Below are 50,777 nucleotides of genomic sequence, written 5' to 3' on the forward strand. Positions count from 1 at the left end.
GGTGAGAGACAGGGGTTTAGTCTTCAGAACAGGGTCAGGCACCTAAGGGAGCCGCAGAAACTCACCTGTCTCTCGTGGAATGGTAGCTAACCATCCCAGGGCTCAAGATACAAGGGAGCCGAAGGCGTACGACGATGACGAGGGGGAAGTCCGGAGCGAAGGCTCCGGACCGCAATCGTGGGCGCCCACTCCGCAAGCCACCCCCGCCAGGGGCGACCTACGAAGCCCCCCTCATGCAAGCACCAACACCCCAGCAAACCAAACACCATAAAAGTAAACCTACTACTCCACATTCGTAGCAGAAAAAGAATCATCCCCACCCAATGCCTGATAAACCTTCACCTGATTCACCAACCGATTCAACACATTCTCATCCCGAGCCATCTCCGCCCCCCGCCGCTTCTCCTGCGCATCCAACCAGAACCGCAACGACACAGACCCCGCCCGATAACGAACTTCATACAGCCGCTCAGCCTCCCGAGCCGCCTTCAACGATGCCTCAAGCTGCTCCCCCTGCACCCGCAGCTGCGTCCGATTCGACAACGCATTTTCCACATCCGCCATCGCCTGATACAGCGCTTGCCTGAACGTCACCACCCGCTCATCGAACTCCGTCCGCGAAATCTTCAGGTTCAACCCCAGCCGATTCCACTGCAAGAACGGCAACGTCACCGCCGTCGTCAACGCCCCCACCGGATTTTGCAGAATGTTCGACAGCGTCGGACTGCTCGTTCCCAACGAGCCTGTCAGCGTCAGCGTCGGATAGAAACTTGCCCGCGCCGCGTCCACATTCGACAACGCCTCGCGCAGCCGCAGTTCAGCCGCCCGCAGATCCGGCCGGCGTCCCAGCAGCTCTGCCGGCACCCCTGCCCGCGCCTGCGGCAGCGGATATTGCGGCAGCCGCGGCGGATCTGCCATCGTGCGGTCCGGCGGGCCGTCGAACAGGATCGCCAGCGCATTCACGTATTCCACACGTTGCTGCACCAACAGCGCATGCGCCGCCTGCTGGCTGGCCACCGTCTGCTCCGCTTCCGCCACTTCCAGCGCCGACGCCCCACCCGCCGCATATTGCGCCCGCACCAGGTCCTGCGTCCGGCGCGCGTATGCGATGCTTTCCAGGCTGCTCGCAATGCGTTGATTGATGAACGCCGTCTGCCAATACAGCGTCGCCGTCGTGCCCACCAGCGACAGCGCCGAACTCTGGCGGTCCTGCTCGGTAGCCAGCGCTTCCCAGTCCGCCGCATCGCGCTGGCGCGACAGCTTGCCCCACAGGTCCACCTCGTAGCCGATCGACAGTTCCGTGCCGTTCGCGCGGGTGATTGCGCGGTCGCCGTAGAAATTGCGTGAGCGGGTCACGCTGGCGTTGCCCGTCAGTTGCGGAATCAGCTGGTCTTCGGCCAGGCCCGCCTGGTATTGCGCCCGGCGCACCCGGATCGCCGCCGCGGCCAGGTCGTTGTTGCGCGCCAGCGCGCCTTCCACCAGCCCGTTCAACACCGGGTCATTGAAATTGCGCCACCACGCCCCGCCAACCGCCAGCGCCGCGGCCGGCGCCATCGGTGCTGCCGCATCGGACGCGTAGGTCCAGGCCGCCGGGGCGCGCGTCTCGGGCGCCTGGTACTCGGTCTTGAGCAGGCCGCCGCAGCCCGACAGGGCCAGCGCCAAGGCCAGCGCGGCGGGTTTGTAGATCAGGGAAACAGCTTTCATCGTCCTCATTCCCGGGCCAAGGCCTCGACGGGATCCAGGCGCGCCGCATTGCGCGCCGGTAAATAGCCGAATAGCACGCCGATCAGCGTCGAACACGTGAACGCCGCCACCATCGACGCCGTCGAATAGATCATGCGGAACGAGCCGCCCGTGGCTTTCGCCACCAGCACGCCCAGGCCCAGCGACAGCGCAATGCCCACCGCCCCGCCGATCAGGCACACCAGCACCGCCTCGATCAGGAACTGCTGCATGATGTCGCTGCGGCGCGCGCCCACCGCCATGCGCACCCCGATTTCCCGGGTGCGCTCGGTGACCGACACCAGCATGATGTTCATCACCCCGATGCCGCCCACCATCAGCGAAATCAGCGCAATCAGCGACACCAGCAGCGTCATCGTCGCCGTCGTGCGTTCGATCGTCTTGCGGATCGCGTCCGTGTTGAACACGAAGAAATCCTTCACCACATGGCGGCGCATCAGCACCCGCGTGATCGCCTGCTCGGCCGCGGCCGGCGGCGACGCGTCGTTCACGCGCACCGTGATGCTCTTCAGGTGTTGCTGGCCCAGCACGCGCGACAGCGCCGTGGTGTAGGGAATCCAGACGTTCAGCGTTTCGTTGTTGCCGAAGACCGTGTCGTTCTTCTTGGTCACGCCGATCACGCGGGCCGGCATCGCCCCCAGGAACACGATCTGGCCGATGGCATCGGTGTGCGAGCCGAACAGCGCCTTGCGGGTGCTTTCGTCGATCACCACTTCCTGCGCGCGGCGCGCCACGCTGGTGGCATCGAAGTACTTGCCCTGCGCCAGCTTGACATTGCGGACCCGGAAGTACTGTTCGCCCACGCCCTGGATCGAACCGTTCACCGCCACGTTGCGATAGCGCAGCGTGCTGCTGGTGGAGACTTCCGGCGTCACGCTGTCCACGTACGACTCGCGCGCCAGCGCATCGGCGTCGGCCGGCACCAGCGTGCGGATGTTGACGGCCTTTTCGTCGCCGAAGTCCTTGCCCGGAAACACCTCGACCGTATTGGTGCCGATCTCGCTGATGTCTTCCAGGATCTTCTGGCGCGAGCCCTCGCCCAGCGCCACCACCGACACCACTGCGGCGATGCCGATGATGATGCCCAGCATGGTCAACGACGTACGCAGGCGGTGCGCATTCATGGCCAGCAGCGCCATGCGCAGGGCCTCGCCGCAGCGGTCCAGGTAGGCCTGCCAGCTCGGTCGCGGCGGCAGCACGGCGGGTGCTTCGCGCTCGGCCTGGAGATGCGGCGCATCGGGGTTGCGCTTGTCCGACACGATCTCGCCGTCACTGATCTCGATGATGCGCTGCGCATGGCGCGCCACGTTCATGTCGTGCGTGACCAGGATGATGGTATGGCCGGCCGCGTTCAGTTCTTCCAGGATGCGCAGCACTTCCTGGCCTGTGTGCGTGTCCAGCGCGCCGGTCGGTTCGTCCGCCAGGATGATGTCGCCGCCGTTCATCAGCGCGCGGGCAATGCTCACGCGCTGCTGCTGGCCGCCCGACAGCTGCCCGGGGCGGTGGCCCGTGCGGTCGCCCAGGCCCAGGCGCCGCAACAGTTCTTCGGCGCGTTGCAGCCGCGCTTCGCGGCGCTTGCCGGCGTAGACCGCCGGCACCTCGACGTTGCCCTGCGCCGTCAGGTCGGACAGCAGGTGGTAGCGCTGGAAAATGAAGCCGAAGTGTTCGCGGCGCAGTTCGGCCAGTTCGTCCGGGTCCAGCTCGCCGGTGCTGCGGCCGTCCACGCGATAGTCGCCACTGGTGGGCCGGTCCAGGCAGCCAAGGATGTTCATCAGGGTCGACTTGCCCGAGCCCGACGCGCCGACGATGGCCACCATTTCCCCGGCCTCGATGGTCAGGTTGATGTCCTTGAGCACGGCGATGGTCTGCTCGCCCGCGGGAAACTCGCGGCGAACCCCGGCCAGCGAAATGAGCGGTCCGGCCATCTCAGCGTCCTGCGGCGGCCACCGGCGCGGCGTCGGCCGACACCACGCGTTCGCCCACTTCCAGGCCTTCCAGCACCTGCGCCTGCACGTTGTTGTTCATGCCGATCTTGACCTGGCGGGTCTCGGTCTGGTTGTTCTTGTCCACCACCCGCACCGCGTAGCGGCCGTCTTCGCCGCGCTTGCCCAGGGCCGAGGCCGGCACCACCACCGCGTCGCGGGCCTCGCCCAGCACGATGGACACCTGCGCCGTCATGGAGATGCGCAGCTTTTCGTCAGGGTTGGGCACGTCGAACAGGCCGTTGTAGTACACCGCGGCGCTGGTGGAATTGGAGCCGGACGAGGTCAGCGATGCGGTGGCGTCGTCTTTCTGGATCGATTCGGGCGCCGGTTCCACCGCGCGCAGGGTGGCCTGGTAACGCTGATCGGGCTCGCCCAGGATGGTGAAGTACACCGGCAGGCCGGGCTTGACCCGGGTCACGTCGGCTTCGGAGATCTGCGCCTTGATGGTCATCGTGGCCACCTGGGCGACCTTGATGATGGTCGGCGCGCTCTGGAACGAGTTGACCGTCTGGCCTTCCTTGGTGACCACGGCGACCACGATGCCGTCGATGGGCGAGACGATGCGGGTGTAGCCCAGGTTGACCTTGGCGGTGTCCACCTGGATTTCGGCCTGCACGATCTGCGCGTCCAGCGACGAGATGTCGGCGCGGGTCACGCCCAGCGTGGCCTCGGCGGTTTCATAGGCCTCGCGCGAGCTGGCGTCGGCCGCCAGCATCTGGCGTTGCCGGCGGAAGGCCAGTTCGGCCTGCTTCAGGGTGGCGACCTTGGCGGCGCGCTCGGCCCGGCGGGTCTGCAAGGCGGCCTGGGCATTGCGCAGCTCGTTCTGCTGGGTCAGGTCGTCGATCTCGGCCACCAACTGGCCCTTCTTGACGCGGTCGCCCAGCGCCACCTTCAGCGACTTGAGCTGGCCGGTGGCCTGCGCGCCGACGCTCACGCGTTCGATGGCGTCCATCGTGCCGCTGGCCAAAACGCTGTCTTCAAGGTTGCCGCGGGTGACTTCGGCCACGGCGAAGGTGGGCGGCGGCGGCGCCGAGAAAAAGGCGGCGCGCACGCCATAGGCAATGATCAGGAGAACAACGGCGATGAGGACGTAGCGCCGGACTTTGCTGCGAGGCTTTTTCATTGAACCAGTTCAAATGGGGCGGCGGGGACATGGCCCGCCACTCGAATAACTAAAAACGGATCGGGCCGACGGCGCTTGCCCAGACTGCCTGCACATCCTAAACGGTGGATTGCGCCAAAAGGATGCCCAATCTGTGGCGAAAGGGTGAAAAACGGTAAAGCGGGCCAGACTTGGGCCGCTGCACCGAATGATTGTTCCGTTGCGTGAACGATACATCTGTTGCAGCGCACTCATGCAACCCGTGTAACCGAGCTTGCGGCGATCATGCCGCCATCTTTCCCCAACCCTGTCCGACTTGGCCGATAGATGGCGCCTATCCTGTCACCACTTCCCGAACATGAATGCCGCAGTGCAAAAAAACCGCATCTCGACATAGCGCGACGTTCGGCACAGAATGAATGCAGTTAAGTCGTATCCGTGCCTACATCGCCCCCATCCCCCTCTTCACATCACGCCGCCCCGGAGTTTTCCGGGGCGGCGCTGTTGTGCGTGCTGGCCATGCTGAACCACGTGGCGCTCACCGGGGGACGGATCACCGTGTCCCTGACGGCGCTGCAGATGGGCCTGTCCACCTTCAAGGTGGGTACGCTGATCGCCGTGTTCGCCGTGCTGCCGATGCTGTTTTCGGTGCGGGCCGGCCGCTGGGTCGACCGGGTCGGCATCGTGCGCCCGCTGGTCACCGGTACCACGCTGGTGGTGATCGGCACCGCGCTGCCTTTCGTGTCGCAGACCCAGTTCGCCCTGCTGATCGCGTCCTGTTCCATCGGCATCGGCTTCATGCTGCACCAGGTGGCCACGCAGGATCTGCTGGGCCACGCCGAACCCGCGCAGCGCCTGCGCAACTTCTCGTACATGTCGCTGGCCCTGGCGGGGTCGGGGTTTTCCGGGCCGCTGATCGCCGGCCTGGCGATCGACCACCTGGGCACCCGGCTGGCCTTCGGCCTGCTGACGCTGGGTCCGCTGCTGTCGGCGGCCGGGCTGTACACCTTGCGTCACCAATTGAAGGCGGTCGATTCGCTGCTGGCCGGCGCCAAGGAAGCCCAGCGCCGCCGCGTCACCGAACTGCTGGCCGTGCCGGCGCTGCGGCGCATCCTGATGGTCAATACCATTTTGTCCGGCGCCTGGGACACCCACTTGTTCGTGGTGCCCATCTTCGGCATCGCGATCGGCCTGTCGGCCACCACCATCGGTGTCATTCTTGCATCCTTCGCGGCGGCAACGTTCATCATCCGCCTGGTATTGCCGCTGATCCAGCGCCGCGTGCGGTCGTGGACGCTGGTGCGGGTGGCCATGGCCACTGCCGCCATCGACTTCATGCTTTACCCGCTGTTCACCGACGTTAGCGTCCTGATCGTGCTGTCGTTCATCCTCGGGCTTGCGCTGGGGTGCTGCCAACCGAGTATGCTTTCACTGCTGCACCAGCACTCGCCACCGGGCCGCGCCGCCGAAGCCGTGGGGCTACGCATGGCCCTGATCAACGGTTCGCAGGTTTCGCTGCCGCTGACCTTCGGCGCGCTGGGTGCGGTCATCGGCGTCGCCCCGCTGTTCTGGGCCTATTCCGTGGCCCTGATGGCCGGCGGCTGGGCCAATCGCAACCCCCCGCTCGAATCTGACCGGAAACCGTAGTCGTGAACACGCAGTCCCCTTCCTCCGCTGCCGGCATTGCCGGCGCCAGCCTGCCCTTTCGCTTGTGGACGCCCGAAGAACGCCAGGCGTCGCTTGCCGCCGCGCTGCAACATTGGCAGGCCGGCGAGGACGTCTGGGTATATGGGTACGGATCCCTGGTCTGGCGCCCCGATTTCGCCTTCGAGGAACGCCGGCTGGCCACCCTGCATGGCCACCACCGGGCGCTGTGCCTGTGGTCTCGGGTCAATCGCGGCACGCCCGAATGCCCCGGACTGGTCTTCGGCCTGGACCGCGGCGGCTCGTGCCGCGGCGTGGTCTACCGCCTGGCGGGCAGCCAGGTGCCCACGTACTTCCCCGCCCTCTGGGACCGCGAGATGTCCACCGGCGCCTACCTGCCCCGCTGGCTCAACTGCACGACCGAGGCCGGCAGCGTCAAAGCGCTGGTATTTGTCATGAACCGCGCCAATCCCGCGTACATCCGCGCCCTGCCCGAGCCCGAGCTGCTGGCCATCGTGCGCCGCGCCGCCGGCCGCTACGGCCCCTGCACCGAATACGTGGTGCAGACGGCCCAGGCCCTGCGTGCGGCCGGCATCCACGACGCCCGCCTGGACGCCATCGCCCGCCGCCTCGAACAGGACGGCCGGCCCCTGCCAGAAGGCGCGTAGGCCGGCTGCCGGCCCGATTCGGCCCGCCCCGGGCCGGAAACTTGCCCGGACCCTGCGCGGGGTCAATAAGGGGGCATCCCAGCGGCGGTATAAACTGCTTGTTATCAACGCTGAATCACACGCCCCATGTCTGTCTCAGATCTGCGTCAAAGCTACGACAAGAACGTGCTGCTGGAAAGCCAGGCCGCCGCCTCGCCGTTCGAGCAATTCACCCGCTGGTTCGACGAGGCCCTGGCCGCCAAGGTCCCCGAACCCAACGCCATGACCCTGGCCACGGTCGATGCCGCCGGCCAGCCCAGCGCCCGCATCGTCCTCATCAAGGGGTTCGACGAGCGCGGTTTCACGTTCTTCACCAATTACGAATCCCGCAAGGGCACCGACCTTGCGGCCGAGCCGCGCGCCTGCCTGCTGTTCTTCTGGCAGCCGCTGGAACGCCAGGTGCGCATCGAGGGCGTGGTGGAAAAGGTCGCGGCCGAGGAATCGGACGCCTACTACCACAGCCGCCCGGCCGGTTCGCGCATCGGCGCCTGGGCCTCGCGCCAGAGCCAGCCGATCACCCGCGCCGAGCTCGAAGCCCGCGAACTGGAATTCCGCGAACGCTACGGCGACCAGCCGCCGCGTCCGCCGCACTGGGGCGGTTACCGCCTCAAGCCCACTTCCCTGGAATTCTGGCAAGGCCGGCCCTCGCGCCTGCACGACCGCCTGCGCTATATCGCCGACGGCGCAGGCTGGAAGATCGAACGCCTGTCGCCTTGACGCCGCCGGGCGCCGTGCGCGGCGCCCGCTCCCTCCCTTATCTGCATGCCCGCCTCCTCCCCTGATTTCGACGCTGCATTCTTTCGCACCGCGCTGGGCCGCTACGCCACCGGCGTCACGGTCGTGACCACGTCCGACCTCGATGGCGCGCCCATCGGGCTCACGGTCAGCTCGTTCAACTCGGTTTCGCTGAACCCGCCGCTGGTGCTCTGGAGCCTGTCGCGCAATTCCTCGTCGCTGGCTGCCTTCGAACAATGCCAGCGCTACGTGGTCAACGTGCTGGGGGCCGAGCAGATCGCCCTGGCTCGGCGCTTTGCCACCGGCAAGACGCCCGACCGCTACAAGGGCCTGACGGTGCATCACGCGCCGGGCGGCACGCCGATGCTGGACGGCCACTGCGCCGCCTGGTTCGAATGCCACAACCGCAGCCGCTACGTCGAAGGAGATCACGTCATCATGGTCGGAGAAGTCGAACGTTGCGGCCACAGCGGCGAGCCGCCCCTGGTCTTCCATGCGGGCGGTTTCGACCTGACCCCGGCCGGCGCCCGCGCCGGCAAGACGCCATGAGCGCCGATATCGATTGCGTGGTGATCGGCGCCGGCGTGGTCGGCCTGGCCATCGCCCGCGCGCTGGCCCAGTCCGGCCGTGAGGTACTGGTGGCCGAGGCCACCGAGGCCATCGGCACCGGCACCAGTTCGCGCAATTCCGAAGTCATCCATGCCGGCATCTATTACCCCGCGGGCAGCCTGAAGGCCCGCCTGTGCGTGCGCGGCAAGCACCTGCTGTACGCCTATTGCGCCGAACGCGGCATTCCCCACCGGCGCCTGGGCAAGCTGATCGTCGCCACCACCGCCGACCAGGCCACCCAGCTCGAAGGGATTGCCCAGCGCGCCCGCGCCAACGGCGTGGACGACCTGCAGTTCATTTCCGGCGAAGACGCCATGCGGCTGGAGCCGGCGCTGCAATGCACCGCCGCGCTGGTGTCGCCGTCCACCGGCATCGTCGACAGCCACGCGCTGATGCTGGCCTTCCAGGGCGATGCCGAAAATGCCGGCGCCCAGTGCGTGTTCCACACGCCGCTGGTGTCTGGCCGCGTCCGACCCGAAGGCGGATTCGAATTGCAGTTCGGCGGCGATGACGCCATGAACCTGACCTGCAACGTGCTGATCAATTCGGCCGGCCTGCAGGCGCCGGCCCTGGCCCGCCGCATCGACGGCGTGCCATCGGCCACCATCCCCACCGATTACCTGTGCAAGGGCAGCTATTTCACGCTGGCCGGCCGCGCCCCGTTCTCGCGCCTGATCTACCCGGTGCCGCAGCACGCCGGCCTGGGCGTGCACCTGACGCTGGACATGGGCGGCCAGGCCAAGTTCGGGCCCGACACCGAATGGGTCGGCACCGAGGACTACACCATCGACCCGGCCCGCGCCGACGTGTTCTATGCCGCCGTGCGCAGCTACTGGCCGGCGCTGCCCGAGAATGCCCTGACGCCGGGCTATACCGGCATCCGCCCCAAGATTTCCGGCCCGCACGAACCGGCCGCCGATTTCGTCATCGCCGGCCCTGCCGTGCATGGCGTGCCCGGCCTGGTGAACCTGTTCGGCATAGAATCGCCAGGCCTGACGTCCAGCCTGGCCCTGGCCGAAGAGACCCTGGCCAGATTGTGAATCTCTGCGTCGCGCACTGACGGCCGACAGGCCGGCGCCGACGCCCTCCCTCGTTTCTTTCCTTTTCCTCATAGCCATGCAGCACAACGACTACATCCTGACCCTGTCCTGCCCCGACCGCACCGGCATCGTCTTCCGCGTCAGCGGCCTGTTGTTCGAATTGGGTTGCAACATCCTGGATTCGCAGCAGTTCGGCGACGAGGAAACCGGCCGCTTCTTCCTGCGGGTGCACTTCGACCTGCCCGTCGGCGTGGCCCCCGAGGCCCTGCGTGCCCGCCTGGACGAGGTGTCGGCCGAGTACGGCATGGACCTGCAACTGCATGACGCCCGCCGCAAGGAACGCCTGCTGATCATGGTCAGCAAGCAGGGCCACTGCCTGAACGACCTGCTGTTCCGCGTGCACAGCGGCCAGCTGCATGCCGAAGTGGCCGCCATCGTGTCCAACCACAACGACTACGCCAGCCTGGCCGCCTCGTATGGCATTCCGTTCCACCATCTGCCCGTCACGCCCGAGACCAAGGCACAGCAAGAGCAGGACGTGCTGGCGCTGGTCGACCAGTACAGCATCGACCTGGTGGTGCTGGCCCGCTACATGCAGATCCTGTCGGCCGACATGTGCCGTGCGCTCAATGGCCGCGCCATCAACATCCACCACAGCTTCCTGCCCAGCTTCAAGGGCGCACGCCCGTACCACCAGGCGCATGCGCGCGGCGTGAAGATCATCGGCGCCACCGCCCACTTCGTGACGTCGGACCTGGACGAAGGTCCGATCATCGACCAGGACATCGAGCGCGTGGACCACACGATGACCGCCCAGGACCTGACCCAGGTCGGCAGCGACATCGAATCGCTGGTGCTGTCGCGTGCCGTGCGCAGCCACGTCGAGCACCGCATCCTGCTGAACCGCAACAAGACCGTCGTGTTCCGCTAAGCCTGCGCCGGAAACTGGCGTTGCACCAACGCCAGCGCCTTTTCCTGCAACGGCGAACGATCCGCGTCCGGCCAGATCACCTGGCTGACCGAGCGCGCCGGATGTTCGAAGGCAATGAAGCGCGTGCCCGCCAGGCCGCTGCGCGACAGGCAGGCCGGCACGATCGACACGCCCAGCCCCTGCGACACCAGCGAAGCCACGCTGAGCCAGTGGCGCACTTCGTGGCGAATCACCGGCATGAAGCCCGCCCCCACGCATAGCGACAGCACCGTTTCGTAATAGCTGGGCGAGGCGGCGCGGGCGAAAAAGACGAAATCGTCCGTGGCCAGTTCCGCCAGCCGCAGCGACCGCTGCCGGGCCAGCGGGTGGCTGTCGGGCAGGCACATCACGAAGGGCTCGGCCAGCAGGTCGCGCGCGGCCACCCCCGGTGGCACCGGATTGGCATGGATGAACCCCAGGTCCTGTTCGCCGCGCCGCACGGCCTCGATCTGGTCGTGCGAATTCTGCTCGATCAGCACGTGCTCCACGTCCGGCAGTTCGGCGCGCATGGCCGCCAGCAGCGCCGGCAGGCCGCGATACAGCATCGACCCCACGAAGCCGATGCGCAGCCGTCCGCGCAGGCCGGCGTCCACCCGCTGCACCAGCGTGCGCACGTCCTCGGCCTGGCGCAGGAGCGTGAGGGCCTCGCGATACAGCACCTGGCCGGCGGCGGTCAGTTCCACCTGACGGCTGGTGCGCGCCAGCAGGCGCGCACCGACGTTGTCTTCCAGCTGGCGGATGGCGTAGCTGAGCGGCGGCTGCGAAATATGCAGGCGCGCGGCCGCCCGGCTGAAATGCCGTTCTTCGGCCACAGCGATGAAATAGCGCAACAGGCGCGGGTCCAGGTCCATCGGTCTCCTCCCTGGGCGGGGCGGTCTGCCCCTTGCCCGAGATCCATATTTTTTTTGGATAGGTCTACACCAAAACGGTATTTGTATAGATTAATCCATCGTCGCACCATGCCAGGCAATCCCATTCCCTCAGCAGGATGCCGCCATGGATACCCCCGCCCAGCCCGCCGCCCCGGTTTCGGCCACGCCCGTTCCGGATTCCCGCGGCCTGAACCTGTTTCGCGCCGACCCCTACGCCGCGCCGCTGGCCCGGCGCTATCTGCCCGCCGCGCTGCACGCGCACCTGCTGCCGCACCTGGACCGCCTGGGCGCACTGGCCGGCGGCCGCATGGACGAGCTGGCAGCCACCGCCGACAAGCATCCGCCCACCCTGTCGGTGCGCAGCCGCGCCGGGGCCGACGAATCACGGGTGGACAAGCACCCGGCCTACGTCGAACTGGAGCGCCTGGCCTACAGCGAATTCGGCCTGGCGGCCCTGTCGCACCGGGGCGGCGTGCTGGGCTGGCCGGAATCCATGCCGGCCACCGCCAAGTACGCGCTCAGCCACCTGTTCGTGCAGGCCGAGTTCGGCCTGTGCTGCCCGGTCAGCATGACCGATTCCCTGGCCCGCACGCTGCGCAAGTTTGGCGACCCGGCGCTGGTGGAACGGGTGCTGCCGCAGGTCACCAGCCAGGACTTCGACACCCTGCGCCAAGGCGCCATGTTCATGACCGAGCAAGGCGCCGGGTCGGACGTCAGCGCCACCGAGGTCACCGCCGAGCGCCAGGACGACGGCACGTGGCGCGTATTCGGCGACAAGTGGTTCTGCTCCAACCCCGACGCGGGCTTTGCCATGGTGCTGGCGCGCAGCGAAGCCGAGCCCGGCCTGAAGGGCGTGTCGCTGTTCCTGCTGCCGCGCGACCTGGAAGACGGCACCCGCAACCGCTACCGCATCCTGCGCCTGAAGGACAAGCTGGGCACGCGCTCGATGGCCAGCGGCGAGATCCGGCTGGAAGGCGCCACCGCCTGGCTGGTGGGCGAACGCGGCAAGGGCTTCAAGCACATGGCCGACATGATCAACAACTCGCGCCTGTCCAACGGCATGCGCGCCGCCGGCCTGATGCGCCGCGCGGTCACCGAGGCCGTCTACGTCTCGCAGCACCGCCGCGCCTTCGGCAAGCGCCTGATCGACATGCCGCTGATGCAGCGCCAACTGGTCAAGATGACGGTGTGGGCCGAGCAGGCGCGCAGCGTCATGTTCCAGACGGCGCGCGCACTGGCCGAGGCCGACCAGGGCGGCGGCGACCCCGCGCTGGCCCGCATCCTGACGCCGCTGATCAAGTTCCGCGCCTGCCGCGACGCACGCAAGGTCACCGGCGACGCCATGGAAGTGCGCGGCGGCTGCGGCTACATCGAAGAATGGACCGAGCCGCGGCTGGTGCGCGACGCCCACCTGGGTTCGATCTGGGAAGGCACCAGCAACATCGTTGCGCTGGACGTGCTGCGGGCCATCAACAAAGAAGGCTCGCTGCCCGCGCTGCGTCGCCACATCGACCAGTTGCTGGCCGACGGCCTGCCCTGCCCGCCCGAATGGGCCGACACCCAGGCCCGCGCGCTGGAACAGACCTATGCGCTGGCCGAGCATGCCGCCCAGGGCGACCACGCCGAACTGGCGCGCCAGGCAGCCTCGCTGCTGTACCACGCGGTATCGATGGCGGCGCTGCGCTGGGAGGCCGCCGGCGACAGCCTGGCCGCCCGCGCGCTGCTGGCCGACCAGGTGCTGCAGCACCGCCTGGCGCCGCGCGATCCCTACGCCATTGCCGCCGACGAAGGCGCCGCCTGCCGCGGCATCCTGCAGTACGCGCTGTAGACGGGCACCCCTGGCGGCCCCGCAGCAGGGCGGCACGCTTTACCTGGCGATGCGGCATGGCCCGCACGCCTGTTCGACCCACGACGCCGGCGGCACAGTCGGCGCGCCCCTACCCCTGGAGACATCCATGAAACGCTTGTTCACCCCCCTGCTGCTGGCCGCCGCCGCGCTCACGGCCGGCGCCGCGCCCGCGCTGGCCGCCGACGCCTACCCGTCCCGCCCCGTCACGCTGGTGGTGCCCTTCCCGCCCGGCGGCCCCACCGATGCCCTGGCCCGCCGCCTGGCCGAAAAGCTGAAGACGCCGCTGGGCCAGACCGTCATCGTCGAGAACCGCGCCGGTGCGGGCGGCAATATCGGGTCCGAATACGTGGCCGCCGCCAAGCCGGACGGCTACACCATCCTGTTCGGCACGTCCGGGCCGCTGGCCATCAACGTCAGCCTGTACAAAAACCAGGGCTACAACCCCGAGACCAGCTTCGCGCCCATCATCCGCATCGGCCACCTGCCCAACATCCTGGTGGTGAACCCGTCGGTGCCCGCCAACAATGCGCAGGAACTGATCGCCTACGCCAGGAAGAACCCGGACAAGCTCAGCTACGCCTCGTCCGGCAACGGCGCCTCGTCGCACCTGGCGGGCATCCTGTTCAACCAGATGGCCGGCACCCAGGTCATGCACATCCCCTACAAGGGCACGGGGCCGGCGCTGAACGACCTGCTGGGCGGACAGGTGTCGATGTCGTTCACCGACATCCTGACGGCGCTGCCATACATCAAGGCCGGCAAACTGCGTGCCATCGGCCTGGCCAGCGCGCAACGCTCCGACGCCCTGCCCGACCTGCCGACGCTGTCCGAGCAAGGCCTGAAGGGCTACGACGTCAGCGTGTTCTTCGGCATCGTCGCACCCAGGGACACGCCCGCCGCGGTGACCGCCAGGCTGAACCAGGCATTCCAGACCGCGCTGGCCGACCCCGCCATCGAACAGACCCTGCGCAGCCAGGGCATCGTGCGGGCCGACGACCAAAGCCCGCAAGGCCTGTCGGCCTTCATCGCCACCGAAGTGCCCAAGTGGCGCACGCTCATCCAGAGCGCCCACGTTTCCATCGACTGACCCCGAGGCTCCATGGCTCCACAGCTACCCAATGCCGGCGCCCTGGCCGGCTGCAAAGTGATCGACCTGTCCCGCGTGCTGGGCGGTCCGTACTGCACCCAGATCCTGGCCGACCACGGCGCCGACGTGCTCAAGATCGAACCGCCCGGCGGCGACGAAACCCGGGGCTGGGGCCCGCCTTTCCTGGGCGACACGGCGTCGTACTTCGTGGGCGTCAACCGCAACAAGCGCGGCATGACGCTGGACCTGTCGCAGCCCGCCGGCCAGGAACTGCTGCGCCACCTGCTGAGCGACGCAGACGTGCTGGTCGAGAACTTCAAGCCCGGCACGCTGGAAAAGTGGGGCCTGGGTTACGACACGCTGAGCCAGCGGTTTCCCCGGCTGGTGCATTGCCGCGTCAGCGGCTTCGGCGCCGACGGCCCGCTGGGCGGCCTGCCCGGCTATGACGCCTGCGCCCAGGCCATGTGCGGCCTGATGAGCGTGAACGGCGAAGCCGACGGCGAGGCCACCCGCGTGGGCCTGCCGGTGGTGGACATGGTGACGGGCCTGAACGCCGCGGTGGCGATCCTGCTGGCATTGAACGAGCGCGTGCGCAGCCACCTTGGCCAGTTCCTGGACATCACGCTGTACGACTGCGCGCTGTCGCTGCTGCACCCGCACGCGCCCAACTACTTCTACAGCGGCAAGACGCCGGGCCGCAGCGGCAACGCGCATCCCAACATCGCGCCCTATGAAACCCTGCCCACCGCCAGCGGGCCGATCTTCCTGGCGGTGGGCAACAACCGCCAGTTCGCCCAGCTGGCCCAGGTGCTGGAAGCCCCCGCCCTGGCCGCCGACCCGCGCTATGCCGCCAACGCCGACCGCCTGGCAAACCGCCAGGCGCTGCGCGACGACCTGGCGGCGCTGCTGGCCCGGCACGAGGCCGCCGCGCTGGCCGACCGCCTGCTGCGCGCCGGCGTGCCGGCCGCCGCCGTGCAGACGGTGGACCAGGCGCTGGCGCACCCGCACACCCGGCACCGCGGCATGGTGCTCGAACAAGGGGACTATCGCGGCGTGGGCTCGCCCATCAAGCTGTCGCGCACGCCCGCCACGTTGCGGCGCTTGCCGCCGGACCTGACGCCCCCGACCGACTGAGGGTCTTCGCGGCCCGCCTGGCAGGCCCGCTTGGCGCCGCCCATCGGGCCCGTCACGATCTCTTCATCGCCCACCCTTGCGTGGGCATTTTCATGCCCTCGCAGGCGCTTTTGCATGTTTTTCATGCACAGACAATTCGTTGCATCACTGTTGCATTGCCCGGCACCAGGCCGATTTAGACTTTTTCCGTACTTCAGGGCCATCGCAATGGCGGCCCGTGACGTTGCCCTGGCGCGACTCCCCATCGAAATAAAACAAGGAGAATGACTATGGCTGCGAATGCCTCCAGCGGCAATGCGCCGCAAGAGAACGCCCCGCTCAAGCGGGTGATGGGACCCAAGCTGCTGTTGCTGTTCATCGTCGGCGACATTCTCGGCACCGGCGTGTATGCGCTGACCGGGCAGGTGGCCAAGGAGGTAGGCGGGGCCGCCTGGCTGCCGTTCCTGGTGGCGTTCGGCGTAGCGCTGCTGACCGCGCTGTCCTACCTGGAACTGGTGACCAAGTACCCGAAAGCGGCCGGCGCGGCGCTGTATGTGCACAAGGCGTTCGGCGTGCACTTCCTGACCTTCATCGTCTGCTTCACCGTCATGTGTTCGGGCCTGACATCGGCCGCGACCGCCTCGCAAGCCTTTGCCGCCAATATGTTCGCGGCCTTCGGCATGCAGGCCGACAAGACCTGGATCACGGTCGGCGCGCTGGGCTTCATGGCGCTGGTGATGCTGGTGAACCTGCGCGGCGCCTCGGAAAGCGTGCGCGCCAACGTGGTGCTGACGCTGATCGAACTGTCGGGCCTGCTGATGGTGATCCTGCTGGGCTTTTACGCCATGTCCGAAGGCCAGGCCGATTTCTCGCGCGTCATCGCCTTCGACACGCCGGAAGACAAGAGCGTGTTCCTGGCCGTCACCTCGGCCACGGCGCTGGCCTTCTTTGCCATGGTCGGTTTCGAGGACTCGGTCAACATGGCCGAGGAAACCCACAACCCCAGCCGCATCTTTCCGAAGGTGATGCTGACCGGGCTGGGCCTGACCGCGGTGATCTACGTGCTGGTGTCGATCTGCGCCGTGGCGCTGGTGCCGGTGGGCGAGCTGGCCAGCAGCAGCACGCCGCTGGTGCTGGTGGTCAAGCGCGCCGCGCCCGGGCTGCCGGTCGAGTACATCATGCCGGTGATCTCGATGTTTGCCGTGGCCAACTCGGCGCTGATCAACATGATGATGGCCAGCCGCCTCTTGTACGGGATGTCGCGCCAGGGCGTGCTGCCCTCGTTCCTGGCCCACGTGCATCGCCGCAACCAGACGCCCTGGACGGCCATCCTGTTCACCACCGTGCTGGCCTTCGGCCTGATCATCCTGGTGGCGCTGGGCGATTCCGAAGCCATCCGCGCGCTGGGCGGCACCACGGCCTTGCTGCTGCTGGGCGTGTTCGCCTTCGTCAACGTGGCGGTGCTGGTGCTGCGCCGCCACCCGGTCAAGCACGAGCACTTCCGCATCAACCGCGTCGTGCCCTGGCTGGGCGCCGCGGCCTGCCTGTTCCTGGTCACGCCGTTGACCGGCCGCGACGTGATCCAGTACCAGGTCGCCGGCTGGCTGCTGTTGCTGGGCGTGGTGATGTGGGGCGTGACCTACCTGGCGCGCCGCAAGGAAGACAAGATGCAGCTGGACCCGGCGGCGCTGGAGTGAACCGGCGGGCGGTTCGGACGGTGGCTGGCCGGACCGCTCGCCCGCTCCGGCTTCGTCACCGCGGAACTGGCTACCCGGTCCGCCCTAGCCGCCCTTCGCCAGGCCTTCGCGCCGCGGGTCCACCCCGCCCTGCAGGCCGTCCGGCGTAATCACGATGCCATGGATGCCGCTGGGAAACTCGGTGATCTTCACCGGGTGCCCCATGCGTTCCAATGCCGGCGCCAAGGCCTCCAGCGCAGTGCCCTTTTCCAGTTCGGTTTCCTTGTTGCGGCTGCCCATGTTGGGCAGCGCCGCCGCGGCCTGGATGTCCAGGCCCCAGTCCAGCACCGCCACCACTGTCTTGGCAACATAGTTGATGATGGCGCTGCCGCCGGGCGAACCCACCAGCAGGTAGGGCTTGCCGTCGCGCAGCACGATCAGCGGCGACATCGCGCTGCGCGGACGCTTGCCGGCTTCGACGCGATTGGCCACCAACCGGCCTTCGGGGTCCTTGAACGATGACGAGAAATCCGTCATCTCGTTGTTCAGCAGAAAGCCGCGCACGAAGATCTTGCTGCCGAATTCGTTCTCGATGGTGGTGGTCATGGACAGCGCATTGCCGTCCGCGTCCGCCGCCACCAGGTGGCTGGTCGATGGCTGTTCCAGCGCGTTGTCCTGGCCCCGCGACAGCAGCTTGCCTTCGGGGTCGCCGGGTAGCGCGACCTTCATGCTTCGATCCGGCTGGATCAACGCGCCGCGGGCGCGCAGGTAGACCGGGTCCAGCAGGGCGCGCACCGGCACCTTGACGAAGTCGGGGTCGGCCACGTAGAAGTCGCGGTCGGCAAACGCCAGCCGGCCGGCTTCCGAAAAATAGTGCACGGCCTCGACGCTGCCGGGCGCATAGCGCGACAGCGGGTACTGTTCCAGCTCGCCCAGCATCTGCAGCACGGCGATCGGGCCGCTGCTGGGCGGACCCATGCCGCACAGTTGGTAGCCGCGATAGGCACCGCAGACCGGCTCGCGCTCGCGCGCCTGGTAGCCCGCCAGGTCGGCCAGCGCCAGGTCGCCCGGCTTGGCGTGGGCATGCACCGCCGCCACGATGTCGCGCGCGATGTCACCTTGGTAGAAGGCGTCGGCACCGCCCTGGGCCACGGCGCGCAGCGTGGCGGCAAAAGCCGGGTTCTTCAGCACATGGCCGACGGGCCACGCCGCGCCATCGGGCGCATAGAAATAGGCGGCGGCGGCCGCCTGGCGCGGCAGTTCCTTGTTGCCCGCCAGCAGCTTGTGCAGGCGGGGCGACACCGCAAAACCCTGTTCGGCCAGGCGAATGGCGGGCTGGAACAGATCGGCCCACGGCAGCTTGCCCTGGCGCCGGTGCGCCATTTCCAGCCCGCGCAGCAGGCCTGGCACGCCCACCGCCATGCCGTTGTTGACCGACTGCACGAACGGCAGCGGCTTGCCCTCGGCATCCAGGAAGCGGTCGGGGCGCGCGGCGGCCGGCGCGGTCTCACGGCTGTCGTAGGTGACGATGCGGCCTTGCCTGGCCGAGTACACCACCATGAAGGCGCCCCCGCCGATGCCGGACGATTGCGGTTCGACCAGGTTCAGCACCAGTTGCGCCGCGATGGCGGCGTCGACCACGCTGCCGCCCCGGCGCAGCATCTCGTCGCCGGCCTCGGTGGCCAGCGGGTTGGCCGCCACCATCATGAAATGCGGCGCGCTCACCCGTTCGCGCGCGCGGGTGCCGGTGGCGGCCTCGGGGTTGAGGTCGTCGGTGGCAACGGGCGAACGGGCCCAGGCGGACGGCATCGCGGCCAGCGCGGCGGCGAGCAGGACGGCGGCGCAGGGACGCATGCGCATGACAGACTCCAGGGATGGCGCCGGCAGGCCGGCATGAGCTTGCATGATAGACAAATCGGCGCGTTCCTTGGCGCCGCCACCTGCCGTCTCGCCGCACCGTAGAATGCCGCTTTGCGCCGACACTTTCCCATTCCCATGCGCCTGCGCCACATCGAGATCTTCGAAGCGATCCGCCGCACCGGCTCCCTGACGCAGGCCGCGGCGGCGCTGCACATCACGCAACCGGCCGCCAGCAAGCTGCTGGCCAGCGCCGAGTCGCAGCTGGGCTTCAAGCTGTTCGAGCGCGTCAAGGGCCGCCTGGTCGCCACCCGCGAGGCCGACATCCTGACGCCCGAAGTCGCCCGCCTGAACCAGGACCTGGACAGCGTGCGCCGCCTGGCCGCCAGCCTGCGCGGCCGTCCCCATGCCCACCTGCGCCTGGGCTGCGCGCCGGCGCTGGGCCTGGGCCTGTTGCCGGCCGTGGTGCGCGACAGCCGCCAGGCCCAGCCCGGCCTGACGTTCGACATCCACACGCACCACAGCGCCGAGCTGGTCAACGGCATGCTGACGCGCGAGCTGGACCTGGCGGTGACCTTCGACACGCGCGACACGCCGGGCCTGACCCGCACCGAGGTGGGCCATACCGAACTGGTCCACCTGAGCGCACGCCCTGGCCGCGGCCCCCTGGCGCTGGCCGACATTGCGGGCGACGCACTGATCCTGCTGGACGCCAGCGATGCGTCCGGGGCGTTGCTGCAGATGGCGCTGGACGCGCAAGGCCTGACCCCGCGCGCCGCGGTGCGGGTGCAGACGCATTACGTGGCGTGCGCGCTGGCCCAGGCAGGTGCAGGCGATGCCATCGTGGACGCGGTCACGGCGCAGGCGATGCTGCGCCCCGACATGTACCTGCGGCGGCTGGCGCCGACCTTGCAAGTGCCGATCAGCGTGCTGGCGCGCGAGCAGGACCCCTTGCCAGCGTTGCATCGCGACCTGATCGACCGGCTGCGCGCCGCATGCGAGGCAAGCCGGGCCGCGCTGCACGCGTAGGTACGACGCACGCACGGCCGCCCCATGAAAAAGAGCGCCCTGGGGCGCTCTTTGCTTGACGGTTCAGGCAGCGGGCCAGGCCCGCGCCATCACGTCATCAGTCCAGCTTGATGTTCTGCTTTTTCACGACGTCCTTGGCCCAGTCGTACTGCTCCTGGATTTCCTTGGCGAATTCTTCCGGCGTGTTGCCCGACGGCGCCGAGCCCTGGTCGTCCAGCGCCTTGATGACCTTCGGGTCCTTCAGGGCCACGACGGCAGCGTCACGCAGCTTGTTCACGACTTCCATCGGGGTGCCCTTGGGCGCCAGCAGGCCATACCAGACGGGCTGGTTCAGCACGGGGAAGCCGGCTTCCTTGAAGTTCGGCACGCCCTTGAGCGCGGCGATGTTCTCCGGCCACGCGATGGCCATGGCGCGCAGCTTGCCCGCCTGGATCTGCGGCATGGAGGACGGCAGGTTGTCGAACAGGATTTCGATCTGGCCGCCGACGGCGTCGGCCACGGCCGGGCCCGAACCCTTGTAGGGCACGTGCACGATGTCGGTGCCCGTGGCCATCTTGAACGATTCACCCATCAGGTGCAGCACGCCGCAAGTGCCCGAGCTGCCATACGAGTACTTGCCGGGGTTCTTCTTGAGTTCTTCGACGAAGCCCTTGAAGTCCTTGGCCGGGAACTTCGGGTTCACGGCCACGACGTTGGCGGTGTTGGCGAAGTTGGTGACGGCCTGGAAGTCCTTGATGGGATCGTACGGCAGGTCGTTGGGGCGGCAAGCCGGGTTCACGGCCATGGTCGACACAGTGGCGATCGACAGCGTGTAGCCGTCCTTGTCGGCGCGAGCGGCTTCGGCCGCGCCGATGGCGCCGCCTGCGCCGCCCTTGTTCTCGACGACCATGGGCTGGCCCAGTTCCTGGCTCATGCGCTGCGTCACGAGACGGGCGATGATGTCGGTGGAACCGCCAGGTGCGAACGGCACGATGACGCGGATCGGCTTGCTGGGATACTTGTCGGCCGCGTGGGCGACGGACGCGCCGAGCGTGCCTGCGGCACCGGTTGCCACTGCGATGGCCAGAGCCAGGGAGCGAACTTTATTCATGGGTGTGTTTCCTCCAAGTGTGCGAGCCCGTATGTGAACGGACCGTTTTGTGGTGCACCCGCCTGTGGGCAGGTCAGCAGTTAACGGTGGGGGCGCATTGCTTAGTGTGCAGGGCTGAAGGCCGTGCTGTTTATGAGTTGCTTGTGGCACACGCGCCCGCCAGAATGACGGAGAATAGCAGCAAATGCTTACAGTCGCATAGCGAGCCGGTCATCGGCGCAGACCTCGAAAAAAACACATCCCATTATGTCGGTCGCACTGCTGGTTTTCCCTGATTTCTTGCTGGTCGCGCTAGGTTGGGCGCTGCGTCACAAACTGAATTTCTCACGCGAGTTTTTTGCCGGCACCGAGCGGCTGGTGTACTTCGTGCTGTTCCCCGCGCTGCTGTTCCAATCGATCCTGCGCACGCCGATCAGCGCGGGCAACGCCGCAATACTGTTGCAGGCGACGGCGGCGGTGATCGTGTCGGGCGTGGCGCTGTCGTGGCTGGCGGGGCTGGTGCTCAAGCCTTCGTCGCTGGGGCTGGCGTCGTCGGCGCAATGCGGCTTCCGGTTCAACACGTACATCGGGCTGGCGCTGTCGGCGAGCCTGGGCGGCGCACAGGGCCAAACGGTGATGGCGCTGATCATCGGGTTCGCGGTGCCGATGGCGAATGTGGCGGCGGTGTACGGCTTGGCGCGGCACAACGGCGGCAATCTGCTGCGCGAGCTGGCGCGCAATCCGCTGGTGGTGTCGACGCTGGCGGGGCTGGCATGCAATCTGGCGGGGCTGCATCTGCCAGGGCCGTTGGACACGGTGCTGGCGCGGCTGGGCGCGGCGGCGATCGCGTTGGGAATTCTGTGCGTGGGGGCCAGCCTGGCTTGGGAAGGCGGCAAGGGGTACGGGGGGTTGATTGCCTGGATGCTGGTGGTGAAGCTGGTGGGGTTGCCGCTTGTGGCGTTGGGGGTGGCTGGGTTGCTGGGGTTGCCTGCGCTTGAGGCGCGGATGCTGTTGTTGTTCGGGGCGTTGCCTACGGCTTCTGCGGCGTATGTGTTGGCGATGCGGATGGGGGGGGATGGGCGGATGGTTGCCGTCTTGATTTCCCTTGGAACGTTGCTTTCTGCTTTGACGATTCCTTTGTGGATGATGCTTGCTGCGGGTGGGTGATCTTGCTTGCCTAGGTTGTTCTTCGTAGGTCGCCTCTCGCGGCGGCGGCTTGCAGAGCGGGCGCCCACGATTGCGGTCCGGCGCGCGGGCGCCGGACTGCCCCGTCGTCATTCTCGTCCGCCTTCGGCTCCCTTCGAATTCCCTCGGGCGCATCGAGGTTGCCCGCTCTGCAAGCCGTCGCCGCGAGAGGCTACGTGCGTCTGCGATTGGCGCGCTGCTAGGTCTGGGCTTGCGTGAGAGATTTGCGGGGCCCGCAAAAACCGGCTGCGCGGGCAGCCGTTTTTTGCATACGCGGTGTCTTGCGTCGGGGCGGTGATCGCTGCGCGCTGATGAGGGATCGATTTCTTTTGAGATAGGCGCTGCATGCCGTGTGGGGTGGGCGGTGGTCGCTGCGCGCTGATGGGGGATCGATTTCTTTTGGGGTAGGCGCTGCATGCCGTGTGGGGTGGGCGGTGGTCGCTGCGCGCTTGCGGGGGGCTTGGCGCAAGCGCGGGCCGCGCATGCGGGGGCTGGCGAAAAAAAACCGCCCCATGGGGCGGTTTTTTTGTGGCGCTTTGCCTGGGTGGTGGTGGCGCCGGTCGTTTGGCTTACTTGCCGGCGTTCGTCATGCTGGCGGGGACGACCCACTCGGCGAATTGGGCTTCGGTGACGTAGCCCAGGGCCAGGGCGGACTCTTTGAGCGAGAGGCCTTCCTTGTGGGCTTTCTTGGCGATCTGGGCTGCCTTGTCGTAGCCGATGTGCGGGTTCAGGGCGGTGACGAGCATCAGCGAGCGGTCGACGAGTTCGGCGATGCGTTCGCGGTTCGGTTCGATGCCGGCGGCGCAGTGTTGGTCGAAGCTGGCCATGCCGTCGGTCAGGAGGCGCACCGATTGCAGGAAGTTGTGGATGACCAGGGGCTTGTAGACGTTCAGTTCGAAGTTGCCGCTGGCGCCGCCGATGTTGATGGCGACGTCGTTACCCAGGACCTGGGCGGCCAGCATGGTGATGGCTTCGCACTGGGTCGGGTTGACCTTGCCCGGCATGATCGAGCTGCCGGGTTCGTTTTCGGGGATGCTGATTTCGCCCAGGCCGGAACGGGGGCCGCTGGAGAGCCAGCGCACGTCGTTGGCGATCTTCATCAGGCCGGCGGCCAGGGACTTGAGGGCGCCGTGGGCGAACAGCAGGGCTTCGTGGGAGGCCAGGGCCTGGAATTTGTTGGGGGCCGAGACAAAGGCGGTTTCGGTGGCATGGGCCAGTTCGGCCGCGACCTTGGCGCTGAATTGCGGATGGGCGTTCAGGCCGGTGCCGACGGCGGTGCCGCCGATGGCCAGCTGGTGCAGGCCGGGCAAGGTGGCGCGGATCTGCTGTTCGGCCAGGTCCAGCTGAGCGACGTAGCCGGACAGTTCCTGGCCGAGCGTCAGCGGGGTGGCGTCCTGCAGGTGGGTGCGGCCGATCTTGACGATGTCGTAGAACTCGGCGCTCTTGGCGGCGAAGGTGGCGCGCAGGGTCTTCAGGGCCGGCAGCAGGTGGTGTTCGACCTGGACGGCAGCGGCCACGTGCATGGCAGTGGGGAAGGTGTCGTTGGACGACTGGCCGCGATTGACGTGGTCGTTGGGGTGGACCTTGCGTTCTTCGCCGCGCACGCCGCCCAGGATTTCCGAGGCGCGGTTGGCCAGCACCTCGTTCATGTTCATGTTGCTTTGGGTGCCCGAGCCGGTCTGCCAGACGGACAGCGGGAATTCGTTGGGCCACTTGCCGGCGATGACTTCATCGGCGGCGCGGATGATGCCGTCGGCGATCTTGGGATCGAGCTCGCCCAGGTCGGCGTTGACCTTGGCGGCCGCACGCTTCAGGCGCGCCATCGCATTGACCAGGGGCTCGGGCATCTTCTCGGTGGAAATCGCGAAGAAATGCAGCGATCGCTGGGTCTGTGCGCCCCAGAGGTGGTCCTCGGGGACTTCGATGGGGCCAAAGGTGTCTTTTTCGATGCGGGTCTTCATGGCGCTTACAGCTCCGTAGCAGCGTCCGTCGCGGTCGGCGGAGGAGCCGCCAGGCACGACTTATTTGAGAATAGCAATCACTTATAGATTAGCAGAAACCCGAATTCCTATAATTGCGTTCAATCCGCGTATCCATCCCGATCTTTTACCACTCGCTTACCCCCACGCGCCATGTCCGCTCCCCTCAGCAGCCTGACCCTGCACCTACCCGACGAAGCCGCCACCGACGCCCTGGCGCGGCAGCTGGCGCCGCTTGTTTCTGGCAAGCAAACCGGGCTGGCAGGCGCATGTATCCACCTTCAGGGGGACCTGGGGGCAGGAAAGACGGCCTTCACCAGGGCATTGTTGCGCGAATGCGGCATCACAGGCCGAATCAAGAGTCCAAGCTACGCGCTGCTTGAATCCTATAAAGTTTCTAACTTATACTTCTATCATCTTGATTTTTATAGATTTAGTGATTCGCGCGAATGGTTGGACGCAGGATTCCGGGATTTACTGCGTGAAGATGCGGTCGTTTTGATCGAATGGCCGGAGCGGGCCGAGGGCCTTTTGCCCCCGCCCGACCTGCAGATTTCCCTGGCTTACGCTGGCCAGGGACGCGACGCCACCCTGACCGCGTACACCGCTCGAGGACAAACATGGTTGAACGCGATTGTCCCCCCGCCCGACACGGCGCCCTCCCCGCAGCAGGCGCCACCCGACGTCGCCTGATCAGCGTCGCCGCCACCCTGCTCGTCCTGCCGGTCGTGCCGCGACTGGCCCAGGCCGCCACGATCCTGGCGGTACGTACCTGGCCGGCCGATGAATACACCCGGGTCACGCTGGAACTCGACAGCGAACTGAAGGCCGAACAATTCACCCTGGAAAATCCCCACCGCCTGGTGGTCGATATCGAGGGTCTGACCCTGAGCGCGGCGCTGAACGACCTGGTGTCCAAGGTCCGCCCCGACGATCCCTACATCCAGAGCCTGCGCGTGGCGCAGAACCGCCCGAACGTGGTGCGGCTGGTGTTCGACCTGAAGCAGGCCGTGGCGCCGCAGGTGTTCACGCTGAAACCCGTGGCGGACTACCAATACCGCCTGGTGCTGGACCTGTACCCCAAGATCGCGCAGGACCCGCTGGTCGCCATCCTGAACAAGAACGGCCCCGACGCCGACGACCCGCTGGCGCGCATCCTCGAAGACATCCAGCGCAATCCGGCCACCCGCGCCGACCCGCCCGAACCGCCGCGCGTGCGCGGCCAGCAGCCGGCCCCGCCCTTGGCGGTGCCCAAGGCGCCGCCGGCCACGGCCGGCCGCGGCAAGCAGCGCATGCTGACCATCGCGCTGGACCCCGGCCACGGCGGCGAAGACCCCGGCGCCATCGGCAGCAGCGGCCTGCGCGAGAAAGACGTGGTGCTGCGCATCGCGCGGCGCCTGAAGGCGATGATCGACAGCCAGCCGTACATGCGCGCCTATCTCACGCGTGACGACGATTTCTTCGTGCCGCTGCACGTGCGCGTGCAGAAGGCGCGACGCGTGCATGCCGACCTGTTCATCTCGATCCACGCGGATGCCTGGGTCAAGCCGTCGGCCAATGGCTCGTCGGTGTTCGCGCTGTCGCAGCGCGGCGCCACCAGCGCCCAGGCGCGCTGGATGGCCGACAAGGAAAACGCGGCCGACCTGATCGGCGGCGTCAACCTGGGCAGCCACGACCGCCAGGTGGCCAAGGTGCTGCTGGACTTGTCCACCACCGCGCAGATCAACGATTCGCTCAAGGTCGGCAACGCCTTCCTGGACGAGATCAAGAAGATCAACCGTCTGCACAAGAACAGCGTGGAACAGGCCGGCTTCGCCGTGCTGAAGGCGCCGGACATTCCGTCGGTGCTGGTCGAGACCGCCTTCATCAGCAATCCGCAGGAAGAGGCGCTGCTCAAGACCACCGCGCACCAGGAAAAGCTGGCGCAGGCCATGATGACGGGCATCCAGCGCTACTTCACGGCCAACCCGCCGCTGGCGCGGCTGGGCGACGTCAGCTGACACAAGACGGACTATCAAGCTAATGAACGCCGAGGCCCGCATCCCGTAGGGGATTGCGGGCCTTCTTCTTGCCGGGAGACATCTCCGGCAGGAGGTTGTCCATGCAAAATTTCTCGACGTTGAGTCCGAGCCTGGCCGGTAGAAGCGCGGGAAAAGCGATTCAAGACCCGTTCCAGGGGCTCGCCTCTGCATTACCAGGACGACCGCAGCTCGGCGCAAACCACCGCTTACCTGCTCGCTTTCAGTGCGGTAATTCATGGAAATTTGCTTCTATGGGATGAAGCAAATAATTCCATACTGCTTCATTATATTGACGCAAATTAATATTTATTGCTTCCTATTAGTGAAGCAAAATATTGATGGAAACTTCACTATAAGCTATCATTTTCTGCATCTTTGATAGCCTATAGGCCAGCAAAATGGATTCCAAATTAAGACAGCTCCGGCTGGAGCAGGTCCAGGCGTCGGCCGCCGCGTACTCGGAATTGATCAACCGTCGTCCCCCACCGCGTGGATGGCTGAAGGCCATCCGAGAGTCGCTAGGGCGCACCGAGCGACAGCAAGCCGAGAGGTTGAACATTACCGGTTCGACCCTGCACAAGTCGGAGCTAGCAGAAGCCGAGGAGCGAATCACACTCGGACAACTGCGCAAGTTGGCTGACGGACTGGACTGCGAGCTGGTCTATGCCCTGGTGCCCAGAAAGCCACTGACTCAGGTGGTCGAAGACCGGGCGCGCTCAATCGCCCTGCAGGAAGTAAGCGCAGTTGCGCACACCATGAGTCTGGAAGACCAACGTCCGGCAACCGACCGACTCCGCAAACAGGTTGAGCAGAGAACGGCTGAGCTACTCCGGGGCCGCTGGTCCGACCTATGGCGATAGCTTTTGACGAACAGGAAGGACAGACACCGCTCGACCCAGACGAGCTTGCAGGGCTGATACCGATCCACCTGACCACCCAGGGCGAACTGAATGACTGGGAACAGCTGAACATCCTGCAGGCCGTGCAATGGGTTCGCCGCCAACGCAAGGTCGATGTCCTCAGTGAAGAGTTCTGTCGCAACCTTCACAAGAAAATGTTCGACCAGACCTGGTTGTGGGCAGGCACGTTCCGCAAGTCCGACAAGAACATCGGATGTGACTGGACGCAGATCAGCGTCAAGCTGAGAAACCTGTTCGATAACACGCGGTGGTGGGTCGACAACGGCATATTCCTGCCTGACGAGATCGCCGCGCGATTCCACCGCGAGCTGGTGTGGGTTCATCCTTTTCCAAACGGCAATGGTCGACACTCACGAATGATGGCTGATGCGCTCTTGCGCAGCATGAAACAGCAGCCGTTTTCGTGGGGTGGCGGCGGGACATTGGTTAAAGCAGATAACGCCCGGTCTGATTACTTGACCGCGTTGCGTGCTGCGGACAAAGGTGACTACAGTTTGCTCTTCGTCTTCGTACGAAGTACGGCTTAGCCGTCGCACGGACAAGCAGGACTTCAAGCCCTCTGCGCCAGGCCGCCTTACTGCTGCCGGCGCGCACGCAGCAGCTTGAACAGCGCCGCCCCCACCACCGGCACGATGGCCGCGGCCAGGCCGAGCAGCACGATGGTGTTCAGGTGTTCCTTGACCAGCGGGATGTTGCCGAAGAAGTAGCCCGCGGCCACCAGGCTGATGACCCACAGCAGCGCGCCCAGGATATTGAACAGCTGGAAGCGCGACAGCGGCATGTCGGCCACGCCCGCCACGAACGGCGCGAACGTGCGCACAACCGGAATGAAGCGCGACATGACGATAGTCTTGCCGCCATGCTTTTCGTAGAAGGCGTGGGTGCGCATCAGCGCGCCGCGGTCCAGGAAGCGCAGGTTCATCGAAAACACGCGCGGGCCGATGTAGCGGCCGATGGCGTAGTTCAGCGTATTGCCGGTGACGGCGGCGACGATCAGCAGCACCGACAGCAGGATCGGGTCGAGGCTGCCCGTGGCGCCGAAGGCGCCGGCAATGAACAGCAACGAATCGCCCGGCAGGAACGGCAGCACCACCAGCCCGGTCTCGGCGAACACGATGAGAAACAGCACCAGATAGACCCACACGCCGTATTGCTGGACCCAGACGCCCAGCGTCTGGTCGATGTGGAGCACCATTTGGAAAAAATCTAGCATCGATACGGCCCTGAAAGCGGTTGGGGATCAGCCAGGAAATATAGCCCACCGGATCAACCTGCAAGATCAACGGGCAAAATCAAGAGGCTAAAATCATCCCTGTAGCTACACCGGGACACCCCATGACAGAACGCCGCTCCATTCTTGCACTGCCCGACCTGCTGATCAGCCAGATCGCCGCGGGCGAGGTGATCGAGAGACCCGCTTCGGTACTCAAGGAAATCCTTGAGAACGCCATCGACGCGGGCGGACGCGCGATCGAGGTGCGCCTGGAAGGCGGCGGCATCCGCCGGATTGCCGTCACCGACGACGGCGGCGGCATTCCGCCCGAAGAATTGCCGCTAGCCCTGGCGCGCCACGCCACCAGCAAGATCCGCAACCTGAACGAGCTGGAATCGGTGGCGTCCATGGGGTTTCGTGGTGAAGCGCTGGCGTCGATCGCGTCGGTGGCCCAGGTGTCCATCATTTCGCGCACCCGCGACGGCGAACATGCCTGGCAGATCGATGCCGGCAGCATGCAGGTCAGCCCCGCCTCGGGCCCGCCGGGCACGACCGTGGACGTGCGCCAGCTGTTCGACGCGGTGCCGGCGCGGCGCAAGTTCCTGCGCTCGGAAGCCACGGAATTCGGCCATTGCGTCGATGCCATGGAGCGCATCGCCATGGCGCATCCGCAGATCGCCTTCCGCCTGTTCCACCACGACCGCGCGCAACGCCAGTGGCTGCCGGCCGAGCCGCCGCAACGCATTCGCGACGTGCTGGGCGCGGAATTCGCCGAACACGGCCTGCTGCTGTCGCACAGCGTGGGCACGGTCAGCCTGGCCGGCATGATCACCCGCCCCACCGCGGCCCGCGCCCGCGCCGACCGCCAATACCTGTACGTCAACGGCCGCTACGTGCGCGACCGCACGGTCAGCCATGCGCTGCGCGCCGCCTACGCGGACGTGCTGCACGGCGACCGCCAGCCGGCCTACGTGCTGTTCCTGGACATTGACCCCGCGGCGGTGGACGTGAACGTGCACCCGGCCAAGCACGAGGTGCGCTTTCGCGACAGCGGCGCGGTGCACCGGTTCGTGACGCACGCGGTCAGCCAGACGCTGGCGCAGACGGGTGGCTCGTCCGCCGTCGCCCCGGCCGGCGCCGGGCGCGATGAGGAATTCGAGACCGTGGCGCCGTCGGGCACACCGCCCGGCGCCGCGGCGCCCGTGGGCGGCCCGCCAGGTGCGTCGCCGTCCACCCAGGCTGGCAGCACGCCGCTGTCCACACAGACCGGCAGCGCGCCCGGTGATGCCTCGCCCCGCCCCGGCTACACCGGCGCCGGCAGTGCCGCCCCGTACGGCCTGCGGCCCTCGCCCACCGCCCCGCGGCCGCACACCCAGGTGCCCTTCCGCCTGCATGCGGAACCCGCCGGCATCCCGGTGGCCGACTGGCAGTCGCTGTACCGCCCCCTGAACGACGACACCGCCCCACGTACCGAACCACTGCGCGACGCGGCCACGGCGGCGCCCGCCCCCGGGGCCGCCCTGCCTGCCGGCGAGGAACACCCGCTTGGCATGGCGCTGGGCCAACTGCATGGCATCTACATCCTGGCGCAGAACCGCCGCGGCATGGTGCTGGTGGACATGCACGCCGCACACGAACGGGTGGTCTACGAGCAGCTCAAGCAGGCGCTGGACGCCCGCAGCCTGCCGCGCCAGGACCTGCTGGTGCCGGTGGTGTTCCACGCCCAGGAAAAGGACGTGGCGGTGGTCGAAGAATTCGAGGAACAGCTGGAAGACCTGGGCTTCCAGATGCGGCCGTCAGGTCCCACGTCGATCGCAGTGCGCTCGGTGCCCGCCATCCTGGCGCGCGGCGACATCGAAACGCTGGCCCGCGCCGTGCTGCGCGACTTGGCCGGCGTGGGCGTGTCGCGCCTGTTGACCGAACAGCGCAACGAGCTGCTGTCGACCATGGCCTGCCATGGCTCGGTGCGCGCCAACCGCAAGCTGACCCTGGAAGAAATGAACGGCCTGTTGCGCCAGATGGAAGCCACAGAGCGCGCCGACCAGTGCAACCACGGCCGCCCGACCTGGGTGCAGTGGTCCGTGTCGGACCTGGACAAGCTCTTCCTGCGCGGGCAATAGATCTTGCCCGTGCCGTCCCCCGCCCCCGTCGTCATCTGCCTGGCCGGCCCCACCGCGGCTGGCAAGAGCGCCTCCACCCTGGCGCTGGCCGACCGCTGGCCGCTGGAAATCATCAACGTCGATTCGGCCACCATCTACCGCGGCATGGACATCGGCACCGCCAAGCCGTCGCCGGCCGAACAGGCGCAAGTGCCGCAGCACCTGCTGGATATCCGCGACCCGACGCAGTCGTACTCGGCCGCCGAGTTCCGCGCCGATGCGCGCCGCCTGATCGGCGAGATCCGCGCCCGCGGCCGCATTCCGCTGCTGGCCGGCGGCACCATGATGTACTACAAGGCGCTGCGCGACGGCCTGGACGACCTGCCCCAGGCGGACCCCGCGCTGCGCGCCGAACTGGAAGCCCGCGCCGCCCGCCTGGGCTGGCCGGCGCTGCATGCCGAGCTGGCGGTGCTGGATCCCGTCACGGCGGCGCGCCTGGCGCCCAACGACAGCCAGCGCATCCAGCGCGCGCTGGAAATCTGCCAGTTGTCCGGCCAGCCCATGTCCGCGCTGCTCAGCCGCGGCCAGCGCCCGCCCGATGACGACGCCGACCGCTACCTGACCATCAGCCTGGAGCCCTCGGACCGCGCCGCGCTGCACGCGCGCATCGAACAGCGCTTTGACGCGATGTTGGCCAACGGCCTGCTGGACGAGGTGCGCGGTCTGCATGCGCGCCCCGACCTGCACCCGGGCCTGCCGTCGGTGCGCTGCGTGGGCTATCGCCAGATGTGGGCCCACCTGGACGGCGAGATCCGCCTGGACGAAGCCCGCGAACAAGGCATCGCCGCCACCCGCCAGCTGGCCAAGCGCCAGATCACCTGGCTGCGGGCCCAGCCCGACCGCGTGATCGTCGACTGCCTGGCGGCCGACGCGGTGGCGCAGACCATCGACGCGGTGGCCGTGGCATTGGCGACCGCCCCTCAGGGCGGCGGCTGAACCGTCGAGGGACAGTAGGTCAGCGCGTTGAAGGACCGTGTTTCAGGTCGGCGGCTGGGTTGACTGAAGGCCGCTCAAGACCTTTACCTGCCCAGACCGATGGTTGCCGTCCTATCCAGGGCAAGGCATCTTCCAACTGGCCTGCGAGACCGAAAAGCAGGGCCTCTTGACCGAATCCTGCGACAAAGTGTGATCCCACTGGCATGCCAGTGGACGGATCGACAGACAAGGGCATCGACATCGCAGGGATGCCGGCGACGTTCGCCACCGCAGTGAAGGGGGAGTAACCGAATACCCGCTCGACCCACGCCAGGCCATCCAGATGCTCCTGTCCGGTGTTGTACTCGCCAATCAGTGGGGGCAGGTGGGGCAGGGTTGGCGTCAGGAGCACGTCGTAATGCTCGAAATAGGCGCCAAGGGCGCGTGTCACGGTGTTGCGTATATCGAGCGCCCCAAGCAGGTCGAGGCCTGTTATCTCCTGTCCGAGCGCATAAACGGCTGCGGTTGCCGGTTCGAGCACATCGCGATCAGGTTTGCGCCCCGTCAGTCGTGCCACCAGATTGATCCAGGCAGCGGTATTCACCCCGAAGAACTGCGCGTTGGCATGAACAAACGCTTCCCACGAAACGCCAGGGTCGAGTTGAACGTCCACGACGTCATGACCAAGGCTTTCGCAGAGCTTTGCAATCTGGCAAATCTGATCCGCCACTGCCGGCGACGTCCGTGTGCCGTTCAGCGGATGAAGCATCAATCCGATTCTGAGCGGTTGCGGGTCGGCGTCCAGCGCCGACAGGAAGGTGTTCGTGGGAGATGGAATGTAATAGGGCTCGCCCGTACCGCCGCCATGCACCGCGTCCAGCAGCGCGGCGCTGTCTCTGACGGTGCGGCTGAGACCGAACTGCACCGCCAGCCCGCTCCAGATCTCATCAACGAACGGGCCATTGGACACCCTGCCTCGGGTCGGCTTCATACCGAATAGTCCATTGGCCGCCGCTGGCACGCGGATACTGCCACCGCCGTCGGTTGCGTGGGCGAAAGGAACGATGCCCGCCGCGACCGCCGCCGCGGAGCCGCCACTTGATCCCCCAACGCTACGGCGGACGTCCCAGGGATTTCGCGTCGGGCCGGTGGCGATGCTCTCAGTGGTCGTGCTGATGGCAAATTCTGGCGTTGTCGTTCGTCCCATCGGTATCAATCCACTTTGGCGAAACCGTGTCATCAGCGTTGAATCCGCCGGGGCAACCAGACCGGCGGCAATGCGGCTGCCAAGCTCACTCGCGCGTCCGGCGCGTGTTGCGCCCAGATCCTTGATCAAAAACGGCACCCCTGAAAAGGCAGCGTTTTCCGCCTGCGCATGGCGCGGCATCACGACCTCGTCCGGCCAGGGCTCCACCACGGCATTGATGTGCGGATTGACCTGCTGGCAGGCCGCCAACGCCGCAGCCGTCACTTCATGTGCTGCGACATCCCCCTTTGCGATGAGCGCCGCAAGCCCCAAGGCGTCGTGTGAGGTGTACTCGTTCAGATTCATGCTGGCTTCCTCGTTTCCGGACCCGATATTGATAAAATGATACTAATCGGTATCAACAATACCATGAAGTATCATTGTCGCGATCGATTGTTCGGAAGAGATGAGATGCCTACGCTCAGAGAGCGCATTACCGCAGCCGCCTACAAACTATTTGACGAGTGCGGCATCCAGCACGTGACGATGGACGCGATCGCCGTTGAAGCGAAGACGACCAAAATGGGCGTCTACAGACATTTCGATTCGCGCGATGCCCTCATCGGGGATTGGCTGACGGCGACCATCGATCGTTATCGGCATGCGCTCGATGAGATCGAGCGGGTGCATCGCGATGACCCGCGTGCGCAGCTATTGGCGCTGGCCGAGTTTGTTTCGCAGGGGTTGGAGGCCATATCGCACCGGGGCTGCCCCTTCGTGAACACAATCGCCGAGATAGCAGACAGAGAGAATCCGCTACGCCAACAGATTGAAGCCCACAAAGCGACGCAGGCAGAGCGCGTTTATCAGATGTGTCGAAAGGCCAAGATTCCGGATCCGAAACTGGCCGCCGCGCAGATCAATTTTCTTCTCGAAGGCGCACAAGTCTGTGCGCAGAACGGGAGTGTCCAACCTGGGCAAGACAATCTCGTGAAGATCATGCGCACGATCGTGGATGTATCTGCCCGAGGCGCAGCCCAGTGACGTGCGGTGCAAGCGTCAGCCTGAAATAAAAAACCCGCCACCAGGGCGGGTTTTTTACGAGAGCCAGCCGGCTCAGACCACCACGGTCTGGGGCATGCCGTCGGTCTGCTCGACGATTTCGCCCAGCGTGCTGACCGTTTCGCCCTGCTCGCGCAGCGTGGCGGCGATGGCGTCGGCCTGGGCCGGGTCCACCACCAGCACCATGCCGATGCCGCAGTTGAAGACGCGATACATCTCGGTGTCTTCGACGCCGCCCTGGGCTTGCAGCCACTGGAACAGCTTGGGCATTTCCCAGCTGTCGCGCTGCAGCCTGGCCGCCAGACCGGGTTGCAGGATGCGCGGCACGTTGTCCAGCAGGCCGCCGCCGGTGATGTGGGCCAGGCCCTTGATGGCGGTACCGTGCTTGGCCAGCGCGGCCAGCACCTGCTTGACGTAGATGCGGGTCGGGGCCATGACCACGTCGACCAGCTTCTGGCCGTGGAAGTCGTCGTCGGGCTTGGCGCCGGCGCGTTCCAGGATCTTGCGCAGGAGCGAGTAGCCGTTGGAGTGTGCGCCGCTGGACGCCAGGCCCAGCACCACGTCGCCGGTCTTGATCGACTTGCCGTCGATGATGGCCGACTTTTCGACCGCGCCCACGGCGAAGCCGGCCAGATCGTATTCGCCATCCGGGTACATGCCCGGCATTTCAGCGGTTTCGCCGCCGATCAGGGCGCAACCCGACAGCTCGCAGCCCTTGGCGATGCCGCCCACCACCGACGCCGCCGTGTCCACCGAAAGCTTGCCGCAACCGAAGTAGTCCAGGAAGAACAGGGGCTCTGCGCCCTGCACCAGGATGTCGTTGACGCTCATGGCCACCAGGTCGATGCCGACCGTGTCGTGGCGGTTCCAGTCGAACGCCAGGCGCAGCTTGGTGCCCACGCCGTCGGTGCCCGACACCAGCACCGGCTCCTTAAAATGCTTGGGCACTTCGAACAGGCCGCCAAAGCCGCCGATACCGGCCAGCACCCCGGGGCGCATGGTGCGCGCCGCGAGCGGTTTGATACGGTCGACCAGGGCGTCGCCCGCGTCGATGTCGACACCGGCATCGCGGTAGGTCAAGGGAGCTTTGGGTTGATTCGTCATGAGAAATGCCGTGGGGTATGTAACAATTGCTGGGAATTTGGGTGGAACGCCCTGCATTTTACGATGTTGCGGCCCGGTCCAGGCTGACGGGCGCCGAAAGCCGCCCGGGGCGGGCGGGCCGGCGGGTCGGCATTTTCGCGCAAACCCAAGCCAGGCAAAGGGCTTGGACGCGACACCGCCCCCCCGGGTGGTTTAAAGTGTAGGGTTGGCCGATAGCGATTTTGCCAGTTTCTGGCGGGCAATGCCGCCTTCGGCCTTGGGCAAGAGCCAACGCCCCGCGTCACCCGCCTGATCGATAACCTCTCATGAACCGCCAGCTGCTGCTTGACGTTCTTCCCGCGCCAGCGCCATCGCTGAACAATTTCATCGCCGGTCCCAACGGAGAGGCGCTGGCGGCCGTGCGCACGCTCGCCCCGGGCCGCGCGCTGTATATCTGGGGTTCCGCCGGCTGCGGCCGCAGCCACCTGCTGCGCGCCCTGACCGCGCGCCCGGACGCCGTCTACATCGAAGCCGCCAACAGCGCCAACATCCTGCGGGTGCTGGCCGAAGCCGACTCCAAGTCGCCCATGCCCAAGTTCGTGGCCGTGGACGACGTGCACCGCATGGACGAGCACCGCCAGGCGGGGCTGTTTGCCCTGTACAACCGCTGGCGCGAATCCGCCGCCACCGGCCGCGCCTTTGCGCTGGCCGTGGCGGGCGACCGCGCGCCGCTGTCGATGCCGCTGCGAGAAGACCTGCGCACCCGGCTGGGCTGGGACCTGGTGTTCCGGCTGGATCCCCTTTCCGACGCCGACAAGCTGGCCGCGCTGGCCGCCCAGGCGGCCGAACGCGGCCTGCACCTGGCGCCTGAAATCATCAATTGGATGCTCACGCACCACGAGCGCGACATCCGCAAGCTGGCCGCCTTGCTGGACGCGCTGGATCGCTATTCCCTGGCCACCGGCCGTCCCATCACCCTGCCCCTGTTGCGCGCCATGCTCGCAGACCCTGATTCACAACGCCCATGACCTCCCGACGTCTCGCCCTGTTCGACCTGGATCACACCCTGTTGCCGCTGGACAGCGACTACCAATGGGCCGACTATCTGGCGCGCACCGGCCGCGCGGGCGACCCCGACCAGGCCCGCCGCCGCAATGACGACCTGATGGACCGCTACAACCGCGGCGAACTCACCGCCGAGCAGGCCGCCGAATTCATGCTCGGCCTCCTGGCCGCGCACGCGCCGTTCGAGCTGGCCGCCTGGCACGAGGAATTCATGGCCGAGGTCATCCGGCCGTCGATCACGCCCGCCGCGCGCGAGCTGGTCGAATCGCACCTGGAAGCCGGCGACCTGTGCGCGGTGGTCACGGCCACCAACAGCTTTGTCACCGCCCCCATCGCCCGCGCCTTCGGCGTGCCCCACCTGGTCGCCACCGACGCCGAAGTCCAGCGCGGCCGCTACACCGGCCGCATCCTGGGCACGCCCAGCTTCAAGGAAGGCAAGGTGGTGCGCGTGAACGATTGGCTGGGCGCCATGGGATTAGGACTTGCAGATTTTTCCGAATCGTTTTTCTATAGCGATTCGGTCAATGATGTCCCGCTGCTCGAAAAGGTGACCCGTCCGATCGCCGCCAACCCCAGCCCGACCCTGCGCAAGATCGCCCAGGACCGCGGCTGGCAAGTGATCGACCTGTTCGACCACGTCATAGATGCCAAGTCCTAAATGATCACCGAAACCATAAAAAAATTCGTCGGCCGACTGTTCGCGCCGGCAGCCCGGGGGCCTTTGCGCATCGGACGCGACAAGCACGGCATCGACCGGCGCAACGTGTCGCGCCACGCCATCAAGGTGTGCGAGGTATTGCGCCAGCATGGCTATGAAGCCTATATCGTCGGTGGCGCCGTGCGCGACCTGATCGTCGGCCTGGAACCCAAGGACTTCGACGTGGCCACCAACGCCACGCCCGAGCAGATCCGCCCGCTGTTTCGCCGCGCCCGCATCATCGGCCGCCGCTTCCAGCTGGTGCACGTGGTGTTCGGCCAGGAAATCATCGAAACCTCGACCTTCCGCGCCCCGGCCTCCGAAGACCAGGAAACCGACGAACACGGCCGCATCCTGCGCGACAACGTGTTCGGTTCGCACGAAGAAGACGCGGCCCGCCGCGACTTCACCATGAACGCGCTCTACTACGACCCACACAACGAGGAAGTCATCGACTTCCACAATGGCGTGGCCGACCTGAAGAAGCGCCAGGTCCGCATCATCGGCGACCCCGCCAAGCGCTACCGCGAAGACCCGGTGCGCATGCTGCGCGCGGTACGTTTCGCGGCCAAGCTCAACGGCACCATCGATCCGGCCACGCGCCAGCCCATCCGCACGATGGCCAACCTGATCGAAAACGTGCCGGCCTCGCGCCTGTTCGACGAAATGCTCAAGCTGCTGACCTGCGGCCATGCCATGGACTGCCTGCGCCAGCTGCGCGCCGACGGCCTGCACAACGGCCTGTTGCCGCTGCTGGACGTGGTGCTGGAACAGCCGGGCGGCGAGAACTTCGTCGAACTGGCCCTGGAACGCACCGACGCCCGCGTGCGTGCCGGCAAGACCATCAGCCCCAGCTTCCTGTTCGCCGCGCTGCTCTGGCAGCAGGTGGACGTGCGCTGGAAGCAACTGCGCGCCCAAGGCGAGCACACCATTCCCGCGCTGTCGCAGGCGGCCGATTCGGTGCTCGACGAGCAGACCGAAAAGCTGGCCATCCAGCGCCGCTTCTCGTCCGACATGCGGGAAATCTGGTTCATGCAGCCGCGCTTCGAGCGCCGCATGGGCAAGACGATCTTCCGCATGATCGAACAGCCGCGCTTCCGCGCCGCCTGCGACTTCCTGCAGCTGCGCGCCGCGGCCGGCGAGTTCGACAGCGTGCTGGCGCAGTGGTGGATGGACCTGGCCAACGCCGACGACGCCACCCGCGCCGACATGATCGAAGACCTGGGCCGCCAGCCGCGCGACCCCGCCGAGGCGCCCGCGCCGTCGGCGCGCAAGCGCCGCCCGCGCCGCCGTCCCAGCTCGCGCTCCGCCAGCGGTGGCGCCGGCCCCGCCGAGTAAGATCATGGCCGCCCCCGTGCGCGCCTACATCGGCCTGGGCGCCAACCTGGGCGACAGCGCAGCGACGTTGCGCACCGTGCTGGCCGAACTGGCCGGCGCGGATGGCATCGACGCTGTCACGGCGTCGCCGTTCTACCGCAGCGCGCCGGTGGATGCCGCCGGGCCGGATTTCGTCAACGCCGTCGCGGCGCTGGACACCACCCTGGCGCCGCTGGCCCTGCTGGACCTGCTGCAAGCGCTGGAACTGCGCCACGGCCGCGAACGCCCCTACAAGAACGCCCCTCGCACGCTGGACCTGGATCTGCTGCTGCATGGCGACGCGGCGATGGCGCACGCGCGCCTGGTGCTGCCCCACCCCCGCATGCCACAGCGCGCCTTCGTGCTGCGGCCGCTGCGCGACCTGGCACCCACGCTGACGCTGGCCGGCCGCAGCCTGGATGCCTGGCTGGACGAGATCACCGACCAGCCGATCGAACGCATCGGCTGAATGTGGCGCGGCCGGTTCCGGCCGCGCTTTTTTCCCTGATTGGTGCCCCCCGCCCTGCCCGGTGTTGCATGAACCGGATGCAGACCGCTATGCCTTGGGCGTGAAGGCCAGCATGGCGCGTTCGACGTCGCTCACCGTGGGCAGGCCCGCCTCGTTGCCCAGGTGCTGGATCTTGTGCGCCGACGCAGCGCGCGCGAAGGTGAAGTGTTCTTTCCAGGGCAGCTCGGGGCGGTTCAGGTACGACCACACATAGGCGCCGTGGAACACGTCGCCCGCGCCCGAGGTATCGACGATGCGCGCGGCGGGCACGTCCAGCGAGGGCAGCGTGTCGACCGCCCCGGTTTCGTCGTACCAGAGCATGCCGCGCTCGCCCATCGTGACCGCGCCGATGCGGCAGCCGCGCTGGCGCAGCAGGTCCAACAGGCCTTGCGGCGACAGGCCCAGTTGTTCGCACATGCGCTCGGCGCACACGGCCACGTCGATATGGCGCAGCAATTCATCGGTGTTCTCGCGCACCCCGCCGCCGTCCAGCGACGTCAGGATGCCGGCCTGGCGGCAGGCCCGCGCGTAATGCAGCGCGGCGTCGGGCTGGTGGCCATCCAGGTGCAGCGCGCGGTAGCCGGACACGTCCAGGCGCGGAAAGTCATTCAGGTAGTCGGTATCGCGCGCCCGCACGATGGCGCGCTTGCCGTGGTTGGGCATGATGAACGACAGCGACGAGCGGCGCACCTGGCGGCCATGCAGCGTGACGCCATGCGCGGCGGCCATGTCGGTGTACATGTGGCCCAGCCAGTCGGGCGCCAGCGAGCACACCAGGTCGGGGGACGTGCCCAGCTTGCCGCAGGCGAACGCCGCGGTGACAGCATTACCGCCGAACGACACGGCGTAATCGCGTGCCACGCTTTTTTCGTCGCCAGTAGGCCATTCGTCGGCCAGCACGGTGACGTCGATATAGGTATGCCCGATGAAAAGCGCTTCGCTCATGCGTTCCTCAACTGCCGACCGTTTCCCCGGCCTGCGCCAGCACGCGGCGCGCGCGGGCGATGACGGGCGCATCCACCATCGCGCCGTCCAGCATGAAGGTGCCGACCGACTTGTCGCGGTGGGCATCGACGACGCGGCGGGCCCAGGCCAGTTCGGCCGGGTCGGGCGCAAAGGCCGCATGGATGACGGCGACCTGCGCCGGATGGATGCACAGCATGCCGCCAAAGCCCATCTGCTGCGCACGCGCCGCGGCGCGCGACAGCCCGGCCTGGTCTTCGACCCCGGCGAACACGCCGTCCAGCGCCGGCGCCAGCCCGGCCGCGCGCGTATGCAGCAGCACCTGCACGCGGGCATGGTCCAGCATCGCCTGCGCGCCGTCGGTATCGGGCGCCACGCCCAGGTCCAGGGCGTAGTCGAGGCTGCCAAAGGCCAGGCGGGCCACGCCCGGGGTGCCGGCCACCTCGGCCGCGTTGAGCACGCCGCGCGCGGTTTCAAGAATGGGGATGACGGGCAGCCCGGTCTGCGCCACGTGGCGCACCTGGGCCAGGCTTTCGGCCTTGGGCAGCAGCAGGCCCGCCACGGCCGGCCGGCCACGGCAGGCCTTGAGGTCGTCGTCGTGCCACGAAGTGGACGCGTCGTTGATGCGTACCCACACCCGGGCCTGCGGGTGGGTGCCCAGGAAGTCGCACAGCGCTTCGCGGGCCGAGGCCTTGGCCAGGTGCTCGACCGCATCTTCGAGATCGACGATCACGGCGTCGGCGCCCGCGGCCAGGGCCTTGGGAATACGCTCGGGGCGCGAGGCCGGCACGAACAGCGCGGTACGAACGACGGGATGCATCACACGACCTCCGAGGCATGGAATTGCGCCACCTGATCCGGCGCGTATCCCAGAGATGCTAGCACCGCATCCGTGTTTTGGCCCACGGCAGGCACCGCGGCCATGCGCGGCGCAAAGGCATTGCTGCTGGCCGGCGGCAGCAGCGCCGGCAGCACGCCGGCCGGGCTGTCGACCTGGCGCCAGCGCGCCCGCGCCTGCAACTGCGGGTGTGCCCACACGCCGGCCATGTCGTTGACGCGCGCATTGGCGATCTGGGCGTCTTCGAGGCGGTCGGTGACCTGCTGCACCGACAGGCCGGCAAAGGCCGCCACGATCAGCGCCCGCAGGGCATCACGGTTGGCGGTGCGCAGCGAATTGGAGGCAAAGCGCGGGTCTTCGGCCAGCTCGGCCTGGCGCAGCACCTGGGCGCAGAACACGCGCCATTCGCGTTCGTTCTGCAGGCCCAGCATGATGGTGTTGCCGTCGCCGGTAGGGAACGGGCCGTAGGGGTAGATGGACGCATGGGCCGCACCGGCGCGCACGGGCGGCGCCGCGCCTTCGAACGCGTAGTACATCGGAAAGCCCATCCACTCGACCATGCTTTCGAGCATGGAAACATCGAGCCGGCTGCCCAGGCCCGTTTTCTGGCGCAGCAGCAACGCGTTCAGGATGGCCGAATAGGCGTACATGCCCGCGGAAATATCGGCGATGGAACAGCCCGCCTTGACCGGATCGTCGGCCGTGCCCGTCACCGACAGAAAGCCGCTTTCGCTCTGGATCAGCAGGTCGTAGGCCTTTTTGTCCTGGTAGGGGCCGCCTTCGCCGTAGCCGGAAATATCGCAGACGATCAGGCGCGGATGCTTCGCGTGCAGCGCCTCGAACGACAGGCCCAGGCGGGCCGCGGCCCCGGGCGCCAGGTTCTGCACCAGCACGTCGGCCTGTTGCAGCAGGCGGTCCATGATGTCGCCGGCCTCGTCGCGCTTGAGGTCGAGCGTCAGGCTTTCCTTGGACCGGTTGGTCCAGACGAAGTGCGACGACAGGCCGCGCACGCGCTCGTCGTAGCCGCGGGCGAAGTCGCCGGCGCCGGGACGTTCGATCTTGATGACGCGCGCGCCCATGTCGGCCAGCTGGCGGGTGCAGAACGGCGCGGCAATGGCGTGTTCGAGGCTGACGACGGTAATGCCGTCCAGCGGACGGGGGCCCGGGTTGCTCATTCGGTGAACCTCAGTTCGGCTTGGTGGGCCAGCGTGCCGTCCTGCTCGGCCCACAACTGGGCCACGCCGGCTTGCTCGATGCGGCCGGCCACGTGAAACGGCGCAGGCGAGATCAGCGGCCGCAGGCCGCGGTAGGTCAGGTGCGTGGGCCGCGCCTTGGGGTGGGCGCGCTGGAACGCGGCGACCATCTCGGTGGCGATCAGCGGCCCGTGCACCACCAGGCCGGGGTAGCCCTCGGTGCCCGTGACGTAGGGGTGGTCGTAATGGATGCGGTGGCCGTTGAACGTGACGGCGGAATAGCGAAACAGCAGCACCGCCGACGGCTCGACCGGGTCGCGCCATTGCGCCTGGGGCGCGGACTCGGTGCCGGCCAGCTTGGGCGGCGTGGGCTGGCGGTAGACGATGTCCTGTTCTTCCAGGATGGCCAGTTCGCCTGCCTGGCGGTATTCGTGGCGCACGGTGACGAACAGCAGCGCGCCGCTGCGGCCGGCCTTTTCCTTGACCTCCGCCACGGTCGAGATGCGCTCGGCCGGCACGCCGACCCGCAGCGGTTGCAGGAACTGCACCCGGCCGCCGGCCCACATGCGATTGCGGTCGTGCGCCGGGGGCAGGAAGCCGCCGCGCGCGGGATGGCCATCCGTCCCCAAGCCATCCAGGCCGACCGTGCTGATGAAGAACGCCCACTGCCACAGGGGCGGCAAGGGGTCGCCTTGCGCGGGCGCCGGGCCGCCCAGCGTGGCGGCGATGCGGGCGGCGTGGCCGGGGTCCAGCGCGTCCGCCTGGCGCTCGCCGCTGCCGATCCAGGCGGCCGGGTCTGTCGATGTCATGCCGATATCCTTGTCATAGGGGTTGACGGGTAGCATCCCGCAAGCCGCGCAGGCTGTGAATTCGTTTTTCCTCAAGGCGGGGTTTGCGGCGCATGAATCGTGCGCCACGTGCCCGCCGCCGTAATATAGGCGCCATGCACTTCGATCTTGCCGACCTACGCCTGTTCATCCATATCGCCGAATCGCCCAGCCTGACGCAGGCCGCCAAGCGGGCGCACCTGTCGCTGGCCGCGGTCAGCGTGCGCATCAAGGCGCTGGAGAACCAGCTCAATACCCGCCTGTTGTACCGCGACAGCCGCGGCGTGGAAATCACCCCCGCCGGGCAGCGGCTGCTGCAGCACGCCCGGGTCATCATGCGCCAGGTCGACCACCTGAAGCACGACTTCCAGGAACAGGCCGACGGCGACGCGGGCCACATCCGCATCTTCGCCAACACCACCGCCGTCACGGAGTTCATGCCCGACATCCTGGCGCATTTCCTGTCGGGCCACCCGGGCGTGACGGTGGACCTGCAGGAACGCCTGACGCGCGACATCGTGCGCGGCGTGCTGGACGGCACCACCGACCTGGGCATCGTGGCCGGCCCGGTCGACGCCCCCGAACTGCAGACGATTCATTTCAGCACCGATCGCCTGGTGCTGGTGGTGCCCAATGGCCATCCGCTGCAGGACCAGGACAAGGTCAAGCTGGTCGACGCGGTGCGCTACCCGTTCATCACGATGCACGAGGGATCGACGCTGGTGGCGTTTCTGCGCGACCAGCTTGAACGCATCGGCCAGCGCCTGCCCCAGCGCATCCAGCTGTACAGCTTCGATTCCATCTGCCGCATGGTGCAGGCGGGCGTCGGGGTGGGCGTCATTCCCGACTCGGCGGCGCGCCGCTACGGCGCGGAAATGAAGCTGCGGGTGGTGGAGCTGGACGAGCCCTGGGTGGTGCGTGAACGCAAGCTGCTGGTGCGCGACATCGACGCCCTGCCTGGCTGTGCGCGCGAGTTGATCGAGCAGATCCGGCAGCCGGGCGAGGCCGCCTCCGCGACCTGATCCAGGGCTGGGGCTGGGACTGGCTCTGATCCCGCCCCCCCTCACGTCGCCCCATCCTGCGATATCCGCCTCAACGCCCCTTGAAAGCCGGCGCGCGTTTCTGCGCGAACGCCTGCATGCCTTCCAGGTAGTCGTCGGTGTAGCCCAGCTCGCGCTGCAGCCGGCATTCCAGGTCGAACTGCTCGGCCAGGGTATGGCCGCTGGAGGCATGCAGCGCCGCCTTGGTGGCGCCGTAGGCCCGCGTCGGCCCCGCCGCGAGCGTGGCGGTCACCTCGGCCAGCGTCTCGGCCAGCGCCTCGTCCGGCACCACCCGCCAGATCAGGCCCCACGCTTCGGCCTGCCGCGCGCTGACCGCTTCGCCGAACAAGGCCGCGCCCATCGCCCGCGCCGAGCCCACCAGGCGCGGCAGGAACCACGTGCCGCCGGCGTCGGGCAATAGCCCGATCTTGCTGAATGCCTGGATGAAGCGAGCCGATTCCACCGCGAACACCACGTCGCAGGCCAGCACCAGGCTGGCGCCCGCGCCGGCGGCCACGCCGTTCATCACGCACACGACCGGCACCGGCAACGCGCGCAAGCGCATGATCAGCGGGCGATACGACTTGGCCAGGATCTCGCTCAGGTCGCGCCGGCTGCCGTCTGCGGGCGGCTTGCGCTCGCCCAGGTCCTGCCCGGCGCAAAAGCCGCGGCCGGCCCCGGTGATGACCACGCCGCGCAGGCCCGTATGCGCTTCCAGCTCGTCCAGCGCCCGCGCCAGTTCGGCATGCATGACCGCGGTGAAGCTGTTCAGCCGTTCGGGGCGGTCCAGCGTAATGCCCCCCACGCCCTGGCTCAGCGTGAAGCGGATCTGGGTGTAGCCGGGGCGAGGCGCGTTGGCATCGATGTTGGCGGGGCTGATGTTCACGGCTTCCGATGGCGTGGGGCTCATGCCAATTCCTCCAGCACAGCCAGTTGCTCGGCGCTGTCGCCCAGCAGCAGGTCCACCACGGTCAGGCGTTTGAAGTAATCGCCTACCTCCAGCTCGTCCGTCATGCCCATGCCGCCATGCAGCTGCACCGCCATCTGCGCCACCTGCCGGCCGGCGCGCGCGACCTCCAGCTTGGCCGATGCCAGCATGCGGCGGCGCTGGGTGGCGTCCGGCTCGGTCAGCGCCGCCACGGCCACATAGGCCATGGACAACGCCAATTCCTTGGCCACCAGCATTTCGGCCAGGCGATGCTGCAGGGCCTGGAACGACGCCAGCGGCTGGCCGAACTGCTGCCGCGTCTTCAGGTAGTCCACAGTGATTTCCAATAGACGCTCCATAGCGCCGGCCGCGTGCGCGCACAGCGCGGCCGTGCCCCAGTGCAGCGCCTCGGCCAACGCCGCGTCGGCCGCTGCGCCTTGCGCCAGCAGCGCGTCTGGCGGCAAGGTGACTGCCGTGAAATCCAGTCGCGCGCAGCGTGCGCCGTCCAGCGTTGGCGTGTCGGTGACGCGCACGCCCGCAGCGTCCGCCGGCGCCGCCAGCAATACGGTGGCGCCGTTCTCGTCGCGCGCACTGACCCACCAGGCCTGTGCCGCCGCGCCGTGCCACACCAGATGTTTGGCGCCTTCCAGCCGCCAGCCCGCTTCGCCGCGTACCGCGCGGCAGGCATCGGGCGTTGCGTCGTAGCGCCGCCCCGGTTCCTGCCAGGCCACGCTGACCACACGTTCGCCCGACGCAATGCCGGGCAGCCAACGCTGGCGCGCCGGGCCGCCGCAGGCCTCGATCAGGGCGGCGCCCATCACCGCGCTGGGAATCACCGGCTCGGCCACCAGGCCGCGGCCCAGTGCCACGTGCACGGGCAGCAGGCTGGCGGGCACCTCGCCAAACCCGCCCGCGTCCTGCGCGATGGTCAGGCCCAGCACCCCCACGTCGGCCAGCGCGGCCCAGGCGCGAGCATCGAGCCGGCCCGCCGTTTCGCGGGCACGGCGTTGCGGCCGGGTCCATGCCTGGTCCACCAGGCGGCGCAGGCTGTCGGCCAGCATGCGCTGTTCTTCGGTATAGAGGAAATCCATGCGTCGTGCTCCTTGGACGAAGGGCGGCGGCCTACAGGCCCAGCACCAGGCGGGCGATGATGCCCTTCTGCACTTCCGTGGTGCCGCCGTAGATCGAGGTCTTGCGCATATCGGCATAGCCGGCCCCCGCGGCGGCGGCCATCTCGGGGCCAGGTCCGTGCCAGTCGGCGTCTGCCCGCATCCAGGCGGGGTCATAGGGCCAGGCGTCGGGGCCGGCCACTTCCATCTGCAGCATCGCCAGGTCCTGCTGGATCTCGGAGCCGCGTATCTTCAGCACCGACGCCTCCGGCCCCGGCGTGCCGTCGTTACTGGCCGCCACGCGCAGCAGCAGCATCTCCAGCGCCATGATGTCGACCTCGATGCGCGATATGCGGTCGCGCATGCGGCTGTCGGCCAGCAGCGGGCGGCCTCGCGAGGTGGCTCGGGAGGCCATGCCCTTCAATATGTCGAGCTCACGATGGCAATGGCCCAGGCCGGCGATGCCGGTGCGTTCATGCCCCAACAAGTACTTGGCGTAGGTCCAGCCGTGGTTTTCTTCGCCCACCCGGTTTTCCACCGGCACCCGCACGTTTTCCAGCCACACTTCGTTGACGTCGTGGCCGCCATCGAGCGTGCGGATCGGCCGCACCGTGACGCCGGGTGCGCGCATGTCCAGCAGCAGCATCGAAATGCCGCGCTGGGCCCGCGCGTCCGGATCGGTGCGCACCAGGCAGAACATCCAGTCGGCATACTGCGCCAGCGTGGTCCAGGTCTTCTGGCCGTTGACGACGTATTCGTCGCCATCGCGCACCGCGCGGGTCTTGAGCGACGCCAGGTCCGACCCGGAGCCGGGTTCGGAATAGCCCTGGCACCACCAATCCTGCACCCGCGCCATGCGCGGCAGGAAGCGCGCCTGCTGAGCGGCGCTGCCGTACTTCATCAAGACAGGGCCGATCATCGACAGGCCGAACGGCAGCAGCCGCGGCGCACCGGCCTTGAAGCATTCCACTTCGAAGATCAGGCGCTGCAGTGCATTCCAGCCGGTACCGCCGTGCTCGACGGGCCAGTTGGGCGCGCCCCAGCCCTGGTCGGCCAGGATGTTGTGCCAGCGCACGTAGTCGTCACGTTCCAGCCGCTGGTGGCGGCACACCTTGTCGCGAATGTCCGCCGGCAGTCGGTCCGCGGCGAACGCACGTACCGTCTCACGAAACTGGCGCTCTTCGGGCGTCCAAGTCAGATTCATGGCCTGTCTCCTTTGACCGGTATCTAGCCATGGCCCAGCCCGCGCGGACAATCTGCGGTTGCCGAAGGGCGGCTTTTGCGGCGATGTAGGGCCCCGGCTCCCGCGTCGCCCCTGCCCGGCACTACGGGCCCGCAAAAGGCCTGCTTCAGCAATGAAGAATGGCATGCCCCGGCACCAGCCCCGACACTGGCGGCTCGTCAACCCGGAAACCCCACGCAATGACCGCTACCGCCCCGAACGACGCCGCCACCGGCGTCGAGGCGCAGTACCGCCAGGCGCTGGACCAGGGCCGCTTCCTGATCCAGCACTGCGCCGCCTGCGACCGCGCCGTGTTCTATCCCCGCATGCTCTGCCCGCATTGCGGCGCCGACCGACTGTCCTGGAAAACGCCCGACGGGCGCGGCACCGTCTATTCGACCACCGTGGTACGGCGCAAGCCGGAAGCAGGCGGCGACTACAACGTGGCGCTGATCGATCTGGCCGAAGGCGTGCGCCTGATGAGCCGGGTAGACGGCATCGCGCCCGACGCCGTGCACATCGGCATGGCGGTGCAGGCACAGGTGGCGGTCAACGACGGCCGCGGCCAGGTGGTGTTCGTTCAGAGCAAGGAGGCGCCATGACGCTGAACGATTTGCGCGGCGCCGTCGCGGTGGCCGGCGTGGGCCATGCCGGCCTGGGCCAGGCCAACGGCTATACCGAAATGGAAATCCTGGTGCAGGCGGCGCAACGCGCCGTCGCCGACGCCGGCCTGACGATGCAGGACATCGACGGCCTGTGCACGGCCAGCGTGGCCGCGCCGATGTGGGCGATGCCGGTGATCGAACACCTGGGCATCCGCCCGACTTTCATCGACAGCACCATGCTGGGCGGCTCCAGCTTCGTGGCGCACCTGCTGCCCGCGCTGCACGCGCTGGCCTCGGGCCAATGCAAGGCGGTGCTGGTCTGCTACGGCAGCACCCAGCGCACGTCCACCCTGAGCCGCGCCGAGATCGGCCGCGTGCGCAAACAGTTCGATCCGCAGCCCTACGAAACTCCTTACGACCCGCTCAGCCCGCTGTCGTCGTATGCGCTGGCCGCCGCGCGTCACATGCACCAGTACGGCACCCGCCGCGAAGACCTGGCCCAGGTGGCGCTGGCCGCCAACCGATGGGCCCAGCTCAACCCCGAAGCGCAACTGCGCGAGCCGGCCACGCTGGAACAGATACTGTCGGCGCGCATGGTGTCTGACCCCTTGAGCGTGCGCGACTGCTGCCTGGTGACGGATGGCGCCGGCGCCTATGTGCTGGTGCGCGCCGAACGCGCCCGCGACCTGCCCCGCCCGCCGGTGTACGTGCTGGGCAACGCCACGGCCGTCTGGAACCGGCAGATCTCGTCCATGGAAGACCTGACGGTGACGGCGGCCGTTGAGTCCGGCCGCCGCGCCTACGCCATGGCCGGCGTGGCGCCGCGCGACATCGACGTGGTGGAGCTGTACGACGCCTTCACGATCAACACGCTGCTGTTCCTGGAAGACCTGGGCTTTTGCGCCAAGGGCGAGGCGCGCGACTTCATAGCCGGCGGCGCGATCGCCCCGGGCGGGCGGCTGCCGGTGAACACCAACGGCGGCGGCCTGTGCTGCGTGCATCCCGGCATGTACGGCGTCTTCATCATGATCGAGGCGGTACGGCAACTACGCGGCGACGCCGGCGCGCGCCAGGTGTCCGGCGCCGACCTGGCGCTGGTGCATGGCAACGGCGGCACGCTGTCCAGCCAGTCCACGGCCATCCTCGGCACCGCCGCCACGCTGTAGCCCCACCACGATGTTCCCGGCAGAACCCGACACCCGCAGCGACACGATTTCCCCCCACACCAGCGGCGCAACCCATCCCCAACCGCTGAAACAAAGGCCGGCGTAGGCGCGCACGCTTCGTTCCGCTCTGCGACCGGCCTGTCCCCAAGGAGACATGAGCGTGAACATCAAGCACCTGCTTGCCGCGGCGGCCTTCGCCGCCGCCACCGCGATCGGCACCCCAGCCGCCGCCGACAGCGCCTACCCCGACCGACCCATCCGCCTGCTGGTGGGCTACGCCCCGGGCGGCCCGGTGGACACCACCGCACGCGTGTTCGCCAAGTACCTGGGCGACAAGCTGGGCCAGGCGGTGGTGGTGGAAAACCGCGCGGGCGCCAGCGGCATGATCGCATCCGACGCGACGGCCAAGGCGCCGCCCGACGGCTACCTGCTGGGCTTTGCCGCCAGCCCCACGCTGACGATGTCGCCGCTGGTCCAACGCAGCACGCTATTCGACCCACGCAAGGACTTCTCGCTGATCGGCCTGATCGTGGACTACGCCAACGTGCTGCTGATCGGCCCGCAGGCGCCGGCCAGGAACGTGACCGAATTGGTGGACTATGCCCGCGCCCACCCCGACGCGGTGTCGTTCGGTTCAGCCGGCATCGGCGCATCGAACCACCTGTCGGCAGAACTGCTGAAAAAGCAGGCGGGTGTGCCGATGCTGCACGTGCCCTACCGCGGCAATTCGCCGGCGATGATGGATGTGGTGAGCGGCAAGATCACGTTCATGTTCGACATCACGAGCACGGCGATCCCCTTCATCAAGAGCGGCAAGGCACGCGCGCTGGCGGTCACGTCGCGCACGCGCAACCCCGAGCTGCCGGACGTGCCGACGATGGTCGAGGCGGGCATGAAGGACTACGAGGTCGTGGGCTGGTACGCGCTGGTGGCGCCGAAGAAGCTGCCGGACAACATCCGCGCCCGCCTGACGCGCGCGCTGGCGGACGTGTCGCAAGACCCGGCGTTTCGCCGCGCGATGACGGAAGGCGGCTACACGATCAACACGGGCAACGCCGCCGCGCTGCAAGACCGTATCGACCGCGAGTACGCGCTGTGGGCAGACGTGATCCAGAGCGCGAACATCCAGGCGAACTGACCCTTTTCTGTTGAACCGCACCCGGAACCTGCCTATGAGCCGAACGCCCGCCTTGCGCACGCAAACCCGATTGCCGATCATCGGCGCCCCCATGTTCCTGGTCTCGGGCCCGGACCTGGTGGCCGCGCAATGCGGCGCCGGCATCATCGGCACGTTCCCATCGCTGAACGCCCGCCCGCAGGAACAGCTGCACGAGTGGATCACCCGCATCGAAACCCGCCTGGCCGCGACCCGCCGCGCGGCGCCGGGCACGCAAGTCGCCCCGTACGGGGTGAACCTGATCGTGCACCCCAGCAACGCCCGCTGGCAAGGCGACCTGGCAATCTGCGCGGAACGCCAGGTGCCGCTGCTGATCACATCGCTGCACCCCCCGGAAGCCGTGGTGCGCGCCGCCCACGCCTACGGCGGCCAGGTCTACCACGACGTAACAACAGTCCGCCATGCCAAGCGCGCGCTGGACGCGGGGGTGGACGGCCTGATCCTGGTGGCCGCCGGCGCAGGCGGCCACGCGGGCCAACTGAACCCGATCGCCCTGGTCAACGAAATCCGCGCGTTCTACGACGGCCCGCTAGCCCTGTCGGGCTGCATCAGCCACGGCAAGGACATCCTGGCGGCCGAGGCCCTGGGCTGCGATTTCGCCTACATGGGCACCCGCTTCATCGCGACCCAAGAATCCCTGGCAAACGAAACCTATAGGCAAATGGTGTTAGGCGCGCAAGCCGCAGACGTACTCAACACCCCCTATTTTTCCGGCGTCCCCGCCAACTACCTGACCCCCAGCATCCAGGCCGCAGGCCTGGACCCCCACCACATAAAAAGGCAAACAACACCCCCCCCCCCCAACCTGGACAAATCCACCCGCCCCACCCCCTGGAAAGACATCTGGAGCGCGGGCCAGGGCGTGGGTTCAAGCCAAGAGATCTTGGCGGTGGCAGATCTGGTGGCATTGCTGGAGGCAGAGTATCGAGAGGCAAGGAAAACATTGCTTCGTATTTCTTGAGATTGCTTGATTACTTCTTTTGTGGTTTTTGTTTTTACTTATGTGATTCTATTTGGGTTGTACGGTCGGTTGATCTTCGTAGGTCGCCCCTGGCGGGGGTGGCTTGTGGAGTGGGCGCCCACGATTGCGGTCCGGAGCCTTCGCTCCGGACTTCCCCGTCGTCATCGTCGTACGCCTTCGGCTCCCTTCCGATTCCCTCGGGCGCATCGAGGTTGCCCACTCCACAAGCCACCCCCACCAGGGGCTACGTGCATCTGGGTTTGATGCGCTGTTAGACCTGTGGTCAGGGAATGGAATCTACGGGGTCGCCAA

At 67.4% G+C, this 50,777-nt stretch carries 45 protein-coding genes; 28 read left to right on the top strand and 17 right to left on the bottom strand.

From position 1 onward, the window contains the following. Positions 1-282 precede the first annotated feature (282 nt). Genes AC6LJ2_RS19750 through AC6LJ2_RS19760 form a run of 3 tightly spaced genes read right to left on the bottom strand, consistent with a single transcriptional unit; the run spans position 283 to position 4,851 of the window. Positions 283-1,704 carry an efflux transporter outer membrane subunit gene (locus AC6LJ2_RS19750; protein WP_498151996.1) on the bottom strand — a complete coding sequence of 474 codons (1,422 nt, stop codon included), beginning with the start codon at positions 1,702-1,704 and terminating at the stop codon, positions 283-285. A 5-nt stretch (positions 1,705-1,709) separates the two neighbouring features. Next, positions 1,710-3,668 (bottom strand): MacB family efflux pump subunit, encoded by a 1,959-nt coding sequence (locus AC6LJ2_RS19755; RefSeq protein ID WP_498151997.1) that lies wholly within the window; start codon positions 3,666-3,668, stop codon positions 1,710-1,712. Between the two features lies 1 nt (position 3,669). Next, positions 3,670-4,851: an efflux RND transporter periplasmic adaptor subunit gene (locus AC6LJ2_RS19760; protein WP_263913950.1), complete on the bottom strand. Its 1,182-nt coding sequence runs from the start codon at positions 4,849-4,851 to the stop codon at positions 3,670-3,672. A 417-nt stretch (positions 4,852-5,268) separates the two neighbouring features. On the opposite strand from AC6LJ2_RS19760, the gene AC6LJ2_RS19765 reads away from it, so the two are divergent. The 6 genes from AC6LJ2_RS19765 (at position 5,269) to purU (ending at position 10,496) form a co-directional block, all read left to right on the top strand. Beyond that, positions 5,269-6,477, top strand: coding sequence for an MFS transporter (locus AC6LJ2_RS19765; RefSeq protein WP_445658238.1), 1,209 nt, complete (start codon positions 5,269-5,271; stop codon positions 6,475-6,477). Positions 6,478-6,479: 2 nt separating this feature from the next. Next, the gene (locus AC6LJ2_RS19770) at positions 6,480-7,142 is read left to right on the top strand and encodes a gamma-glutamylcyclotransferase (RefSeq protein WP_263913949.1); all 663 of its coding nucleotides are present in this window, start codon (positions 6,480-6,482) and stop codon (positions 7,140-7,142) included. 126 nt (positions 7,143-7,268) lie between these two features. Then, a complete protein-coding gene (gene pdxH / locus AC6LJ2_RS19775; protein WP_445658237.1) occupies positions 7,269-7,898 on the top strand; it encodes a pyridoxamine 5'-phosphate oxidase in 630 nt (209 codons plus the stop codon). A gap of 45 nt (positions 7,899-7,943) precedes the next feature. Then, on the top strand, positions 7,944-8,465 hold the full coding sequence (locus tag AC6LJ2_RS19780; RefSeq protein ID WP_263913947.1) for a flavin reductase family protein: 522 nt from the start codon (positions 7,944-7,946) through the stop codon (positions 8,463-8,465). Beyond that, positions 8,462-9,565: an NAD(P)/FAD-dependent oxidoreductase gene (locus tag AC6LJ2_RS19785; RefSeq protein WP_498151998.1), complete on the top strand. Its 1,104-nt coding sequence runs from the start codon at positions 8,462-8,464 to the stop codon at positions 9,563-9,565. The genes AC6LJ2_RS19780 and AC6LJ2_RS19785 overlap by 4 nt, the downstream gene beginning before the upstream one ends. A gap of 76 nt (positions 9,566-9,641) precedes the next feature. After that, entirely contained in the window at positions 9,642-10,496 is an 855-nt protein-coding gene (purU, locus tag AC6LJ2_RS19790; RefSeq protein ID WP_025136752.1) for a formyltetrahydrofolate deformylase, read from the top strand. Here the strand turns inward: purU and AC6LJ2_RS19795 are convergent. After that, positions 10,493-11,386: a LysR family transcriptional regulator gene (locus AC6LJ2_RS19795; RefSeq protein WP_498151999.1), complete on the bottom strand. Its 894-nt coding sequence runs from the start codon at positions 11,384-11,386 to the stop codon at positions 10,493-10,495. The genes purU and AC6LJ2_RS19795 overlap by 4 nt on opposite strands. Positions 11,387-11,531: 145 nt before the next feature. Here AC6LJ2_RS19795 and AC6LJ2_RS19800 point away from each other — a divergent pair, with 145 nt between their 5' ends. From AC6LJ2_RS19800 to AC6LJ2_RS19815, 4 genes are all read left to right on the top strand, one after another. Beyond that, positions 11,532-13,235 carry an acyl-CoA dehydrogenase family protein gene (locus tag AC6LJ2_RS19800; RefSeq protein ID WP_498152000.1) on the top strand — a complete coding sequence of 568 codons (1,704 nt, stop codon included), beginning with the start codon at positions 11,532-11,534 and terminating at the stop codon, positions 13,233-13,235. Positions 13,236-13,362: 127 nt separating this feature from the next. Then, on the top strand, positions 13,363-14,343 hold the full coding sequence (locus AC6LJ2_RS19805) for a Bug family tripartite tricarboxylate transporter substrate binding protein (RefSeq protein ID WP_445658234.1): 981 nt from the start codon (positions 13,363-13,365) through the stop codon (positions 14,341-14,343). 12 nt (positions 14,344-14,355) lie between these two features. Beyond that, positions 14,356-15,477, top strand: a complete 1,122-nt coding sequence (locus tag AC6LJ2_RS19810; protein ID WP_498152001.1) for a CaiB/BaiF CoA transferase family protein — start codon at positions 14,356-14,358, stop codon at positions 15,475-15,477. A 269-nt stretch (positions 15,478-15,746) separates the two neighbouring features. Next, positions 15,747-17,153 (top strand): APC family permease, encoded by a 1,407-nt coding sequence (locus AC6LJ2_RS19815; protein WP_263913940.1) that lies wholly within the window; start codon positions 15,747-15,749, stop codon positions 17,151-17,153. Between the two features lie 84 nt (positions 17,154-17,237). On the opposite strand, the gene ggt is transcribed toward AC6LJ2_RS19815, so the two are convergent. Next, positions 17,238-18,992, bottom strand: a complete 1,755-nt coding sequence (gene ggt, locus AC6LJ2_RS19820) for a gamma-glutamyltransferase (RefSeq protein ID WP_498152002.1) — start codon at positions 18,990-18,992, stop codon at positions 17,238-17,240. A 135-nt stretch (positions 18,993-19,127) separates the two neighbouring features. Between ggt and AC6LJ2_RS19825 the strand changes: the two genes are divergently transcribed. Further along, positions 19,128-20,018: a LysR family transcriptional regulator gene (locus tag AC6LJ2_RS19825; RefSeq protein ID WP_263913978.1), complete on the top strand. Its 891-nt coding sequence runs from the start codon at positions 19,128-19,130 to the stop codon at positions 20,016-20,018. A gap of 97 nt (positions 20,019-20,115) precedes the next feature. Here AC6LJ2_RS19825 and AC6LJ2_RS19830 read toward each other — a convergent pair whose 3' ends face one another. Further along, on the bottom strand, positions 20,116-21,108 hold the full coding sequence (locus tag AC6LJ2_RS19830) for a tripartite tricarboxylate transporter substrate binding protein BugE (protein WP_263913938.1): 993 nt from the start codon (positions 21,106-21,108) through the stop codon (positions 20,116-20,118). Between the two features lie 246 nt (positions 21,109-21,354). Between AC6LJ2_RS19830 and AC6LJ2_RS19835 the strand changes: the two genes are divergently transcribed. Continuing rightward, on the top strand, positions 21,355-22,254 hold the full coding sequence (locus tag AC6LJ2_RS19835) for an AEC family transporter (RefSeq protein WP_498152003.1): 900 nt from the start codon (positions 21,355-21,357) through the stop codon (positions 22,252-22,254). Positions 22,255-22,841: 587 nt separating this feature from the next. On the opposite strand, the gene fumC is transcribed toward AC6LJ2_RS19835, so the two are convergent. Beyond that, positions 22,842-24,233, bottom strand: coding sequence for a class II fumarate hydratase (fumC, locus tag AC6LJ2_RS19840; RefSeq protein ID WP_263913935.1), 1,392 nt, complete (start codon positions 24,231-24,233; stop codon positions 22,842-22,844). 171 nt (positions 24,234-24,404) lie between these two features. Here fumC and tsaE point away from each other — a divergent pair, with 171 nt between their 5' ends. The 4 genes from tsaE (at position 24,405) to AC6LJ2_RS19860 (ending at position 27,719) form a co-directional block, all read left to right on the top strand. Further along, positions 24,405-24,944 (top strand): tRNA (adenosine(37)-N6)-threonylcarbamoyltransferase complex ATPase subunit type 1 TsaE, encoded by a 540-nt coding sequence (tsaE, locus tag AC6LJ2_RS19845; protein ID WP_498152004.1) that lies wholly within the window; start codon positions 24,405-24,407, stop codon positions 24,942-24,944. Then, the gene (locus tag AC6LJ2_RS19850) at positions 24,872-26,251 is read left to right on the top strand and encodes an N-acetylmuramoyl-L-alanine amidase (RefSeq protein WP_498152005.1); all 1,380 of its coding nucleotides are present in this window, start codon (positions 24,872-24,874) and stop codon (positions 26,249-26,251) included. The genes tsaE and AC6LJ2_RS19850 overlap by 73 nt, the downstream gene beginning before the upstream one ends. Positions 26,252-26,670: 419 nt before the next feature. Next, positions 26,671-27,132, top strand: coding sequence for a mobile mystery protein A (locus AC6LJ2_RS19855; protein ID WP_263913932.1), 462 nt, complete (start codon positions 26,671-26,673; stop codon positions 27,130-27,132). Then, positions 27,123-27,719 carry a mobile mystery protein B gene (locus tag AC6LJ2_RS19860; protein ID WP_263913931.1) on the top strand — a complete coding sequence of 199 codons (597 nt, stop codon included), beginning with the start codon at positions 27,123-27,125 and terminating at the stop codon, positions 27,717-27,719. Before AC6LJ2_RS19855 ends, AC6LJ2_RS19860 begins: the two co-directional genes overlap by 10 nt. Positions 27,720-27,766: 47 nt before the next feature. Here AC6LJ2_RS19860 and AC6LJ2_RS19865 read toward each other — a convergent pair whose 3' ends face one another. Then, positions 27,767-28,405, bottom strand: coding sequence for a VTT domain-containing protein (locus AC6LJ2_RS19865; protein WP_498152006.1), 639 nt, complete (start codon positions 28,403-28,405; stop codon positions 27,767-27,769). A 122-nt stretch (positions 28,406-28,527) separates the two neighbouring features. On the opposite strand from AC6LJ2_RS19865, the gene mutL reads away from it, so the two are divergent. Continuing rightward, a complete protein-coding gene (mutL, locus tag AC6LJ2_RS19870) occupies positions 28,528-30,525 on the top strand; it encodes a DNA mismatch repair endonuclease MutL (protein WP_498152007.1) in 1,998 nt (665 codons plus the stop codon). Between the two features lie 3 nt (positions 30,526-30,528). Further along, positions 30,529-31,500, top strand: coding sequence for a tRNA (adenosine(37)-N6)-dimethylallyltransferase MiaA (miaA, locus tag AC6LJ2_RS19875; protein ID WP_498152008.1), 972 nt, complete (start codon positions 30,529-30,531; stop codon positions 31,498-31,500). A gap of 19 nt (positions 31,501-31,519) precedes the next feature. Here miaA and AC6LJ2_RS19880 read toward each other — a convergent pair whose 3' ends face one another. Continuing rightward, positions 31,520-33,031 (bottom strand): amidase, encoded by a 1,512-nt coding sequence (locus AC6LJ2_RS19880; RefSeq protein WP_263913926.1) that lies wholly within the window; start codon positions 33,029-33,031, stop codon positions 31,520-31,522. A gap of 105 nt (positions 33,032-33,136) precedes the next feature. Here AC6LJ2_RS19880 and AC6LJ2_RS19885 point away from each other — a divergent pair, with 105 nt between their 5' ends. After that, positions 33,137-33,709 (top strand): TetR/AcrR family transcriptional regulator, encoded by a 573-nt coding sequence (locus AC6LJ2_RS19885; RefSeq protein WP_445658226.1) that lies wholly within the window; start codon positions 33,137-33,139, stop codon positions 33,707-33,709. Positions 33,710-33,781: 72 nt separating this feature from the next. Here AC6LJ2_RS19885 and purM read toward each other — a convergent pair whose 3' ends face one another. Next, entirely contained in the window at positions 33,782-34,831 is a 1,050-nt protein-coding gene (gene purM / locus AC6LJ2_RS19890; protein ID WP_498152009.1) for a phosphoribosylformylglycinamidine cyclo-ligase, read from the bottom strand. Between the two features lie 305 nt (positions 34,832-35,136). On the opposite strand from purM, the gene hda reads away from it, so the two are divergent. The 4 genes from hda to AC6LJ2_RS19910 are packed head-to-tail and all read left to right on the top strand — an operon-like array spanning position 35,137 to position 38,397. Next, positions 35,137-35,838 carry a DnaA regulatory inactivator Hda gene (gene hda, locus AC6LJ2_RS19895; protein WP_263913922.1) on the top strand — a complete coding sequence of 234 codons (702 nt, stop codon included), beginning with the start codon at positions 35,137-35,139 and terminating at the stop codon, positions 35,836-35,838. Next, positions 35,835-36,533, top strand: coding sequence for an HAD family hydrolase (locus tag AC6LJ2_RS19900; RefSeq protein WP_498152010.1), 699 nt, complete (start codon positions 35,835-35,837; stop codon positions 36,531-36,533). Before hda ends, AC6LJ2_RS19900 begins: the two co-directional genes overlap by 4 nt. Continuing rightward, positions 36,534-37,910 (top strand): polynucleotide adenylyltransferase PcnB, encoded by a 1,377-nt coding sequence (gene pcnB, locus AC6LJ2_RS19905; RefSeq protein WP_263913920.1) that lies wholly within the window; start codon positions 36,534-36,536, stop codon positions 37,908-37,910. A gap of 4 nt (positions 37,911-37,914) precedes the next feature. After that, complete coding sequence (locus AC6LJ2_RS19910; protein ID WP_445658224.1) at positions 37,915-38,397, top strand: 2-amino-4-hydroxy-6-hydroxymethyldihydropteridine diphosphokinase; 483 nt, start codon at positions 37,915-37,917, stop codon at positions 38,395-38,397. Between the two features lie 87 nt (positions 38,398-38,484). Here the strand turns inward: AC6LJ2_RS19910 and AC6LJ2_RS19915 are convergent, their stop codons facing one another. Genes AC6LJ2_RS19915 through AC6LJ2_RS19930 form a run of 4 tightly spaced genes read right to left on the bottom strand, consistent with a single transcriptional unit; the run spans position 38,485 to position 42,239 of the window. After that, positions 38,485-39,381 (bottom strand): sugar kinase, encoded by an 897-nt coding sequence (locus tag AC6LJ2_RS19915; protein ID WP_263913918.1) that lies wholly within the window; start codon positions 39,379-39,381, stop codon positions 38,485-38,487. A gap of 7 nt (positions 39,382-39,388) precedes the next feature. After that, positions 39,389-40,222, bottom strand: a complete 834-nt coding sequence (locus AC6LJ2_RS19920) for an HpcH/HpaI aldolase/citrate lyase family protein (protein ID WP_445658223.1) — start codon at positions 40,220-40,222, stop codon at positions 39,389-39,391. Beyond that, on the bottom strand, positions 40,219-41,412 hold the full coding sequence (locus AC6LJ2_RS19925; protein ID WP_498152011.1) for a CaiB/BaiF CoA transferase family protein: 1,194 nt from the start codon (positions 41,410-41,412) through the stop codon (positions 40,219-40,221). Before AC6LJ2_RS19925 ends, AC6LJ2_RS19920 begins: the two co-directional genes overlap by 4 nt. Beyond that, positions 41,409-42,239, bottom strand: a complete 831-nt coding sequence (locus AC6LJ2_RS19930) for an HTD2 family dehydratase (RefSeq protein WP_498152012.1) — start codon at positions 42,237-42,239, stop codon at positions 41,409-41,411. Before AC6LJ2_RS19930 ends, AC6LJ2_RS19925 begins: the two co-directional genes overlap by 4 nt. A gap of 134 nt (positions 42,240-42,373) precedes the next feature. Here AC6LJ2_RS19930 and AC6LJ2_RS19935 point away from each other — a divergent pair, with 134 nt between their 5' ends. Further along, positions 42,374-43,279, top strand: a complete 906-nt coding sequence (locus AC6LJ2_RS19935) for a LysR family transcriptional regulator (RefSeq protein WP_498152013.1) — start codon at positions 42,374-42,376, stop codon at positions 43,277-43,279. Between the two features lie 70 nt (positions 43,280-43,349). Here AC6LJ2_RS19935 and paaG read toward each other — a convergent pair whose 3' ends face one another. Genes paaG through AC6LJ2_RS19950 form a run of 3 tightly spaced genes read right to left on the bottom strand, consistent with a single transcriptional unit; the run spans position 43,350 to position 46,538 of the window. Next, on the bottom strand, positions 43,350-44,207 hold the full coding sequence (gene paaG, locus AC6LJ2_RS19940) for a 2-(1,2-epoxy-1,2-dihydrophenyl)acetyl-CoA isomerase PaaG (protein WP_498152014.1): 858 nt from the start codon (positions 44,205-44,207) through the stop codon (positions 43,350-43,352). Beyond that, positions 44,204-45,316 carry an acyl-CoA dehydrogenase family protein gene (locus AC6LJ2_RS19945; RefSeq protein WP_445658219.1) on the bottom strand — a complete coding sequence of 371 codons (1,113 nt, stop codon included), beginning with the start codon at positions 45,314-45,316 and terminating at the stop codon, positions 44,204-44,206. Before AC6LJ2_RS19945 ends, paaG begins: the two co-directional genes overlap by 4 nt. 31 nt (positions 45,317-45,347) lie before the next feature. Further along, the gene (locus tag AC6LJ2_RS19950) at positions 45,348-46,538 is read right to left on the bottom strand and encodes an acyl-CoA dehydrogenase family protein (protein ID WP_498152015.1); all 1,191 of its coding nucleotides are present in this window, start codon (positions 46,536-46,538) and stop codon (positions 45,348-45,350) included. Positions 46,539-46,756: 218 nt separating this feature from the next. Here AC6LJ2_RS19950 and AC6LJ2_RS19955 point away from each other — a divergent pair, with 218 nt between their 5' ends. From AC6LJ2_RS19955 to AC6LJ2_RS19970, 4 genes are all read left to right on the top strand, one after another. Further along, positions 46,757-47,158, top strand: coding sequence for a Zn-ribbon domain-containing OB-fold protein (locus AC6LJ2_RS19955; protein ID WP_445658217.1), 402 nt, complete (start codon positions 46,757-46,759; stop codon positions 47,156-47,158). Continuing rightward, entirely contained in the window at positions 47,155-48,327 is a 1,173-nt protein-coding gene (locus AC6LJ2_RS19960) for a thiolase family protein (protein WP_498152016.1), read from the top strand. Before AC6LJ2_RS19955 ends, AC6LJ2_RS19960 begins: the two co-directional genes overlap by 4 nt. A 160-nt stretch (positions 48,328-48,487) precedes the next feature. Further along, entirely contained in the window at positions 48,488-49,465 is a 978-nt protein-coding gene (locus tag AC6LJ2_RS19965) for a Bug family tripartite tricarboxylate transporter substrate binding protein (RefSeq protein WP_263913908.1), read from the top strand. Positions 49,466-49,499: 34 nt separating this feature from the next. Then, positions 49,500-50,465, top strand: a complete 966-nt coding sequence (locus AC6LJ2_RS19970) for an NAD(P)H-dependent flavin oxidoreductase (RefSeq protein WP_263913907.1) — start codon at positions 49,500-49,502, stop codon at positions 50,463-50,465. Positions 50,466-50,777: the final 312 nt, after the last annotated feature.

This window comes from Achromobacter sp. 1014246743, from assembly GCF_059760725.1.

Bases quoted from the DNA above. Each gene is read 5' to 3' on its own strand.
- AC6LJ2_RS19750 (WP_498151996.1), bottom strand. From the start codon at position 1,704: ATGAAAGCTGTTTCCCTGATCTACAAACCCGCCGCGCTGGCCTTGGCG.
- AC6LJ2_RS19755 (WP_498151997.1), bottom strand. From the start codon at position 3,668: ATGGCCGGACCGCTCATTTCGCTGGCCGGGGTTCGCCGCGAGTTTCCC.
- AC6LJ2_RS19760 (WP_263913950.1), bottom strand. From the start codon at position 4,851: ATGAAAAAGCCTCGCAGCAAAGTCCGGCGCTACGTCCTCATCGCCGTT.
- pdxH (WP_445658237.1), top strand. From the start codon at position 7,269: ATGTCTGTCTCAGATCTGCGTCAAAGCTACGACAAGAACGTGCTGCTG.
- AC6LJ2_RS19780 (WP_263913947.1), top strand. From the start codon at position 7,944: ATGCCCGCCTCCTCCCCTGATTTCGACGCTGCATTCTTTCGCACCGCG.
- AC6LJ2_RS19785 (WP_498151998.1), top strand. From the start codon at position 8,462: ATGAGCGCCGATATCGATTGCGTGGTGATCGGCGCCGGCGTGGTCGGC.
- purU (WP_025136752.1), top strand. From the start codon at position 9,642: ATGCAGCACAACGACTACATCCTGACCCTGTCCTGCCCCGACCGCACC.
- AC6LJ2_RS19795 (WP_498151999.1), bottom strand. From the start codon at position 11,386: ATGGACCTGGACCCGCGCCTGTTGCGCTATTTCATCGCTGTGGCCGAA.
- AC6LJ2_RS19800 (WP_498152000.1), top strand. From the start codon at position 11,532: ATGGATACCCCCGCCCAGCCCGCCGCCCCGGTTTCGGCCACGCCCGTT.
- AC6LJ2_RS19805 (WP_445658234.1), top strand. From the start codon at position 13,363: ATGAAACGCTTGTTCACCCCCCTGCTGCTGGCCGCCGCCGCGCTCACG.
- AC6LJ2_RS19810 (WP_498152001.1), top strand. From the start codon at position 14,356: ATGGCTCCACAGCTACCCAATGCCGGCGCCCTGGCCGGCTGCAAAGTG.
- AC6LJ2_RS19815 (WP_263913940.1), top strand. From the start codon at position 15,747: ATGGCTGCGAATGCCTCCAGCGGCAATGCGCCGCAAGAGAACGCCCCG.
- ggt (WP_498152002.1), bottom strand. From the start codon at position 18,992: ATGCGCATGCGTCCCTGCGCCGCCGTCCTGCTCGCCGCCGCGCTGGCC.
- AC6LJ2_RS19825 (WP_263913978.1), top strand. From the start codon at position 19,128: ATGCGCCTGCGCCACATCGAGATCTTCGAAGCGATCCGCCGCACCGGC.
- AC6LJ2_RS19830 (WP_263913938.1), bottom strand. From the start codon at position 21,108: ATGAATAAAGTTCGCTCCCTGGCTCTGGCCATCGCAGTGGCAACCGGT.
- AC6LJ2_RS19835 (WP_498152003.1), top strand. From the start codon at position 21,355: ATGTCGGTCGCACTGCTGGTTTTCCCTGATTTCTTGCTGGTCGCGCTA.
- fumC (WP_263913935.1), bottom strand. From the start codon at position 24,233: ATGAAGACCCGCATCGAAAAAGACACCTTTGGCCCCATCGAAGTCCCC.
- tsaE (WP_498152004.1), top strand. From the start codon at position 24,405: ATGTCCGCTCCCCTCAGCAGCCTGACCCTGCACCTACCCGACGAAGCC.
- AC6LJ2_RS19850 (WP_498152005.1), top strand. From the start codon at position 24,872: ATGGTTGAACGCGATTGTCCCCCCGCCCGACACGGCGCCCTCCCCGCA.
- AC6LJ2_RS19855 (WP_263913932.1), top strand. From the start codon at position 26,671: ATGGATTCCAAATTAAGACAGCTCCGGCTGGAGCAGGTCCAGGCGTCG.
- AC6LJ2_RS19860 (WP_263913931.1), top strand. From the start codon at position 27,123: ATGGCGATAGCTTTTGACGAACAGGAAGGACAGACACCGCTCGACCCA.
- AC6LJ2_RS19865 (WP_498152006.1), bottom strand. From the start codon at position 28,405: ATGCTAGATTTTTTCCAAATGGTGCTCCACATCGACCAGACGCTGGGC.
- mutL (WP_498152007.1), top strand. From the start codon at position 28,528: ATGACAGAACGCCGCTCCATTCTTGCACTGCCCGACCTGCTGATCAGC.
- AC6LJ2_RS19880 (WP_263913926.1), bottom strand. From the start codon at position 33,031: ATGAATCTGAACGAGTACACCTCACACGACGCCTTGGGGCTTGCGGCG.
- AC6LJ2_RS19885 (WP_445658226.1), top strand. From the start codon at position 33,137: ATGCCTACGCTCAGAGAGCGCATTACCGCAGCCGCCTACAAACTATTT.
- purM (WP_498152009.1), bottom strand. From the start codon at position 34,831: ATGACGAATCAACCCAAAGCTCCCTTGACCTACCGCGATGCCGGTGTC.
- hda (WP_263913922.1), top strand. From the start codon at position 35,137: ATGAACCGCCAGCTGCTGCTTGACGTTCTTCCCGCGCCAGCGCCATCG.
- AC6LJ2_RS19900 (WP_498152010.1), top strand. From the start codon at position 35,835: ATGACCTCCCGACGTCTCGCCCTGTTCGACCTGGATCACACCCTGTTG.
- pcnB (WP_263913920.1), top strand. From the start codon at position 36,534: ATGATCACCGAAACCATAAAAAAATTCGTCGGCCGACTGTTCGCGCCG.
- AC6LJ2_RS19910 (WP_445658224.1), top strand. From the start codon at position 37,915: ATGGCCGCCCCCGTGCGCGCCTACATCGGCCTGGGCGCCAACCTGGGC.
- AC6LJ2_RS19915 (WP_263913918.1), bottom strand. From the start codon at position 39,381: ATGAGCGAAGCGCTTTTCATCGGGCATACCTATATCGACGTCACCGTG.
- AC6LJ2_RS19925 (WP_498152011.1), bottom strand. From the start codon at position 41,412: ATGAGCAACCCGGGCCCCCGTCCGCTGGACGGCATTACCGTCGTCAGC.
- AC6LJ2_RS19930 (WP_498152012.1), bottom strand. From the start codon at position 42,239: ATGACATCGACAGACCCGGCCGCCTGGATCGGCAGCGGCGAGCGCCAG.
- AC6LJ2_RS19935 (WP_498152013.1), top strand. From the start codon at position 42,374: ATGCACTTCGATCTTGCCGACCTACGCCTGTTCATCCATATCGCCGAA.
- paaG (WP_498152014.1), bottom strand. From the start codon at position 44,207: ATGAGCCCCACGCCATCGGAAGCCGTGAACATCAGCCCCGCCAACATC.
- AC6LJ2_RS19945 (WP_445658219.1), bottom strand. From the start codon at position 45,316: ATGGATTTCCTCTATACCGAAGAACAGCGCATGCTGGCCGACAGCCTG.
- AC6LJ2_RS19950 (WP_498152015.1), bottom strand. From the start codon at position 46,538: ATGAATCTGACTTGGACGCCCGAAGAGCGCCAGTTTCGTGAGACGGTA.
- AC6LJ2_RS19955 (WP_445658217.1), top strand. From the start codon at position 46,757: ATGACCGCTACCGCCCCGAACGACGCCGCCACCGGCGTCGAGGCGCAG.
- AC6LJ2_RS19960 (WP_498152016.1), top strand. From the start codon at position 47,155: ATGACGCTGAACGATTTGCGCGGCGCCGTCGCGGTGGCCGGCGTGGGC.
- AC6LJ2_RS19970 (WP_263913907.1), top strand. From the start codon at position 49,500: ATGAGCCGAACGCCCGCCTTGCGCACGCAAACCCGATTGCCGATCATC.